56 protein-coding genes and 2 pseudogenes (1 of these 58 running past the window's edge) are annotated in these 57,671 nt (G+C 39.1%); 16 read left to right on the forward strand and 42 right to left on the reverse strand.

Annotated elements, in window-relative coordinates:
* Positions 1–214 (reverse strand): annotated as a pseudogene (locus FZF08_RS31630) (IS982 family transposase); the annotation flags it as partial.
* 130 nt (positions 215–344) lie between these two features.
* Here FZF08_RS31630 and FZF08_RS26870 point away from each other — a divergent pair.
* On the forward strand, positions 345–2,078 hold the full coding sequence (locus FZF08_RS26870) for a serine hydrolase (protein ID WP_159476279.1): 1,734 nt from the start codon (positions 345–347) through the stop codon (positions 2,076–2,078).
* Positions 2,079–2,224: 146 nt separating this feature from the next.
* Here the strand turns inward: FZF08_RS26870 and FZF08_RS26875 are convergent, their stop codons facing one another.
* The 4 genes from FZF08_RS26875 to FZF08_RS26890 all read right to left on the reverse strand — a co-directional run bounded on the left by FZF08_RS26875 (position 2,225) and on the right by FZF08_RS26890 (position 7,798).
* Positions 2,225–4,690 carry a TonB-dependent receptor gene (locus FZF08_RS26875; RefSeq protein ID WP_159476282.1) on the reverse strand — a complete coding sequence of 822 codons (2,466 nt, stop codon included), beginning with the start codon at positions 4,688–4,690 and terminating at the stop codon, positions 2,225–2,227.
* Between the two features lie 105 nt (positions 4,691–4,795).
* Entirely contained in the window at positions 4,796–5,161 is a 366-nt protein-coding gene (locus FZF08_RS26880) for a hypothetical protein (RefSeq protein WP_159476285.1), read from the reverse strand.
* 490 nt (positions 5,162–5,651) lie between these two features.
* Positions 5,652–6,521, reverse strand: coding sequence for a phosphoenolpyruvate hydrolase family protein (locus FZF08_RS26885; RefSeq protein ID WP_159476288.1), 870 nt, complete (start codon positions 6,519–6,521; stop codon positions 5,652–5,654).
* A gap of 44 nt (positions 6,522–6,565) precedes the next feature.
* On the reverse strand, positions 6,566–7,798 hold the full coding sequence (locus tag FZF08_RS26890; RefSeq protein WP_159476290.1) for a Tm-1-like ATP-binding domain-containing protein: 1,233 nt from the start codon (positions 7,796–7,798) through the stop codon (positions 6,566–6,568).
* Between the two features lie 279 nt (positions 7,799–8,077).
* Between FZF08_RS26890 and FZF08_RS26895 the strand changes: the two genes are divergently transcribed.
* Positions 8,078–9,628: an MFS transporter gene (locus tag FZF08_RS26895; RefSeq protein WP_159476293.1), complete on the forward strand. Its 1,551-nt coding sequence runs from the start codon at positions 8,078–8,080 to the stop codon at positions 9,626–9,628.
* Between the two features lie 17 nt (positions 9,629–9,645).
* Here FZF08_RS26895 and FZF08_RS26900 read toward each other — a convergent pair whose 3' ends face one another.
* From FZF08_RS26900 to FZF08_RS26930, 7 genes and pseudogenes are all read right to left on the reverse strand, one after another.
* Positions 9,646–10,170 (reverse strand): GNAT family N-acetyltransferase, encoded by a 525-nt coding sequence (locus tag FZF08_RS26900; protein ID WP_159476296.1) that lies wholly within the window; start codon positions 10,168–10,170, stop codon positions 9,646–9,648.
* 50 nt (positions 10,171–10,220) lie between these two features.
* Positions 10,221–11,162 (reverse strand): OmpA family protein, encoded by a 942-nt coding sequence (locus FZF08_RS26905; protein ID WP_229216714.1) that lies wholly within the window; start codon positions 11,160–11,162, stop codon positions 10,221–10,223.
* 200 nt (positions 11,163–11,362) lie between these two features.
* Positions 11,363–11,632: a hypothetical protein gene (locus tag FZF08_RS26910; protein ID WP_200837176.1), complete on the reverse strand. Its 270-nt coding sequence runs from the start codon at positions 11,630–11,632 to the stop codon at positions 11,363–11,365.
* Between the two features lie 80 nt (positions 11,633–11,712).
* Positions 11,713–11,955 (reverse strand): annotated as a pseudogene (locus tag FZF08_RS31635) (putative quinol monooxygenase); the annotation flags it as partial.
* Positions 11,956–12,253: 298 nt separating this feature from the next.
* On the reverse strand, positions 12,254–15,913 hold the full coding sequence (gene purL / locus FZF08_RS26920; protein WP_159476299.1) for a phosphoribosylformylglycinamidine synthase: 3,660 nt from the start codon (positions 15,911–15,913) through the stop codon (positions 12,254–12,256).
* 153 nt (positions 15,914–16,066) lie between these two features.
* A complete protein-coding gene (locus FZF08_RS26925; RefSeq protein ID WP_310590619.1) occupies positions 16,067–16,813 on the reverse strand; it encodes a LytTR family DNA-binding domain-containing protein in 747 nt (248 codons plus the stop codon).
* Positions 16,814–16,822: 9 nt separating this feature from the next.
* On the reverse strand, positions 16,823–17,893 hold the full coding sequence (locus FZF08_RS26930) for a sensor histidine kinase (protein WP_159476302.1): 1,071 nt from the start codon (positions 17,891–17,893) through the stop codon (positions 16,823–16,825).
* 279 nt (positions 17,894–18,172) lie between these two features.
* Here FZF08_RS26930 and FZF08_RS26935 point away from each other — a divergent pair, with 279 nt between their 5' ends.
* Together FZF08_RS26935 and FZF08_RS26940 are read left to right on the forward strand one after the other, a co-directional pair.
* Positions 18,173–18,700 (forward strand): hypothetical protein, encoded by a 528-nt coding sequence (locus tag FZF08_RS26935; protein ID WP_159476305.1) that lies wholly within the window; start codon positions 18,173–18,175, stop codon positions 18,698–18,700.
* Between the two features lie 18 nt (positions 18,701–18,718).
* Positions 18,719–19,309: a GntR family transcriptional regulator gene (locus FZF08_RS26940; protein ID WP_159476308.1), complete on the forward strand. Its 591-nt coding sequence runs from the start codon at positions 18,719–18,721 to the stop codon at positions 19,307–19,309.
* Positions 19,310–19,405: 96 nt separating this feature from the next.
* Here the strand turns inward: FZF08_RS26940 and FZF08_RS26945 are convergent, their stop codons facing one another.
* From FZF08_RS26945 to FZF08_RS26960, 4 genes are all read right to left on the reverse strand, one after another.
* Entirely contained in the window at positions 19,406–20,809 is a 1,404-nt protein-coding gene (locus FZF08_RS26945; RefSeq protein WP_159476311.1) for a prolyl oligopeptidase family serine peptidase, read from the reverse strand.
* 731 nt (positions 20,810–21,540) lie between these two features.
* Positions 21,541–21,771, reverse strand: coding sequence for a hypothetical protein (locus FZF08_RS26950; protein ID WP_159476313.1), 231 nt, complete (start codon positions 21,769–21,771; stop codon positions 21,541–21,543).
* An 8-nt stretch (positions 21,772–21,779) separates the two neighbouring features.
* Complete coding sequence (locus tag FZF08_RS26955; protein ID WP_159476316.1) at positions 21,780–22,136, reverse strand: PadR family transcriptional regulator; 357 nt, start codon at positions 22,134–22,136, stop codon at positions 21,780–21,782.
* Between the two features lie 141 nt (positions 22,137–22,277).
* A complete protein-coding gene (locus tag FZF08_RS26960; protein ID WP_159476319.1) occupies positions 22,278–22,817 on the reverse strand; it encodes a pyridoxamine 5'-phosphate oxidase family protein in 540 nt (179 codons plus the stop codon).
* A gap of 368 nt (positions 22,818–23,185) precedes the next feature.
* Between FZF08_RS26960 and FZF08_RS26965 the strand changes: the two genes are divergently transcribed.
* Together FZF08_RS26965 and FZF08_RS26970 are read left to right on the forward strand one after the other, a co-directional pair.
* The gene (locus FZF08_RS26965) at positions 23,186–23,845 is read left to right on the forward strand and encodes an outer membrane beta-barrel protein (RefSeq protein WP_159476322.1); all 660 of its coding nucleotides are present in this window, start codon (positions 23,186–23,188) and stop codon (positions 23,843–23,845) included.
* Between the two features lie 59 nt (positions 23,846–23,904).
* Positions 23,905–24,537: an outer membrane beta-barrel protein gene (locus tag FZF08_RS26970; protein ID WP_159476325.1), complete on the forward strand. Its 633-nt coding sequence runs from the start codon at positions 23,905–23,907 to the stop codon at positions 24,535–24,537.
* Between the two features lie 291 nt (positions 24,538–24,828).
* On the opposite strand, the gene FZF08_RS26975 is transcribed toward FZF08_RS26970, so the two are convergent.
* The 9 genes from FZF08_RS26975 to FZF08_RS27015 form a co-directional block, all read right to left on the reverse strand.
* A complete protein-coding gene (locus FZF08_RS26975; RefSeq protein ID WP_200837177.1) occupies positions 24,829–25,395 on the reverse strand; it encodes an alpha/beta fold hydrolase in 567 nt (188 codons plus the stop codon).
* 241 nt (positions 25,396–25,636) lie between these two features.
* Complete coding sequence (locus FZF08_RS26980; RefSeq protein ID WP_159476328.1) at positions 25,637–25,957, reverse strand: hypothetical protein; 321 nt, start codon at positions 25,955–25,957, stop codon at positions 25,637–25,639.
* Positions 25,954–26,163 (reverse strand): hypothetical protein, encoded by a 210-nt coding sequence (locus FZF08_RS26985; RefSeq protein WP_159476331.1) that lies wholly within the window; start codon positions 26,161–26,163, stop codon positions 25,954–25,956. The genes FZF08_RS26980 and FZF08_RS26985 overlap by 4 nt, the downstream gene beginning before the upstream one ends.
* Positions 26,164–26,178: 15 nt before the next feature.
* Positions 26,179–26,793 (reverse strand): hypothetical protein, encoded by a 615-nt coding sequence (locus FZF08_RS26990; protein WP_229216715.1) that lies wholly within the window; start codon positions 26,791–26,793, stop codon positions 26,179–26,181.
* A 41-nt stretch (positions 26,794–26,834) separates the two neighbouring features.
* Positions 26,835–27,095, reverse strand: a complete 261-nt coding sequence (locus FZF08_RS26995; protein WP_159476334.1) for a hypothetical protein — start codon at positions 27,093–27,095, stop codon at positions 26,835–26,837.
* 100 nt (positions 27,096–27,195) lie between these two features.
* Positions 27,196–27,558: a hypothetical protein gene (locus tag FZF08_RS27000; RefSeq protein ID WP_159476336.1), complete on the reverse strand. Its 363-nt coding sequence runs from the start codon at positions 27,556–27,558 to the stop codon at positions 27,196–27,198.
* 74 nt (positions 27,559–27,632) lie between these two features.
* Positions 27,633–27,851, reverse strand: a complete 219-nt coding sequence (locus FZF08_RS27005; protein ID WP_159476339.1) for a hypothetical protein — start codon at positions 27,849–27,851, stop codon at positions 27,633–27,635.
* Between the two features lie 135 nt (positions 27,852–27,986).
* A complete protein-coding gene (locus FZF08_RS27010; protein ID WP_159476342.1) occupies positions 27,987–28,877 on the reverse strand; it encodes a DUF4595 domain-containing protein in 891 nt (296 codons plus the stop codon).
* A gap of 68 nt (positions 28,878–28,945) precedes the next feature.
* Positions 28,946–29,359: a hypothetical protein gene (locus tag FZF08_RS27015; RefSeq protein WP_159476345.1), complete on the reverse strand. Its 414-nt coding sequence runs from the start codon at positions 29,357–29,359 to the stop codon at positions 28,946–28,948.
* Positions 29,360–29,541: 182 nt separating this feature from the next.
* Between FZF08_RS27015 and FZF08_RS32135 the strand changes: the two genes are divergently transcribed.
* A complete protein-coding gene (locus FZF08_RS32135; RefSeq protein ID WP_255463725.1) occupies positions 29,542–29,670 on the forward strand; it encodes a hypothetical protein in 129 nt (42 codons plus the stop codon).
* A 193-nt stretch (positions 29,671–29,863) separates the two neighbouring features.
* On the opposite strand, the gene FZF08_RS27020 is transcribed toward FZF08_RS32135, so the two are convergent.
* Complete coding sequence (locus tag FZF08_RS27020) at positions 29,864–30,661, reverse strand: lipid II flippase Amj family protein (RefSeq protein WP_159476348.1); 798 nt, start codon at positions 30,659–30,661, stop codon at positions 29,864–29,866.
* A gap of 258 nt (positions 30,662–30,919) precedes the next feature.
* Between FZF08_RS27020 and FZF08_RS27025 the strand changes: the two genes are divergently transcribed.
* Positions 30,920–31,588, forward strand: coding sequence for an isochorismatase family protein (locus FZF08_RS27025; RefSeq protein ID WP_159476351.1), 669 nt, complete (start codon positions 30,920–30,922; stop codon positions 31,586–31,588).
* 321 nt (positions 31,589–31,909) lie between these two features.
* Here the strand turns inward: FZF08_RS27025 and FZF08_RS27030 are convergent, their stop codons facing one another.
* The 6 genes from FZF08_RS27030 to FZF08_RS27055 all read right to left on the reverse strand — a co-directional run bounded on the left by FZF08_RS27030 (position 31,910) and on the right by FZF08_RS27055 (position 37,463).
* Positions 31,910–32,302, reverse strand: a complete 393-nt coding sequence (locus FZF08_RS27030) for a GreA/GreB family elongation factor (protein ID WP_159476354.1) — start codon at positions 32,300–32,302, stop codon at positions 31,910–31,912.
* A 416-nt stretch (positions 32,303–32,718) separates the two neighbouring features.
* On the reverse strand, positions 32,719–33,066 hold the full coding sequence (locus tag FZF08_RS27035; protein ID WP_159476357.1) for a hypothetical protein: 348 nt from the start codon (positions 33,064–33,066) through the stop codon (positions 32,719–32,721).
* A 77-nt stretch (positions 33,067–33,143) separates the two neighbouring features.
* Positions 33,144–34,121 (reverse strand): hypothetical protein, encoded by a 978-nt coding sequence (locus FZF08_RS27040; protein WP_159476360.1) that lies wholly within the window; start codon positions 34,119–34,121, stop codon positions 33,144–33,146.
* 219 nt (positions 34,122–34,340) lie between these two features.
* Positions 34,341–34,838 (reverse strand): 2'-5' RNA ligase family protein, encoded by a 498-nt coding sequence (locus tag FZF08_RS27045; RefSeq protein ID WP_159476363.1) that lies wholly within the window; start codon positions 34,836–34,838, stop codon positions 34,341–34,343.
* A 46-nt stretch (positions 34,839–34,884) separates the two neighbouring features.
* A complete protein-coding gene (locus tag FZF08_RS27050; RefSeq protein WP_159476366.1) occupies positions 34,885–36,039 on the reverse strand; it encodes an acyltransferase in 1,155 nt (384 codons plus the stop codon).
* Between the two features lie 164 nt (positions 36,040–36,203).
* Positions 36,204–37,463 carry an MFS transporter gene (locus FZF08_RS27055; protein ID WP_159476369.1) on the reverse strand — a complete coding sequence of 420 codons (1,260 nt, stop codon included), beginning with the start codon at positions 37,461–37,463 and terminating at the stop codon, positions 36,204–36,206.
* Between the two features lie 162 nt (positions 37,464–37,625).
* Between FZF08_RS27055 and FZF08_RS27060 the strand changes: the two genes are divergently transcribed.
* Together FZF08_RS27060 and FZF08_RS27065 are read left to right on the forward strand one after the other, a co-directional pair.
* The gene (locus tag FZF08_RS27060) at positions 37,626–37,994 is read left to right on the forward strand and encodes an NAD(P)-dependent oxidoreductase (RefSeq protein ID WP_159476372.1); all 369 of its coding nucleotides are present in this window, start codon (positions 37,626–37,628) and stop codon (positions 37,992–37,994) included.
* Positions 37,995–38,183: 189 nt separating this feature from the next.
* Positions 38,184–38,966, forward strand: coding sequence for a peptidase E (locus FZF08_RS27065; protein ID WP_200837178.1), 783 nt, complete (start codon positions 38,184–38,186; stop codon positions 38,964–38,966).
* 102 nt (positions 38,967–39,068) lie between these two features.
* Here FZF08_RS27065 and FZF08_RS27070 read toward each other — a convergent pair whose 3' ends face one another.
* The 3 genes from FZF08_RS27070 to FZF08_RS27080 form a co-directional block, all read right to left on the reverse strand.
* On the reverse strand, positions 39,069–42,302 hold the full coding sequence (locus FZF08_RS27070; protein WP_159476375.1) for a TonB-dependent receptor: 3,234 nt from the start codon (positions 42,300–42,302) through the stop codon (positions 39,069–39,071).
* A gap of 168 nt (positions 42,303–42,470) precedes the next feature.
* Positions 42,471–42,914 carry a MarR family winged helix-turn-helix transcriptional regulator gene (locus tag FZF08_RS27075; RefSeq protein ID WP_159476378.1) on the reverse strand — a complete coding sequence of 148 codons (444 nt, stop codon included), beginning with the start codon at positions 42,912–42,914 and terminating at the stop codon, positions 42,471–42,473.
* An 85-nt stretch (positions 42,915–42,999) separates the two neighbouring features.
* A complete protein-coding gene (locus FZF08_RS27080; protein ID WP_159476381.1) occupies positions 43,000–43,827 on the reverse strand; it encodes a universal stress protein in 828 nt (275 codons plus the stop codon).
* Between the two features lie 302 nt (positions 43,828–44,129).
* Between FZF08_RS27080 and FZF08_RS27085 the strand changes: the two genes are divergently transcribed.
* A complete protein-coding gene (locus tag FZF08_RS27085) occupies positions 44,130–45,188 on the forward strand; it encodes a TlpA disulfide reductase family protein (protein ID WP_159476384.1) in 1,059 nt (352 codons plus the stop codon).
* A gap of 145 nt (positions 45,189–45,333) precedes the next feature.
* Entirely contained in the window at positions 45,334–46,002 is a 669-nt protein-coding gene (locus FZF08_RS27090) for an FAD-binding oxidoreductase (protein ID WP_159476387.1), read from the forward strand.
* Between the two features lie 17 nt (positions 46,003–46,019).
* Here the strand turns inward: FZF08_RS27090 and FZF08_RS27095 are convergent, their stop codons facing one another.
* The 3 genes from FZF08_RS27095 to FZF08_RS27105 all read right to left on the reverse strand — a co-directional run bounded on the left by FZF08_RS27095 (position 46,020) and on the right by FZF08_RS27105 (position 49,362).
* On the reverse strand, positions 46,020–46,949 hold the full coding sequence (locus FZF08_RS27095; RefSeq protein WP_159476390.1) for a DMT family transporter: 930 nt from the start codon (positions 46,947–46,949) through the stop codon (positions 46,020–46,022).
* Between the two features lie 103 nt (positions 46,950–47,052).
* The gene (locus tag FZF08_RS27100) at positions 47,053–47,622 is read right to left on the reverse strand and encodes a Crp/Fnr family transcriptional regulator (RefSeq protein ID WP_159476393.1); all 570 of its coding nucleotides are present in this window, start codon (positions 47,620–47,622) and stop codon (positions 47,053–47,055) included.
* A 21-nt stretch (positions 47,623–47,643) separates the two neighbouring features.
* Positions 47,644–49,362: an arylsulfatase gene (locus FZF08_RS27105; protein ID WP_159476396.1), complete on the reverse strand. Its 1,719-nt coding sequence runs from the start codon at positions 49,360–49,362 to the stop codon at positions 47,644–47,646.
* A gap of 344 nt (positions 49,363–49,706) precedes the next feature.
* Here FZF08_RS27105 and FZF08_RS27110 point away from each other — a divergent pair, with 344 nt between their 5' ends.
* Positions 49,707–50,774: a dipeptidase gene (locus FZF08_RS27110; RefSeq protein WP_159476399.1), complete on the forward strand. Its 1,068-nt coding sequence runs from the start codon at positions 49,707–49,709 to the stop codon at positions 50,772–50,774.
* 45 nt (positions 50,775–50,819) lie between these two features.
* On the opposite strand, the gene FZF08_RS27115 is transcribed toward FZF08_RS27110, so the two are convergent.
* The 4 genes from FZF08_RS27115 to FZF08_RS27130 all read right to left on the reverse strand — a co-directional run bounded on the left by FZF08_RS27115 (position 50,820) and on the right by FZF08_RS27130 (position 55,116).
* A complete protein-coding gene (locus FZF08_RS27115; protein ID WP_310590620.1) occupies positions 50,820–51,293 on the reverse strand; it encodes a RidA family protein in 474 nt (157 codons plus the stop codon).
* A 73-nt stretch (positions 51,294–51,366) separates the two neighbouring features.
* Positions 51,367–52,290 carry an alpha/beta fold hydrolase gene (locus FZF08_RS27120; protein WP_159476402.1) on the reverse strand — a complete coding sequence of 308 codons (924 nt, stop codon included), beginning with the start codon at positions 52,288–52,290 and terminating at the stop codon, positions 51,367–51,369.
* 125 nt (positions 52,291–52,415) lie between these two features.
* Positions 52,416–53,726 (reverse strand): pitrilysin family protein, encoded by a 1,311-nt coding sequence (locus FZF08_RS27125; RefSeq protein WP_159476405.1) that lies wholly within the window; start codon positions 53,724–53,726, stop codon positions 52,416–52,418.
* Between the two features lie 16 nt (positions 53,727–53,742).
* Positions 53,743–55,116: a pitrilysin family protein gene (locus tag FZF08_RS27130; protein ID WP_159476408.1), complete on the reverse strand. Its 1,374-nt coding sequence runs from the start codon at positions 55,114–55,116 to the stop codon at positions 53,743–53,745.
* Positions 55,117–55,363: 247 nt separating this feature from the next.
* On the opposite strand from FZF08_RS27130, the gene FZF08_RS27135 reads away from it, so the two are divergent.
* The 3 genes from FZF08_RS27135 to FZF08_RS27145 form a co-directional block, all read left to right on the forward strand.
* On the forward strand, positions 55,364–56,623 hold the full coding sequence (locus FZF08_RS27135; RefSeq protein WP_159476411.1) for a hemolysin family protein: 1,260 nt from the start codon (positions 55,364–55,366) through the stop codon (positions 56,621–56,623).
* Positions 56,624–56,686: 63 nt separating this feature from the next.
* Entirely contained in the window at positions 56,687–57,151 is a 465-nt protein-coding gene (locus tag FZF08_RS27140) for a redoxin domain-containing protein (RefSeq protein WP_159476414.1), read from the forward strand.
* Positions 57,152–57,157: 6 nt separating this feature from the next.
* Positions 57,158–57,671 carry the 5' portion of a thioredoxin domain-containing protein gene (locus FZF08_RS27145; protein WP_159476418.1) on the forward strand. Its footprint extends 11 nt past the window's final position, so the window shows 514 of its 525 coding nt (coding positions 1–514); it begins with the start codon at positions 57,158–57,160; its stop codon lies off the right edge, out of view.

A 57,671-nucleotide genomic window follows, 5' to 3' on the forward strand; every position in this document is an offset into this window, starting at 1 on the left:
TTCGCTCTAATATATTTTCTATCCCATTTTCTGGTATCGTTTGAAATAAGAGATTCTCGCTATCTATACTCATATATTCAGCCGTCAAACTTAAAGCAACAACTTGATTATCAGACATTTTTGGCTTACGTCCCACTTTCTTAACAATACAATCGATACTCAGTAATTCGATCGTTTCCAGGATTTTATAATAATTTTTCACTAATTTTGACATACATATTGGGGTTTGTTTGGCGACTTTAAGATACTGAATTTCAGTATCTTAACCCAATATGTATACACTTTTCTTCCTTAATTATATTTCACCCAACGGGTAATTCAAGTATCATTAAAGCCCTTATTGAATGAAATTTTTCTATACCTCACTTCTTCTGATCTTTATTTTAAGTCAGCAAAATAACTTTGTTAACGCACAGTCGCCAAAAATAACTGCTAGCGTTGATTCAATTTTTGCAGAGTGGAACAAACCCGGAAAACCCGGAGCTGCGGTTGGCGTGGTTCATCAGGGGAAATTAATTTACGCCAAAGGTTTTGGGGAATCTGATCTGGAAACAGGCGCTCGCAACGGACCCGAAACCATATTTCACATAGCCTCGGTATCCAAACAATTTACAGCTTTTGCGATTGTTCTTTTATCGCAGGAAGGCAAACTTTCCTTGGAAGATGACATCAGAAAGTATTTGCCAGAGGTTCCGGATTTTGGAAAAATTATTACCATTCGTCATTTGATTCATCATACCAGCGGTCTTCGTGATCAATGGAATCTGTTGGCAATGGCCGGTTGGCAGCTAGATGATGTCATTACGAAAGAGCATGTTTTTAATCTGGTAAAAAGACAAAAGGAACTGAATTTTGAGCCAGGTTCGGCTTATTCTTATTGCAACACGGGTTATACTCTTTTGGCCGAAATAGTCAGCCGGATTTCAAAGCAACCCTTTTCTGCATATATGCAAGAGCACGTATTCAAGCCGTTGGGTATGAAAAATACATTGTTTTATGATGATTACGAGCGCATTGTTAAAGGAAGAGCCTACTCTTTTCATAAGTCTGAAAAAGCTGTGGAAGGATATAAGAAAAGTGTGTTGAGTTACTCCAATGTTGGAGCAACAAGTTTATTCACCACCGTTACAGATCTTTCGCACTGGATTGATAATTTCAGTTCTCATAAAGTTGGGAATGCGGCAACGATGACGCAAATGCTGGAAAAGGGAAGGCTTACCAAAGGAGATACGCTTCCTTATGCTTTTGCATTGATCCACGGAAAGTTAAAGGGATTGGCCTATTACGGACATAATGGAGCAGACGCCGGATTCAGATCTTTTTTGTCATATTTCCCCAAAGAGGATTACGGTTTTATCGTGCTGAGCAATCAAGCGGAGTTTGACCCGCAGAAAAAGGGTTTTGAAGTAGCTAATCTTTATTTGGCTTCACAATTTAAAGAAGATAAAACGGTGAAATCGTTCGCTGTTTCTGCGTCCAACACAGCTTATAAATTTGATTCAACGCTTTTTAAACAATACGAAGGATCGTACGAACTTGCCGAAGCTCCTGGTTTTATTCTGAGATTCTGGCGTGACGGAGCTCGTTATTTGACGCAGGCAACCGGGCAGGGTGAGAATGAAATATTTCCCTCTTCGGATTCTACATTTTTTTTGAAAGTTGTAGAAGCTTCTGTTGTTTTTCACAAATCAAAGGAGGGAAAGGTTAGCAAAATTACACTCAGACAAAATGGAGAACATCCGGGAAATCGTGTTAAGGCTGTTGTTCAAAATGATATAAAACGAGAAGAATTTGTGGGCAAATATTATAGTCCGGAACTTGAAACTTTTTATTCTATTACACTGAAAGACGACACGCTAAAACTCGTTCATGTGCATCATGGTGACGTGGTTTTAAAAGTTGTAAGTAAAGATCGCTTTGCCGCTCCCTGGTGGTTTGTGCAGAATATAGAGATTGCCAGAGATGAATCGGGTAAAGTTTCTGGTTTGCGTATGTCAAATGGGAGGGTAGTGAATTTATGGTTTAAACGCCTGAATGAGGATTTTGCAGCGGGAGAACCTACACCAATGAAAAAATAGTTTGCCAAAGCAGGATTGAAAATCTTCCTGTTTTTTTCTTATATAAATGGAATTTTAAAAAGCCGGATCTCTGCTGAATTAGCAAAAGTCCGGCTTTTTAAATTTGACAATTCCAGTTTTAGAAATCAAATGAAGTTAGTTTAGTATCAAAATGGAATAATGACTTTCACACTTCCATTCCGCCCCATATTGTAAATACCTGAACGTCCATTCGGAGAAGCAGCGTAATATTCGAAGTATTTAAGACGGTTCAAATTTGACTGATAAGCGGTATCAAACAAATTATCAATTTGTAAAAACAGCTGAAATAATGGCTTTTTATTTTGATTATTTATGGTGGTACCGCAACCAATATTGAACAGTGCATAACCTGCCGTAGCTGTTTCTGTATTATCAACGCCGTAGAATTTATTTTGTGCTCCATAATAATCGATTTCAGCTCTGAAATAAGTACCTGTTAAATTTCCAATCGGTTTCCCAAGGGAAGCCCTGATCTCGGATCGACCATGAACGGGAGGGATGAACGGAAGATATTTGGCAGAATTTCCTTCCAAAGCTATCAGTGCATTATTACGGTTTAAGCCTCTTATAAAGGCCAGACTATTGTTGAAAGTCAGCCATTTTACGCCGGTAGGGTGCAGGTTTATACTAAATTCTGCTCCGTATAATTGCGCTTTGGATTGCTGGTATTTGTAAGTAAAATTGCCCGGAACAATAATGACAGGTTTTCCATCAGCGCCCACGAGCCTCGCCTGATAAATGTAATTGTCGATGGTGTTATTAAAAAGTTCGATACTAAAATCGAATTCTTTAAGATAACCAATGAATCCAATATCCGTTTGCAGACTGAATTCCGGTTTGAAATCCCGATTTCCCAGGTAAACAATGTGCGCGCCGGGATCCAGACCATTCGAGCCGATTTCGGTGATGTTGGGAGCCCGGTAACCTCTTGACAGATTAGCTTTTACCAAAAGCCGTTCGGATAAATTGTAGGTTGCCCCAAGACTTCCGGAAATTCCGTTGAAATTTCGGTTATACGAAGGGAATTGTAAAACTGCGCCGTTTCCTGGTTTTGTCAACAATTCATTAAATCCGGTTTCAGGATTGTGTTGTACATATTGATCTTTCCAGTTCCAGGACCGTGTGTCATAACGCAGGCCACCACTGATGTCTACTTTACCCAGTGATTTTTTTACAAACAAAAACGAACCGATATCAAGCAGATTATAGTCAGGAATAGGGAAGTCCGTTCCACTTAGATTTCGGTTCATCTGGTACATTCCGTTCACACCCAAAGTGGCTTCCAATCCTTTCCATTCGGGGAAATTGTATTTGAAGTCATAATTATAGGTATTCAGCTGAACATAAAGTCCGGGTTGTGCTGGCAGCGTCGGGTGGTTATATTCCCGGCGCACACTTTGCTGAAATCCAAACAGCGCAGTCAGATCTGCTTTTCCTAACAAAAAACGGTTTCTGGTAAACAAACGGTAGTGCTGAATCCGTTGGTGAAGCGGATTGATACTATATGTTTTTAAGTCGTGCTGAGATACCAGAGGGCGATTTTTGATATTATCCGGGCCGCTTTCAAGTACTTGTCGGGTGAATTTCCGAGTCAGCGAATCACGGCTGCCATCCGGAATTTCCTGTAAATTATTGTAAAGTGTAGCGTACACATATGAAGATCCCCAACGTTTTTCAACGCCCGTCATCGCTGAAAGATTCAGCTCATTAAAGGCTGTTCCAAAAACTCTTCCGTCAATTTTATTTTTGTAGGCTGTTGCATTTTTCCCGGAAACCCGGAAAGCTGATTTCCACCCGTTTTTGTTATAAGCCAGTCCTCCGGAAGCGCCGATCATGCCGTTGTTGGTATGGTATTCCGAAGTAATATCACCTTTAAGTTTCCCTTCCGGGCCTTTTGGAATGTAAGGAATAAAATTAATTACGCCTGCAACTGCGTCCGATCCGTAAATAAGGCTTGCCGGACCTTTCACTACTTCCGCCCGTTCAACACCATATTGGTCAATTTCAATGCCGTGTTCATCTCCCCATTGCTGCCCTTCCTGACGAATTCCGTTATACAATGTAAGTACCCGGTTATAGCCCAATCCGCGGATAAAAGGCTTTGAAATATTGGGTCCTGTTGTAACGGCGCTAAGTCCGGGAACACCTTTTAAAACCGCATCAACAATGTTATTATTTACATTCATATCCATTTCCTTTTTGCTCATCACGGCAATAGCAACCGGACTTTTTCTGAGTTCGGTCGCTCTGGAAACTCCTGTCACTACAACCTCACTAAGTGTGTTGTTGACCGGCTGTAAATCAATGTTCAGTGTTAATAGTTTGTTTTCTGTGATGTCTATTTTTTTTGTAAAGCTGTCAAATCCAATGGATGAAGCTATAATTTCATATTTTCCAGCTGTAATATTTGATAATTTAAAAGCGCCTGAACTATCTGCCTGGGTTCCAAAAATTGTTTTGGAAACTGTTACCGATGCAAAAGGGACCGGCTTTCCTCCCGAAATAATCTGGCCAGAAACCGATCCGGTTTGTGCTTTTACCAGAGAGTTTCCAGACAGCAAAAAAGCAATTAAGAGAATATATATTTTCATAAGTAAATTAACGTTAGAGGCAATGCTGATCCTTAACTGGTTGCTATACGCAAAAGGATTTTGTTAGGGAATGAGTAAATAATATTTTTGTTATTGTGTTGAAAATCAGGAAACAGGAGGGCCCCGGAGGAATAAAACGGGAAGTTTTTGATCTGCCTGCTTTTCTATATACGGATAGTTGACCAGAGCGGGTTTTTTTAATAATGCTATCTCAAAACTTACATCAGAAGTAAAAGAATCAAAAGGAATATTGCTTAGACAATCCAGCCAGTTTAGCTCAGACTGGGAATGGTGATGATTTGGAAACGGACATTTTGAGGCAAATTCAGTGTAGGGGTGGACGTGGCTGATAATACTGCCGTTGGGTAAACGATGAGCATGTCTGAACACAACATTACTCAGGCAGATCAGTGCCCAGAGCAACAGCAGAAAGCTGGCCGTTCGTTGTCGTTTAGAAATTTGAAGTCTCATTGTTTTTTTATTTATGCAACAATGTTGCAAATATATTGTTTAATAAATTACCCACTCTCTTTCTGAAATTTATTTTGTCAAAATGTTTGGTCAAATAAACTTGCAACAGTACTTGTTAGTTTTGCTTTAATTAAAATTTAGACAAATCTAAAAATTAAATTTAACAAAGCAAATTTAATAATTAGAAACAGTATATAGATAAGTTTAAATGGAACTTAACATACTGATAAATAAGCCTTAGTGAAATTTTGGGAAAGGATGTATTTATTATATGGTACTAAAATTGAGGAAGAGGAATGCTCGGAAATTATATTGGAGGTCATTTTTTCGCTATAAGTTTTGGCGATTTCCAAGACAATGTTGAGGAATAATTTTTGTTTTGAAAGTATCCGGTAGTTGTGTCAATCCGGTAAAGAAGAGGTGTTAAACTGAGATTATCGCAGAAGAGTAACAGAGTTGGATTGTGCCAACTCTGTTACTAAATTATTTTCTATACTTTGTTTTCAATCGTAAGTGATTTGAAGCTTCTTGTCAGATCGGTCAGTGATTGTTCAACGCCCATACGTTCAAGTGATGATGCTCCTACAAATCCGTGGACATTCGTTTTGTCCAATATGACACGCACATCCGCAGGTGTGTTGATAGGGCCTCCGTGTGCCAGAAAGAAGATATCAGGGTTGATGGCCTTGGCTGCATCAATGATTTTTTGCGTACGTTCAATGGCATCATCCATTGTGCATGAGGCATCTGTAACACCGACCGAGCCGCCAACGGTTGTTCCAACATGGGCAATAATCGCGTCTGCTCCGGCTTCTGCCATCTGTGCGGCTTCTTCCGGTTTTGCTACATAAACGATAGAAAACAATTCCATTTTACTGGCAATTCTTACCATTTCAACCTCTTTATCAAAGCCCATTCCTGTTTCTTCCAATACCTGGCGAAAATGCCCGTCGACTATGGAATGTGTGGGGAAATTATTGATTCCTGAAAAGCCCATTTCCTTCACTTTCAACAAATGATGCCACATCCGGCGTCTTGGATCTGACCCATGTACGCCGCAAATCACCGGAATTTCCTGCACCACTGGCAACACTTCAAATTCTCCAATTTCCATCGCTTCTGCGTTGGCATCGCCATAGGCCATCAAACCCGCAGTAGAGCCATGTCCTGCCATTCTGAACCGGCCTGAATTGTAGATAATGATCATATCAGCACCGCCTTTTTCAATAAATTTGGCACTGATTCCAGTACCTGCACCGGCAACGATAATGGCTTTATTTTGATCTAACGAAGCTTTCAAACGGTCTCTGACTTCCTGTCTTGTGTAGGGATTTCCCTTACCGGTCCATGGATTTGGCATAGTGATTTTTAATATGTATTAATTTTTTATTATGTTTAAATAGCCTACCTTTTTGCGGTTTCAATTGCTTCCATCAAGGTTTTAACCAGAATTTGAGCAAAAGATTTGTCATTAATATGCACATCTGTTTCGATGATCCTGACACTTTCAGCCGCATGTTTTTTGATCGAATCGAATAACGCCTGATCATTTTCCGGCTTGTAAAAAATTCCACCAACGCTGTCAATTTGCGAAATTCCTTTCAAGGGTAAAACAATACTTACCGGAGCGGTCGATTTATTTAGTTTTTGTGAAAGCTGTTTTCCTAAAATGAGGTTTTCTTCGATATTGGTCCGCATCAGTGTTACATCCGGCGCCCAGCTATAAAAAAACCGGTCTTTGTATTTTTCAGGAACCGTATCGGCATGACCAAAATTAACCATATCCAGACATCCCGGAGCGACTACCTGTGGAAGGTTCATTTCCCCGGCAGCCAGTAATCTTTCAGGGCCCGCACTGCAAATACCACCGCAAAGATCGTCTGCAAGTTCGGTTGTGGTAACATCCAAAACCGCATCAAAATAACCTTCCCTGATCAACGCCTCCATCGTTCTTCCACCAATTCCGGTAGCATGAAATGCGAGCACTTCGTATCCTTCTTTTTTCAACAATTCTGTGCATTGATCAACGCATGCCGTGGTATTGCCGAACATGCTGATCGCAATTCTTTTAACTATTACATTTTCAGAATCAGCAATGCTATTGGACATCGCACAAATGGCTGCCGCCGACTGGCTGATCAATACTTTTATAATACTGTTCAATCCTGCAACGTCAACAACAGAAGGTACCAGCGTAATATCCTTATGGCCGATTTGTCGGGAAAGGTCTTTGGCAGCGATCGTGGTCAGACAAAGTTTGGGAATGCCAAATGGAATTTGCTGCATTGCGAAAAGTGCAATGTGTGTTCCGCCGCCGCCACCCATTCCGATTGCACCTTTAAGTTTTTCTTCGGCAATAAGTATTTTGACAATTTGAGCAGCACCTTTTCCCATTACATCCATGGCGTGCCCGCGATCTCCAAGTTTTCTAAGACTGGAAATTTCAGAATCACCTTGTAAAGCCACAACGTCCGATTCAAAATCCACAGGAAATAAATCTGTCGTACCCATCACGCCGGTATTGATGGTAATCACATTTTCACCCAAAGCCAGAATACAGTTTCTCAAATAGGAGAAAACCTCACCTTTGGTGTCAAAACAACCCAGCATTAGAATATACTTTTTAGTAGAAGGCATTTCTGATTTTACAGATTTGATAGCTGGTAAGCAACTTTTCAAATTTAAGGGATCGTGCCGAGGATTCTACTTTTTTTGGAATTGATTATTTTGACCTTCATTTACAAGATTTGAAAATCGATTATGTGTAATTGGGTAGTAATATTTTATATTAAATCGAAAACATTCAAAATCAGTAGCCGATGTGTAAATTAAGATTAAAAATGTTTTGAAAAATACCTGTAACTTAATCGAATAAAGTGCACAATAAGTGTTTTTGCAACACGATAATTTTCAAACATGTCAACAGTTGCACTTGCCAGTACAGAGGGAAAATGGATTATGACGTCAGTCATTTTGGCTTCTGCGATGGCTTTTATTGACAGTACCGCGCTGAATGTTATTTTACCATCACTACAAAATAGTCTTGGTGCAACGGGTAGTGATTTGTTCTGGATACTGAATGCGTATCTGCTTATGCTGGCATCCCTGATTCTGATCGGAGGGACTTTGGGAGATAATCTGGGCCGAAAAAAAGTTTTCATGGTGGGTATTGTCATTTTTATTGCAGGTTCTGCCGCCTGCGGATTTTCGCCCACAGTAACCTGGCTGGTTATTTTTCGCTTGATTCAGGGAATTGGAGGAGCACTGATGATACCTGGAAGTTTGTCATTGATTTCGTCCTCGATTAATGAGAAGGAGCGAGGTAAAGCCATCGGAACCTGGTCTGCATTTACAACAGTGGTAACCATTGGGGGACCAATTCTTGGTGGCGCTTTGGCCGATGCAGGACTTTGGCGTTATATATTCTTTATCAATGTGCCTATCGGTGTTGCTGCTTTGATCATGTTGTGGTTCCGTGTGAATGTCACTGAGGAAATTCCTTCCGGCAAGCCTTTGGATTTTGCCGGAGCTACTGCAATTGCCTTGGCACTGGCTACGTTAACACTTACTTTTCTGAGGATTCCGTCCATAGGTTTTAATAATATACAAACATACATTTCTCTGGGAGCAGGTATTTTGCTGGTCGTGCTTTTTGTATATCTGCAATACAAAAGTGCCAATCCGATGATGCCTTTGAGTCTCTTTTCCAGTGTGACTTTCAGTGGCGCTAACCTGCTAACCTTCTTTCTTTATGCAGGGCTTGGCGGCGGGATGTTGTTTTTATCGCTGAATCTGGTGCAGGTTCAGGGGTATAGTCAATTGGAGTCCGGACTTACTTTTTTGCCTTTTACAATTTTGATGATACTACTGGCGAGATACGCCGGGAAACTGGCAGATAAATTCGGACCAAGAATATTTCTGATCTCGGGACCTGTCACGGCCGGAGCAGGTTTGTTGCTTTTATCTTTTGTAAAGCAAACCGGTGGTCCGTCTGACTACTGGACAACGTTCTTTCCCGGCATTTTGATTTTCGGTTTGGGTATGTCATTCACCGTGGCTCCTTTGACCACGGCTGTAATGGGCTCGGTCAGCGATCATTTTTCCGGAACAGCTTCCGGCGTTAATAACGCGATGACAAGAATTGCCAATGTTTTTGCCAACGCAATTTTCGGGGCTTTGGCGGTTTTATTTTTCTCAGGAGCACTGGCTGATCAGTTGGAAAATTCTTCTTTTAACAGTTCTCAAAAAACTGAAATTTTGAAAGAAGCGGCGAATTTGGGAAATGCAAAAGTGCCGACTAATATTGAAAAATCACAAAGAGCAGTTGTGGTAAATGCATATCATAAATCTTTCATTCACGCTTATGCCATTATCATGCGCATTTCTGCCGGACTTGGGTTTTTGGGTGGGTTGATGGCTGTTTTGTTTATTAAGTCTTTGAAAAAAGGAGCTGAAAAGGAAAATTGAGATAGTAAAAGAACCTATTATTTAGCCAAATCTGTCAAAGTTTTCTGCAACCAGATAATGTCGAAATATTGTCCTTTTTTATTCGCAATTCCTTTAAAATTTCCACATTCTACAAAACCTGATTTCTTATGAAAGTTAAGGCTGACCAGGTTTTCGGAAGAAACATTAACCAGAATATTTTTGTAATCCAGACGAATTAGTTTGTTTTCAAGAATTCGGTATAGCTCCTTTCCGATTCCTTTCCCTGTGACAGCAGGTTTTAGCCAATAGGTAAGTTTCGCGGTTTCTGAAAAGGTATTTTCAGATCTGAAATCATAAGCATATCCCAATCCGATAATTTTCCCTTCCTCTTCAATTACATATCTGGGGAGATTGGTTTCTTGAAGTATCAAATCATAGATTGAGCTAATTCCGATGGGCTGATCGGAAAAATGATAGGTTGTTTCGGAAATATAATAATTGACAATCTCCAAAATGTCGTGAGCGTCACTTAACTGGATCGGTCTGAACGATACTTTTTCGGAATTAAAAGTGTTATTCATTTTAACAAAAATAAGTGTAAACTATTTGATAAACAGACATTAAATGGAAATTATTCCTTTGTAACTTTCATTTCTACACGGCGGTTTAATTTCCGGTTTTCTTCACTATCGTTAAGGGCGAAAGGTATTTTACTTCCATAACCTTTACCGCTAATTCTGGATGAGGCTATACCATTGCTGGTCAGATATTTTTTTACAATACTTACCCTTTCCTCTGACAACTTGTAGTTTTTAATCGCATCTCCCCGGTTGTCCGTATGGCCGGATAGTTCGATTTCAAGTGTAGGAAATTGTACAAGATAACTTAAAATCCGGTCTAATTCCGGTTGGGAAGATGGTAAAATAATCGCTTTACTTTGCTCAAATTGAATCGCTAATATTACTTTTTCACCAAGCTTGGGTTTAGGGAAAGCTAACAGATTATCTGGTTTTTGAATATCTATAACTTTGGCAATATCTTTAATTGATTCTGGCGATTTTGGCTCGGAAACTTTTCTTGAAAGGTTGGATGTCGTTAAAGAAGCCAACTTCTGTGGCGCACTTTCATCACTGGATTTTGTAACCGAAAATGTTCCGGGAGGACAGTCAAATTCTAGGTAATTACCGGATTGATGAACCTTACGACTTGTCCATTTTCCTCTAAGAATAAGTTTTCCTGTATCATTATCAGTAAATAGATATCCTTCCAAAATTTTCAAGCACCAGGATAAGTTATCCTCGGATTTTTTAATTACTTCATATTCAGTCATTACAACTTTATGATCACTAATCATACCTCTAAATTTCTGGATTACAAAACCTTGCGGATGATTGGTTTTTATTTGACCGCTTAGAAATCCTCCCACCTGATTCAGGCTAATTTCGATGGTGCCGATTTTAAACTGAGAATTTTCTTGTGTTACTTCTCCTGACCAACTGCCAGTCAGATTTTGACATCTTGCAGGTAGAAAACTTATAATGTATAGAAATACAAGGGGTATCAAATTTTTCATGGCTGTTAGGGAGGACGCTGGTAATGTCGATTCTCAAAGTAATTTACTCTTTGAAAACTTAAAACAAATTATCAATTCCAATCTACTTCAAATCGATTACTCGTTTTTTGAAATATTTCAATACAATATAAAGACAAAACGCCCTCAATAAATGATTAAATCTATCGAGGGCGTTTTTTAACTTTATTTATATCAGCTTCTTATTTTTCCAACCACAATCGCGCGTTCACAAATGCTTCCATCCATGGAGAAACTTCGTCTTTTCTTCCTTTTATATAGTTTGCCAAGTGCCACTGGAACAATACCCTTTTGATATGAGGCATTATTGAAAAATTTGGATAGGTGGAGTATGTCTCGTATCCATATTTTACTAAGATGGTGTATTGATCTTCTGTGTAAGGAAGTTCAAACTTACTTTCGCCATGAGAAATCCATACACCAAACGTGCTGCCTGCCAGCGTTATAAGCATTTTATAATCCGCCAATATTTTTTGCAGGAAAAGCAGTTGTAATCGTCAATAAAAAATCCATTCTTATTTGTTGATTGCGATTACCTGACTAACACCTTTTTAATTTCAAGGGCAACCGGCGCTACCTCAATCAATTCCAGCGATTTGACCATTTTTAGCGTACCATTTTTATATTTTAAAAAGTGGGGTGTTTTTAAGTGAAATTGATAGGCCTCTTCACTGGCATATACTTCAAAAACGGTGAAAAATTCAGGATGTTTTTTATCCTGAACGGCTTGCAAAGCAAGCACTCCCGGTTCAACTTTTACAGCAGTTTTTGCATGTTGAGCAAGTGCTTCTTTTTATGCTTCCAGGTCGGCAGGATACACCTCTATCTTTGCTATACGCAACTTTCTTAAGTCTTCTTGTGCAAAAGTTTCGGCTGAACCCAGTGTAAATATAAGTAAAAGGAGGATGGTTGATTTAATGTTCATATACAGCATATCTTTTGATTTTAGATAATTGATCGAATTTTGCTATCAATCTAATCCACATATTTTAACATGGATTAAATCAAAAAGTGCCCCCAATAAATCTTTGAATTCATTGACGGCACTTTTTTTGGATTTTAATTTTATCAGCTTATTTCTGTTCCAACCACAATCTCGCATTCACAAACGCTTCCATCCATGGAGAAACTTCGTCTTTTCTTCCTTTTGGATAGTTTGCCCAATGCCACTGGAAAAGTGATCTTTCAATATGAGGCATCATTACCAAATGTCGTCCTGATTTGTCGCACATCATGGCTGTGTTGAAATCAGAACCGTTTGGATTGGCAGGATATGTTTCGTAACCGTATTTTGCTACAATGCTGTATTTGTCTTCTGCGTAAGGAAGTTCAAACTTACCTTCTCCGTGCGAAATCCAAACACCCAGTGTGCTGCCAGCCAAAGTGGAAAGCATTACCGAATTATTTTCCTGTATCGTCAGTGAAGTAAAACCGCTTTCGTGCTTTTTACTTTCGTTATGAAGCATTTTAGGTTTTTGCTCGTGATCTTCATTGATAAGGCCCAATTCTATAAATAACTGGCATCCATTACATATCCCAACTGAAAGCGTGTCCTCGCGTTTAAAGAAGTTTTCCAAAGCGATTTTTGCTTTTTCATTATAAAGAAATGCACCAGCCCAGCCTTTGGCAGAACCTAAAACATCAGAGTTTGAGAATCCTCCTACGGCACCGATAAACTGGATATCTTCCAGTGTTTCGCGACCCGAGATTAGATCGGTCATATGCACATCTTTCACATCGAAACCAGCCAGATACATCGCATTGGCTAATTCTCTTTCCGAGTTGCTGCCTTTTTCACGGATAACCGCTGCTTTTGGTCTTGGTTTTGAAGAATCAATAACAGGTTTTTTACCATCAAATTGCAATGGGAAATTGTATTGCAATACGTGGTTTTTATAATTATCAAAACGTTCTTTTGCTTTAACCGGTCCGCTTTGTTTCTGATCCAGCAAATAAGAAGTTTTAGACCAGACATCGCGTAGTTCGTCTATATCAAAATCCTGAGTTCCTGACTGATCTTTAACCGTCAAAGTTGCAGTAGCAGTAACGGTTCCGATTTTATGGAAATCAACACCGGCAGCTCCAAGAACAGATTCAGCCTCTGAATCTGCCTGGAAAACGATTCCGATATTTTCAGAGAAAAGTTTCGTGATAAGATCCTGATCAGACAAAGATGAAAGATCAATGTTTGCACCCAGATCACGATCCGCAAAACACATTTCAAGAAGCGTGGTAATTAATCCGCCGCTACCAATATCATGACCTGCCTGAATTTTACCTGCTTTTATCAGCTGTTGAATCGTATTAAATGTATTTTTAAATGATTCGGCGTTTTTAATATCCGGTGTTTCCGTTCCGATTTTACCCAAAATCTGGGCAAAAGAAGAACCGCCCAGTTTGTAAAGATCTTCGGAAAGATTGATATAATAAATCGCTCCTCCGTCTTTTTGAAGGACTGGTTCAATCACAGCAGTGATATCATCGCAATGTCCGGCGGCTGAAATAATGACAGTTCCCGGAGCGATCACTTCTGCATCCTTATATTTTTGTTTCATCGACAAGGAATCTTTTCCCGTAGGAATATTGATTCCAAGACTGATCGCAAATTCTGAACAGGCTTTTACGGCTGCATATAAACGCGCATCTTCTCCTTCATTTTTACAGGCCCACATCCAGTTGGCAGAAAGCGAAACACTCGCAAGTCCATCTTCCAAAGGTGCCCAGATAATATTAGACAGTGATTCTGCAATCGCATTGCGACTTCCCGCAGCAGGATCGATCAAAGCAGAAAGAGGAGCGTGACCAATAGATGTTGCGATTCCTTCTTTTCCTTTGTAATCAAGCGCCATTACGCCAACATTATTCAGCGGCAATTGAAGCGGGCCTGCACATTGCTGTTTCGCAACGCGACCGCCTACACAACGGTCAACTTTATTTGTAAGCCAGTCTTTACTCCCAACAGCTTCCAGTTGAAGAAGTTGCAAAAGATAAGTATGCAGTTCTTTCTGATCGTACGTTACAGGCTGATATTTTCTTTCAACCGTTTTGTCATGCATAACCACTTTTGGCGAGCTGCCAAACATGTCATCCATTTCAAGATCCATCGGTTTTGCGCCCGTGGACGAAGATTCAAAAGTAAAGCGGTGATCCGAAGTCACTTGTCCGACGGTATACATCGGTGCTCTTTCGCGATCTGCTATTCTTTGAAGCGTATCAATATTTTTCTGTCCGATCACAAGTCCCATACGTTCCTGGGATTCGTTTCCAATTATTTCTTTCGCCGAAAGGGTAGGATCTCCCACAGGCAATTTATCCAGATCAATTTTTCCCCCGGTTTCTTCCACCAATTCAGAAAGACAGTTTAAGTGTCCGCCTGCGCCGTGGTCATGAATGGAAACAATGGTATTATGATCACTTTCTACCATTCCGCGAACCGCGTTGGCAACTCTTTTCTGCATTTCAGGATTGGAGCGTTGCACAGCATTAAGCTCAATTCCTGAGCTCATTGCACCGGTGTCGGCAGAAGAAACTGCTGCTCCACCCATACCAATCCGGTAGTTTTCACCGCCCAGTACTACAATCTTATCATCAACAGAAGGTTTTTCTTTTTGTGCCTGATCCGCTTTTCCGTATCCGATTCCACCAGCCTGCATGATCACTTTATCATAACCAAGTTTTCTGGCATCTTCCTCATGCTCAAAGGTTAGCAAAGAGCCAACGATCAAAGGTTGTCCGAATTTATTTCCAAAATCAGAAGCACCATTAGAAGCCTTGATCAGAATATCCATCGGTGTCTGGTACAGCCACGGTCTTTCAGCCATCGGCTGCTCCCACGGACGATTTTCTTCCAAACGTGAAAATGAAGTCATATAAACAGCCGTTCCCGCAAGTGGCAAAGAACCTTGTCCGCCTGCTAGTCTGTCTCTGATTTCCCCACCTGATCCGGTTGCTGCGCCATTAAATGGCTCAACGGTGGTCGGGAAATTATGGGTTTCAGCTTTCAAAGAAATCACTGAATCAAAATCTTTTGTTTCGTAGTATTCAGGAACGTCCGGGCGTTTTGGAGCAAACTGCTGCACGCGGGGTCCTTTTACAAAAGCAACATTATCTTTATAGGCAGAAACAATTCCGTTTGGATTGGTTTCTGATGTTTTGCGTATCAGTTTGAATAAAGAAGACGGCTGCTCTTCTCCGTCAATAACAAAAGTACCGTTGAAAATTTTATGACGGCAATGTTCAGAATTGACCTGGGAAAAACCGAAAACTTCCGAGTCGGTAAGTTTGCGATCCAGTTTTTCTGACAGCTTATTCAGGTAATCTATTTCTTCGGAACTAAGCGACAGACCTTCCTGCTGATTATACTCAGCAATGTCATTAATTTCAAGAATTGATTCAGGCTTGATGCTGATGGAGTAAATTTGCTGATTAAGCTCGCTGTATTTTTGAGACAGCATCGGGTCAAAACCTGTAAAATCCGCTTCAACTTTTTTAAACTCCTCAATCCTGATAATGCCATGGATATCCATGTTCTGGGTAATTTCCACGGCGTTTGTACTCCATGGTGTAATCATCGCAGCACGCGGCCCTACAAAAAATCCATTCAGTACAGTTTCTTCACTGAGCTGGGCGTTACCAAAAAGCCAGGATAATTTAGAAATATTTGCCTGAGTGAGGGTTTGTTCAATTTGCAGAGCAAAGACAGTATTGCGGTCGTCGGAAAAGAAGTAAATCATGATATATTTTTAATGCGGCAAAGGTATTTAAAAAATTACCGAAGCCCATCTATAAAGTAAAAATTGATCTGATTTATAAAAAAGGTTAAAATCCCAAGGTTAGTTCCTGCTTTGGCGTTGAATTTCCTGATTGTTACAAAAATTGTATTTTAATCAGATCCAGTTTCCAGTCAATTTCTTAAAAGCATCCCGGTATAACTCACCAACTGCGATTTCCATAGTACCAATGTAGACCGCGTTTTTGCTGATGGAATCCACTTTTGAAAGAGAAATAATGAAGGAACGGTGTAAGCGCAGAAACCTGGACGGCGGCAGTTTGTCTTCTATTGATTTCAGGCTGCTCAGTGTTATGATGGGTTTTAAAGGAGGAATTAGATGTATTTTGACATTATCCTTGCTCGATTCAAGATAGAGAACTGAATCAAAATCAACGCGGACAAGTTTGTAATCAGCTTTTACAAACATGCAGTTTTCTTCGCTTTCATCAATCAGCGAGGTATTTCCTTGCAGCAGTTCAAAATAATTTTTAACCCGCATTGCAGCATTTAGAAATGCTTCATAACCAAATGGTTTTAATAAATAATCCGAGGCATTTACTTTGAACGCTTCCAGTGCAAATTGATTATAAGCTGTTGTGAAAATGATTTTGGCGGCAGAAGAAGTGCCATTTTGGGTAAGAACTCTCGCAAGTTCCATTCCATTCAAATGCGGCATTTGTATGTCCAGAATTATAAGATCAATCTCTTGGCTATGAATAGCTTGCAACGCTTCGATCCCGTTGGCATAACTGCCTTTTAAATTTAAAAAAGGAGTTTGTTCAACAAAAGTGTTGATCAGGTTAAGCGCAAGCGGCTCGTCGTCAACTGTGATGCAATTTAAAATAATACCTTGGCCGGACATGGAGAATATTTAAGCGTTTATCAACCACAGATCAATTTGTAAATCAACTTGATAAGTTCCTTTCTCTGTGTTTTCGTCAATGGCTAGTATGTGACGGTCGGGATACAATAGATCCAGCCTTCTTTTGGTGTTGACCAATCCAATGCCACCGCTGGACAGATCCTGAGAGACTTTTTCGTTCTGAATATGATTAAATACTTTAAGAGACAAACTGCCTTTTTCGACCGTGAGATCGATCAGAATCTGTGTTTTTTCAAGCGAACTGGTTCCATGTTTAAATGCATTTTCTATAAAAGGAAGCAGCAGCATTGGCGCTACCGAATAATCATGGTCTGCAAAAGGTCGGTTAAAATCCAGCGTGGTATGCCCATGCAAGCGCAGTTTCATCAGTTCAATATAATCATTAATAAAGGATATTTCCTGGCTCAGCATGGCCTTGTCCTGCAAGGTGTCATACAAAACGTAACGCATCATCCGGGAAAGTTTTAAAATAGCTTCTCTGGATAATGGAATATCGGAATAGGTAAGCGAATAGATATTATTAAGCGTATTAAAGAAAAAATGTGGATTGATTTGAGCTTTCAATAATGCCAGCTCAGACGCAATGTGTTGTTTTTCAATCATTTCATGTCTTTTTTCATTGGCTTGCCATCTCTGAGCCGCCGCCATTCCGGTGCTTATAACCAGCACCAAACATGTAATAATGAAAAGATAGAAATCCAGATCAAATACACTTCTGACTCTTTTATCATGTGTAACAGCCTTTAGGTCTTCAATCACATGGAGATTGATTTCGATGATTCTTGCAATAACAAGAACTATGATCCATGCTGCGATAAACCAGATAATAAATACATTTCTTTTTCCCTGAAAAAGAAATGTCGGAACCATGTACAGTGCATTGAAATAGAAAAAGCCAGCCAAAATGAAAATATTAAGGGTTTGCTTGATCCAGAAAGAAGCCGGGAGTATGATATCCCAGGTAAGTGGCGGAAAAAAAAGTAAAACGAATCCGAGCAGTACCCAGACCATGACGTGCACAAAAATGGTCAATCCATTCTTTGACTTTCCTAAATACATAGTGGCAAGTTAAGTTGCAAGATTACGGCAATTTGTACAAAACTTCATTAAAAACCGATATAAAGGCAGTATTCGTGGATGCAGTGAAGGATTTTGGCTGTGAAAATGAACAAAGAGAAAAAGGTTTAACCGGAAATTTTAACAATCTGTCTATGATCTTCTGGTTTCTATCCGGTTGATGGTTCGTGTTCAAAGTTTTTTTTGTCCATTTACATGTGTTTTTGTAATGTATGCCAATTTTTCATTTTAGAAACTGGTACGAATTTTTTCCTTGAAGATATGAATCAAAGTGATAAAATAGAGTCGGTCTTTCTTACCCTTTGCGGAGAAACCTTGAAAAAACTAACCGATCAGGAGTCCAGAAAAGAGTGTATTAAAGAGGTACTGGAAATTAAATTTGAGGCTAAAATGTCCGAGGAAGATTATGTTCAATATTTGTTCTTCAAAGCGTTGAGTGAAATGTACAAAGCAGGGCTTGAAGAGTTAAAAAATCATGATCAAACCGATGATACAACAGATTTGAAACAAGAGAAAAGTATTGTTTATTTTCACCGGAAAAATTCAAAAAGAAGTATCCCTGCCGATAATTTTGCCATGAAACTTGCGCCTGTTTTGAAAGAAATAAGACAATCCGGGCCGAAAACATTACTGGAAATTGCAAATAAACTTACTGAACTCGGTATAAAAACAAGTGAAGGCGGGAAATGGCATCCTGCCACGGTAAGATCTCTGGAAAACCGGATTATAAAAATTACGAATAAGACTTCTGAATGGAATCACGTTAAAAAAGAAACTCATACTACCTGATTTTAAAACTTTATCCGCATGAGCCAAACCGATAAAAATATCAATTACTGGTTTCTGGATGTGTTTTCCATCGAAAAAAACTCACCAGTTCCAACTTATCAACAATTGGTAAATGCAGTTTCCAAAGCAGTAAAGGAAAATGTTTTGAAGCAGGGCGAAAGACTTCCTTCGATCAATCGGTTGAGCGCGCACTATCAGGTTTCCAGAGCAACCGTTGAAAAAGCGCTTGGAAGTCTAAAAAAAAGAGGCATAGTTCAATCGGCACCTTATAAAGGTTTTTTTGTTGCTGAAAATCTTAGGCTTGAAAAACACAAGATTCTTTTGCTTTTTAATAACCAGGGATCGGTTAATGATTTGATTTACAAGTCATTTTTAAGACGTATTGGTGCGAATGTACAGGTTGATTGTCTGGTTTATAACAACAATGTCGGCCTTTTCAATCACCTGACCAAACTGAAATCAGCTGAGGCCGACTTCGTGGTTATACCTCAGATTGCCAGTGATTTTGAAAATCTGTTTAGCAGTATCATCAATCTTCCGGGCGAGAAATTGCTGATGCTGGAAAAGTATGTTGAAAAATTGTCAGGCTCTGCTTTTAGTATTTTGTAAGATTAAACAATTGTAACGGTGGCTATTTTACAAGCTACTTATACAATTACTTTAAGGGTGCTTATCGCTGATATGTATTATTTGTTCTAAAAGCTGTCAATCTTTTTTTTGAGCAAAAAGCCAATCTAAAAGATGCGGGATACGTTGCACCTGTCCGCCAATGTTATGATCGGCATTTGCGAATTCGGTATATTTTGGATGACCACCCGCTTTTCTGATTCCTGCAATAATACTTCGCGTACTGCTCACGGGAGCTAAGGGATCCTTATCCCCATGAAATGCCCAGATCGCAACATGTGTCATATTTTCAGAAAGACCAGGATCGGTTCCGCCACACATGGGAATAGCGGCTGCAAACATTTCCGGATGAGTACCAATGAAATACCACGATCCGAGGCCACCTCCGGATATTCCCATGACATAACGCCTTTTTGTATCCACCGAAAACTGTTTTTCCAGATCATCAATTGCTTCAAAAATGAGTTTCGAAAAAGCAGGATCGGCCCAACTCAGGTTTTGCGGACATTGAGGAATAAACAAAAATGCAGGGTATTTTCTTTTGCTGACATAATTTGAAAAAAACGGGGCGTTAGATCCTTCCACCTGAATAATATTATCTGTTCCGTGCGCTCCGCCATGATGCAAAAGTACGGCGAGCGGATATTTGTTTTCAGGATTGTAATCCAGCGGTTTCATAAATCGGTAACGAAGCGTATCTCCATCTGCATTTACATAATTCCGGGCTTCAAACAAGGAAGCTATTCCTCTTGCTTTTTCACTTATTGGATGAGGGAAACCTACAAACTGACTTTTGGAATACATTTTTTGTCCCAAAATCAATAGTGGAACAATGGCGATTAGTGCAGGTATTATTATTTTAAAATTGAATAAATTTCCTGTTTGATCTTTTATCTGTCTGAGTTCGCTTACAAAATTGCTGAGAAGCAAAGCCGAAACGATACACGAAAGCCAGGATGTGTAAAAGTTAATTTTTTCGAAAACCGGTTTTAACTGTAACGTGACAAAAAAATGATTTCCTATTACTGATGTCAGCAGAATTAATCCAAAGGTCAATTCGAAAATTCCAGCTAATTTTAACAATGGTCTGTTTCCGGAATTTGAAAATATCAGAATGATGGAAAATGAAATGGAGATTAGCAAAAGGATTATACAAGCAGGTGTATAAAGTGAATACAATGCTCTGAATACCGTCATTATGTAAATTATAACATTGAAAATGACGGATGCCGAAAGAATAAATATACCTGCGAAAAAAGTAAGCCGGTATTTTTTGTGGTAATAATATTTCATCAAAATAGATGAGCTTACGATATCCATTATAGTCGTCAGAATTAGCCAGGAAGGCAATGTCGGAACAGCATATATCTGCGCTCCGTGCTGCAAATAATTCAGGGACTGAAAGGAAGTTGTAAGGATACCTAAGGAAAGGAAAAATATTCCGAAATAGTAAAAGTTTCGTGTTAAGGGATGAGATTTCATAATGGAATAAAGCGTTAGTCTATGGTCTATTTTTGATTATTATAGCCACATAATTATGACGGCTATTGTATCTAAACCATGGAAGGATTGCTTTATACCTTCTTTGAAATGTTAAAAGATCTTAATTGATAGATGTTGATAATCAGGTGATTGAGTTTAGTTAATTTATAATAATATGGGAATAAAAGAAACCTGTTTCTGAATTAGTGAAAAAGTTTGTTATCACAAGTCATTTGCAGCAAGTAAGAAGGAAGAATATATTTGCCAAGCAAATCATCTTGTCCGATACCAATAATCTGCTTCGTATGTTTTTGAATATTCCAAAATTGAAATAAAAGACAAAGAAAAAAATGTCCATACAACAGAATATGCACATGATTTCATAAACAGGGACAATTCAGATCCTGAGATTGTATTGAATAATGAAATTGAAATAAGCATAAGGAAAAACGAAATTATAACTCTGAAAACCATTTGAGATTTTACTACCCCAAAAAGATGCCATCTCACATATCTTTGCAGAAGAAATACGGGTACCATCACAATTGGTGATATGGCTGATCCGAATAGAAAACCATTTGGGAAATTGAAATTCCCTGGACTATTTCTGGCAAACATGCAGAAGTAAAAGCTCAGTGCTGTTAATGAAGCTGCTATAAGACAAGACCTCAACATCTTATATCCCGAAAACTGGCTTTTTCCCAATGCCCATATGACCCGGAATTGCTTTTTTACAAATCTTTTCTGAATTGCCATTCCATTTTTCGTATAGCAGCCAATCCTCCAAAATCTTCAATTGTCGAATCCATCGCTGCATCAAATGAAATTGATTCAGACAGTTTTGTTTCAATCGAATCGATAAAATGGTCGGTCATTTCTTCAATGAATTCTGTTTCGACCAGCCTGCATTTTTCTGTAAAAAATTCCTCTATTCTGAAATATTGCGCCTGTGTTATTTTCATGGAACATATTATTTTAAGGATATTGAAATTAAATCTTTGGGTTCAAGTATCAGTTGAAGTTGATTAAGAAAATTTTGAATCGATGCCAATCTATCCACAGCATTACCCTGCTGATCACTTGCGATGGAATAATATTTTCTGGCGCGGCCATCCACAACTTCGGTTTGCGTTGTCAGTATTCCTTCTCCTTCCAGCTTGTGCAATGCCGGATATAATGCTCCTTCAGTTATGCGTAACTCGCCGCCGGTCATTTCTTTTACCTTTTGGCATATTTCATATCCATACATCTTTTCGGTTTGGGAAAGGAGTTTTAGTATCACCGCATTGAGGCTGCCTTTTAACAGTTGCTGAGCATTTTTATTCATATTGTAAATATACTTCAATAAATTATACATCCAAATCTTAGGTATGTATTTTTTGATATAAAAAATCCTCATAATCCAGGTTGTCGACCAAACGAAGTTTCGCTCTTTTTACAACAGAGATTATGAGGAATACAATGTTATTTAAGGATTAACCAATTTCCCCTCAATAGAATCATCCAAAGTTTTGCCCAGAATTGCGCCTACCACCGTTTTGGCAAAGGCTACTGTATTTCCATGTTTGTTATCCCAGTAATAACCATCTTTGGTTTCGACTTTGATCGCGGTTATTCTGGGATCGTCGATGCCATCTGTGAACCAGGCTTTCAGAATAGGCTCCCAAAGTTCTTTGATTACTTCTTTATCTTTTGTAATTGTCGCTGTGCCATACACACTCAGAAAATCCGAATATGCCGAGCCTTGAAATAAAAGGTGAACGTTTGAATCATCAGAAATATCAGCATTTTTATGACTATCATCCGCGCTTAAAAACCAGAAATTGCCATCTTTATCCACTTTCTGAACCGACATCGGTCTTACTTTTAACGGTTGTTGCGATGAGATTTTGGTACAAAAAAAGCAAGTGCCTGCATTTTTTGCCAGCTCTTTAATTTTTTCTCCGGCTTCCTGGCCAAAAAGATCTTCGTGATTTTTTTCAGGTTGTTGTTGATTGATGCTGTCCATAATAATTTCAATGGTTAGTGATTTACAGCGCAGGTAACAAAGATCATTCCAGCAACTTCCTAGAAATTTCAGATTTGAGCTTCCTCATTTTTTAAAATGCTTTTGGGATACCTTTTCGAGGAAATGGCATTTAATGATTTGTCAGGTTAAATTATCCAGATTACTGTAATTTTTAATTGAATTTTAACTCTAAAATTATAATTAGAATATTGCTATTTATTTGCCTTTTTATGATATAAATTGCATAGTATATTAGAGGTTAATTAAACCTGCTTATCACTATAAGACAGTTGTTTAGATAATTTTTGCAGTGATTTGTATCTAAAAATCTCCGATTGAACTAAACCCTATATTTAAACAGAAAGATAATGAAAGCAATACGTATGGTTACGACCATTTTGGCTGGACTTTTATGTTTTTCGTCTGTGGTTTTAGGCCAAAGTAAGTTGGCCTTTTCCGCTACGGTGGCACCGTTTTACGGTCATATTAATTCCGAAAAGACTTATGTAGTGCCCTACAATAGCGGGCTGATAAGTTCTGAAATGAAATCTAAAACAACTTCTAAAGGTTATTGGGCGGGTTTGAATGCGCGATATTCTTTTTCCTCAAAATGGTCAGCATCAACCGGGTTGTGGTTAAGTGAGTCGTGGAATAATGTGCCCGATATTACTTTTAATCCGGCCATACCATATTACACCGGACGGGGCAAATCGCATAATTTTGTTATTCCGGTCATGGTGAATTTTCAAACATCGGGAAATAAATTGTCTCCCTATTTTTCAGCAGGCGCATTATGGAATTTTACTAATACAAGTCGTGTAAACATAGCCACTCAGGAATCTTATGTGATATTCAAGAACAGCGATTCCAGGATTATGCCTATGATTGGTGCAGGAGTGATCTACAATTTTGCACAGCATTTATCCATAATCGCCCAACCAACTTTCAGTTATGCCATTTCTCCTTCCGGAATTGATTCACATGCCTACCGGGCAAGTTTCAATGTGCAGCTGCTTTATAAGTTGTAATATACATTACTGAAATTTTTGATCCTCCTCTTTATATTAAATCCTTAAAACCGGCAGCAATGAGATCAATATTTACCCTCGTAGTAATTTTGTTAATAGTTTCATTTGCCACGCCAAAGGTTTCGGCACAGTGTAAATTTGCATTATCTGCCACGGTGGCTCCATTTTACGTGCATAACAAAACCACAGCTACCATTAAAGATTTTGATAACAACGGTGTGCTGCAAACTACTGTTTACAAATCGAGTAATTCCTGGAATGGCAGTTGGTTTGGTTTGAACGGAAGATACTCGTTTTCATCAAAATGGTCAGTTTCAACAGGTTTGTGGCTAAATGAGTCCAGAGCAAGTTCCGTGAATTCCAGAGGCAGATCTCACAGTTTTTCAATTCCATTAATGGTCAATTTTCAGACTTCACAGGGAAAACTATCCCCCTATTTTTCGGCGGGAGCTTTATATAATTTTCAAACAATTTCTCATACCTATATTGATGATTTCGGTTCATTTGTATTTAAAACCGGAGATAAAACTTCCAGGATCAGCCCAACGGTTGGCGCAGGGGTAATTTATGATTTTACCAAACATTTATCCGTTATCGCCCAGCCGACTATTAGTTATACTATTCCGCGTTCGGGGATTGATTCGCATACGTATCAGTTTCTTTTTCATATACAACTGTTATATAAATTGTAGATTTTTTGTGGAAACTGATTTGAAACGGGATTTAATTTTCATAAATGTAGTCTAATGCATAGGTACCGCAAGAAATTCACTCACCATAGCCACAAACAATTCAGGAATTTTGCTGTCGGAATCCCTTGACATAATTTCGCCGATATAACTCCCATGTGTGGCGGGAAATATAGCAAGCCTCCCATGAGGAAATAACCTGTACATGGCAACCGCATGTTCGGGAGAAACAACATCCTGATCCGCACTGATTACCAGCGCCGGAGCCTGGATCGAGCTGATATCTTCATCTTTCTAATCCTGAAACGTTAGCATTCGCTGCAAATCTTTGTCATGCATAGTCTGTAATGCGGCCGGATTGTTGTTGATTTTAAGGAATTCGTCCTGATAAATTTTCGGCATGTTATCCAGACAGGCATTGTGCATAAAGTCCCAAAAACCGGGAAACATTCCCTCTCTTTTGTAAAAAGCAGAAGCCAGAATCAGCTTTTTTACAAGTTGAGGATGTCGTATCGCAATCTGCATCGCGGTATTTCCTCCATTGCTAAAACCAAAAATGCTGACGCCGGAAATATTCAGTTGTTTTAATAATTCAGCAACATCATCCGCATCCTGCTCAAAACTTTCCGGCGCATCTCTGTCGGAGGTATGACCGTGTGCCTGGAGTTCAACACCAATAACCTGGTACGTTTCGGCAAGCAGAGGCAATATTTTTCCAAAAGTGGTATACAACGTTGAGCCTCCGCCGTGTATGAGCACAAGCGGCGCGCCGGTACCATGGATTTCATAATACATTTTTAGCCCGTTAACCTCTGCGAATTGTCCGTTTGGAGAAAGTGGTGTTTTATCATTTGAAATCATAATATGCTGGCTTTCTATTTGAATAAATAAAAGGTAACAGATCAAATATATACCTGTATTTTGTCAAAAAAGGGGTGAAGATGAGAAAATGATACTGGTAATTTGGGACATTCGGAATGGTGCAGATTGCGTCAGAAAAGTATTTTTGACTGGCGTATTTCTTATTTATCAGCTGGCCAATTATCAAGACTTTTAACGGGTAAATTTCAATAAAAATAATAAAACATGGAATATCGAAAGCTCAATTCTCAGTTGTTTTCGGATTTTTCCCGTGGCAAATCGACAATATATTATCATCGATCAGGAAATAGCCCTCGCCGGAAAGCTTATCTTTTATGATTTGTTCTCCAATGAAACCGAGGATTTCTTCCCTTCGCGATAATGGAGTTTTTGTGTGCCCTTCCCAGTATTTTGGCTCGGGAATCCCGATAATGATAACGGAAGGAGGCATAGCCAATTCGTACCACATTTCTAAACTGGTTTCCTCACTTTTGAAGTATATAGTGCCACCGCGCCCGTCGTGGACATAACGAAGAGGGGAATCTGTACTGGAATCTTTCATGGAAAAGTATTTTTAGCCCAGATATATCCGGAAATAAATGAAAGAATAAAACCGATCGGGCCGAAGACAAATATGCTTGTCATACTAGCTTCAACACTTCTGTCGTGACCGTTTGATGAAAATTTCCCTATTAAAAAATAGCTTAGGGATGCTGCGATGATGAAGCCGGCAATGCCAGCGACCATCGCAATACCAAATGATTTCATATGGTTATTTATGGTTTAGTATTGTTTGGAAATGTTTGGTTCCGGCATTGGGAATTTGGCAACTTCGGCAATCAAAATCTGTTTTTCTGTTTTCAGTTTTGCCATAAAAGGTTTGATCTCCTTTCCATATTTTCTGTTACTGGCCGCCAATAATAAAATTCCACGCTGTCCCGATTTGGCTTTTACCGTTTTGAAACGATACACATCGCGCTCTGCCAGACTATTCCTTTCATCCGGAGCCGTTTGTAAAATCACACAATCCAGAATTTTTTCTCCCGAAGCAGCATTGACAAGAATTTCAAATTTCACATCCAGATTTGGCCTTTTCAGCTGTTCGAGTTCTCTCATTTTCGCGGCTACAACCTGGTCAATATTAGATTCAGTGACTGAAAAGTCAATAAAAAGCATTTTGTTATAGTTGGGGAAATCATCACCAGCGACCAGATATTCCTGTTTGAAAAACGTGGATTCCGGATGCGAAGACCACACTAGCTGATAACTGTTTTTTTGAAGTAAAAGGGCGTTTTGAATTCCCAGGTAATTTACGGCGGGCTTTTTTGTTTGTGCCATACTTTTAAAGGTTAACAAAAGTAAAGTAGCCAGAGTGACACCTATGACATAATTTTTCATTGGTAATTTGTTTTGGAATGATTGAGGCCTACTTGTATAATTTAATTTGTGGCTAACTGGTAAATGGTGAAAAGAAGAATTGCGGAAATGATCATTGCGAGGATTTTCATCCATTGGTGTGATGTCAGGTTTAGGCCTATTACAACCAGGAACATAAGAAACATCACTACTTTAATTTCCGATTCTAAATTGCCCATTTCGTGGCTGCGTTTGCTTTCCTGCATAAAAGCCCAACCCACAAATCCGCCGTAAATACTGATAAGTATCCAGTTAATGATGGTAATAATTTTAATAAATGTCATGGCTGTAAACCTTAAAAGGGTTTTTAAACTTAATTTGTTTTTCAGCTTTCGGACTTCCGGTTTTCTTATCAGTTTGAAAATCGGAAGCCCTCAGCTTTTGTTATACCTCGAAGGGTAGTTCGTATTCTTTGCTGATCACCTTGGAGCTGCGTGTTTTTACTTCAACTCTTGCTTTTAGTGGCGAGCCGGGAACCAGATAATTTCTAATGAACTGATCTTCATGTGCGGTCCAGGAATAATCCGTAAGCAAAAAGGCGGTAGCCCCCTCTTTGGAAGCCTGGTATGCCCAGCGTTCAACGATATTGGGTTCAAAATTGATAGTGTTTCCCATGTACAATATCTGTATTCCCGGCAGCGACTGGTTACCAAGTTCTGTGCATTGCACCACAGTTATAGTCAGGGACGATCCGTCTTCAAGATCCTTGACCGCCCATTCTTCAATCAGTTTTTTTACGTTAGCCATTTTGTGTTTTAATTTTATGTTTAAATTGATTTTGATTTTCTCGTAACGCTTTGTGCCATACGCAGGTTAATAAATCAGACAATTGTCGTTAGCATGGTTAAAGACACAAGGCTGCTTAACATCAGATTGGCGAACCATTTTAACCGTGGAGGCATAGAAAGGCTTTGCTGATGATTCTGGTATTCGTGCCAGTGTGCGCCAAAAATTACATTCAGAAGTTCCAGAAATGCTCCTGCCAAGTCACCGTGACGAAGATTTACGGTTACTGTATCCAGGCGTATGAATATGCTCATCGGTATTAAGTTGTGAATAAGAATGTGTGGATTGAGTATTATTAATTTTTTCATGACTAAGAATTGCTACTAAGTTTGGTAGAGAGAAATACACTGGAATTGTGTATTTCTCCGGGCTTTTTTTATGAGTAAATTTTAAAGATGAAGAGTCATTTCTGTGACCACATAATCATACAATTTGGTTTCAACCAAAGCGGCACCAATAAGCTTGTATGTTTCTCTTTTAGTCACATATCCGTCGTTGTTTACTATGTAATTGTAATACCTGCCGCCCGGTGTGGATTTCTCGGTGATCATTGAAACGAGATGTTTGGCCTGTTTTCCGAATATTTTAAGGTACGGATCAGGCAGATTGGCCTCCTCAAAATTCACTGGTGACAAATCATCAAGTATTGGATCTCCCCCAGGTCGTTCGTAAGATAAGGTAGATTCTAAAAGTAATTTTGGTGCGGGACCAGTTCCTGAATAACCGTAATAGCTTATTTTGTTTAAATCACCGATCGCATTGTAGCCAAAAACTGTTTTTATATTTGGCGCTTTTTTGTCCGTGATATCCGTAAGCTGGCCCTTTGCGTTATAGGCATAAGAAAGTATAATTTCTTGTTGCTGATAAGAATTTGTGCCCAATGGCATATAAGTAATTTGGCTGGATTCGTAGCAATTCCCTGTGTTTGCATCCAGGGAAAAAGTATTAATCTGCACGACTTTGCTATTATTGGTTATCGTGGCAACGATGGAATTTGTGTTGTATGCATACGTAACATTGGTCAGGTAGCTTCCACGCATATTCGCTCCAAAACTCGCTTTTTTTAATTTTCCATTGTCAAAATAGGACAAGGTGACATCTCCGTGTTTGATCAGTTGATACATTTTTGGAAGACTGGCGGAAATTCCGTCTCGCAGTGCTTGTGCCGAAGCTGGATTCGGAAGAGCCGGCGTTGGTACATTTTCGTGCTGACAGGAAACCAAGCCAATGGCCAATATTAATTCAACTGCTAAAACTACTTTTTTTTCTAAAAATTTCATTCGTTTTGGGTGTTTTTTATTTTATAATTTGTGACTAATTGATTTTTGAAATACGCTTGCTGGTGACTTTAATCCACAAGAGAAATTCTTTTTTCTGATGAAAGCTGGCTTGGTAAAATTCTGTCGAGTTCAATGAATTTGCTGATAACTTCCTGTCCTTGTCTGATACGTAGAATATATCTTCCATTCTCTAAATTCGTCATATCAAACTTCTGACTGAATTTGGTGCTTTTTCTAGGCAGAGAACTGCCGTAAAGTGCAACTCCGCCTTCTGTAAGTAGTTCCACAGTGGCTTGTGTTTTGGGTAGTTTTTCAATAGTCAGGCAGAATTTGTCTGAGTTCCTGACTTGATACATACCCGCCGCAAGGTGGGCGCACTCCTGAGATTGTTGAGCGAAAACGCCCGAACTTCCTAATAGAAACAGACCTGCGAATACTGTTTTTACGCCGATGTTTTTCGATAAGATTTTGAAATTTTTCATGCTAATAGTTAAATGAATTGTAAAAAAAATGATTGAAGTTTTCTTGCCTACCGGTTTAAAGCATAGTGCTTTTGGAAGGCAATGCAAACGTATGGCAGAAAAAATCAGCCGTCAATTTTAATGGGTATACAAAAGGTTGATCAAACTAAAAAAGGGGTGTACAAAAGGTTAAGGGTCGAAAAATGAAGTTGACAAAAGGTGTACAAGGTGGTTTTCAGGCGGGAAAATCATTTTTTAGCACTGATAGTTTGACGTCTTGGAGGCTGATTGGAATTTCTTCCAAAGCATTTTATGACGTTACAAAAATGTAATTGGTGATCGGCTACTTATTGGAAAGATCTATTTCGTAGTTTGAAAACTAGAATAATTTCACTTAACTGTTTGTAACTGGGTTGGCATGAACTTAAATTTTGAGGAATAGCAGTAAGCACTATTAGAAACGCTGGGTGTTTCAACACCGGAGCATTCGAGGAAAACAAGGGATAAGGGCGTAAGTGTTAATTATCAAATTTTACTTGCTGTCCAGGCTAAAAGCTGCGCGCAGGGCAGGAAAATAATTTGCGCCGCAATTGTACCGATAAGTCGTGCTATGGTCATGTACACTACGTATTTTCTGAATGTAGGTTCGGAGCATTTTCCGAGTGTAACGTCGTCTGTCATTACAGATAAATGAGGATCTATGACTGCAAACATCAGTATGGTTGCAAATCCGTTTACAAAGGCAGATAGATTGCTAGCTGTCGTTCTGTATTCTGGATTTAAGTAAGAAGCGTATACAGCTGATAGAACGCCAATTGTTAAAATGGCAACAGCGACAATGTTGAAAATAAAAATTTTCCAGGGAAAGGCTTCTAGTTTGATTTGCGTAATGTTAGTTTTGGCTGGTATGCTGATATTATCTTTTAGGTAAAGTATTCCTGCTTTGGAAAAAGCATGCATGATCAGTTTTGGCATTGATTTATGCATGCTGAAATTTAATACCGCTTTTGATAATATTCTTTGAAATGTCGGAATTAGAAATGCGCCGAAAAGTGTGGCCAGCGTGCAGGAAATAATGATTAACCGGAATACAAATTCATGACCAGCGACTCCGTTTTTTATATCGTTTTCCACGGTTTTTGCGAGAAGAGGAGCCTGGAAACCGTTGGCCGTTCTGGAAATCAGTACAAGAATATTAAACAGCGCGAACGAAATTGCTATGCGCCCGGTTCGGATTCCAACAATCCGAACAGAATATGAAAGTGTTGTTATTAAGTTAATTATAAATGTTAATGCAAGAACTACGAGAACTTGGGTTGTCATTTATGGCTGGCTAATTTGGTTGATTATAAAGCAATGACCTTAAACGTATTATATTGACAAAATTAGCTGAAGTTTTGTTTTGAACTTCAATTGCGGCCTCTTTTATATTGTTAATCAGCTCTTTTTTCTGGTTGTACGTTCATGAAGTTACTTTCCATTTTGCACTTACTTTTTGGTAACTACTTACCTGTCGGTAACACTTGTTTTATCAATAGGTTAGCTCGCTACATTTGTATCATCATAAACTAAAATAAAATAATGGAAAAAGTATTTCAAATAATGCTCATGGCAGCAACAACAATGGTTTCGGTGGCGGGTTTCGGACAAAAAATAAACCTTCCTAATCAATTTACACCTCAAAATTCCGCCATCCTTTTGGTTGATCATCAAAAAATGACAATGGACTGGATTTACAGTCAGGATAAAAAAACAGTAGAAAATAATTTAAGGATGCTTGCACGTGTTGGGGCGGAAGTGAATGTACCATTGCTTATCACCACTACAATGGAAGAACAGGTAGGCCTGACCTGGGAGGGTATTCAACAGGCTGCACCAAAACAATTTGCAGCGAGAATTAAAAGAGGAGGGACTTTAAACTGTTTTATTGATCCTAATTTTAAAACAGCAGTAAAAAATCTGAAGAGAAATAATCTTATTATTTGCGGTTTAACAACTGACATTTGTCTCCTGCACACAGTAACTTCTGCGGTTGAATTAGGCTACAATGTAATTGTGATTGCCGATGCAAGCGGAAGCATGAGCCAAATCGCTGATGTAACTTCTTTTGATTATTTCAGACAAATTGGTGCAAAAGTATTATCTGCAAATGCAGCTGTAACCGAGCTTTTCCAGGATTTCAGCACGCCAGACGGACAAAAAGTAATGCAAATTAATTTGCAGGAAGTAGTATCAAAATTGGGTAAATGAAAATTCAACATTTCATAAACTGCCATGTTGTAATAATACTGAGAACCTTTTCGACAACTACAATAAGGTACTAAAAAATTTCAAATAACCTTATCGGCATAGGCTGATAAGGTTATCATGCTTTTTCGGCGAGTATTAAAGCAAATTATAAAATAATAAAGAACATAGTTATCATTAGCGTCCAGATGACGATAATGATAATTTCAGATGTTGTCAATCTATCCGAATCACGAAGTCTTATTTTTTTCATTTTTATATGACAATTACATTTCGCAGGTTGAAAGGAGCAAAATATTGTTACTTTTCAACGTGTGAAAATATTTAAATTGTAACCTGTTTTACGTCCAGAATCTCGAATTTTTTCATTCCTGCCGGCATTTTCCATTCCACTTTTTCACCTTTGCAAAGGCCAATTAAAGCGGCGCCCATGGGTGTCAATACAGATATTTTCTGCTGGTTTATATCTGCAAAAGCTGGCATAACGATTGAGAATTCCAACTCCTTATTCGTGATAAGTTCCTTCACTTTTACGATCGAATTCAACCGGATGCTATCTTCCGGTAGCTCGTTATTTTCAACTACAATAGCGCGGTTTAATTCATAAGACAAGGTCATTTCATTGCCACTGGTATTGGATGGAAAAGTTTCTGTAAATTGTTTTAACAGTCGAAAATCATCTTCGCTCAGTATTACATGATTCTTTTTATTATTCATCTTGATATCGGTTTAAATCAAAGGCAGTATCTGAAACTTTGGAATGCCTTAATACAGGTTTCCGGTGCGGAAACCTGTGAATAGTAGAAAATGGGCAGATTGACCCATTCTTAAAAGTTTAGCCTGGAATTAGTTTCCCCAGATCCGGGGAATTGACCCCGATATCTCGCATTAAAGCAGATTCGGGGCAATCGTGTTGAAGTCCTTGAAATTGGAAATGTAGTAGGTTTTTGCAACAAAGCTATGGAACGGTACCTGATTTTCAAGATGGACACTCTCCATCTGAAAATCATGATATCGTGTAATTCTGTAACTGTATTTTTCTGATTCAATTACCATAATTTCTCTACCAGAAAGTTTTTATTTAACAATATTAAATAGGGTTTGAGCCCGCTACGTCCTTGCTTCACTAATGCTTAAAGTCTGCGAATTTGAGCCCAAAATTCCTGTATGAAATTTCGGTCTCTACGAGAAATTCCTTCGTGTAATCGCGTAACACGCTGCATGGTACGCACAAATCGTTGTTTATTGGTTTCATTTAATTCAACACCCTGAACTGCTATTTTTCTGAAATCGGAAATATATTTTTCTTGATCCGGATTACTAATTATTTCCCCGATAAAACTGGCATATAATTCCAGATCTTCATTAGGGAGCGCTGCGAAAAGTTCCTTTACGAAATGCTTTTCTTTCAAATTGGAACTACTTCCATTCAGAAATAATGATTGAATTCCTGAAACCGGGCGTAAGCTGGCTGAATGCATATTTTAATGAATTTTACACGTACTGAATTTTTGTGCTGATAATACTTGTCAACAAAAAACCACTTAAAATCCCATACCTAAGCATAAGAACGGGCCGCCAAATGGTGAAAAACACGCTCATCCAATTTGTATCGGTCATTAAGCGTCAGACTGCTCCGGGCCGTGAATAAAGCATAATTTACCGCATTATACATGAGCCAGTAGGAGGGATCGGAACTCAAAATCCGCTCTTCCAACCTAAGCCTTTCTTGCGCCTGTTTTGCAAGTTGAACCGGAATTGGTAATGTTTTTAGCAATCCCTCATCTGCTTTTTTTATAGCCGTATTATGGAAATGTTCATAAATATCGGCGGTTAACGTTGGTTTTAGCTTTATATGATAGGCGAGCATCGCACGTAATCGCTCCTGGAAAATGTCAATTGTAAGCTTTCCATGATGAATTTTCCGAATTTCTGAGCCCGGCTGTGCTGAAAGATTTTTACCTTTCGGAATATTTGCTGTCCGCGCTTTTTCTTTTCCCGCCGACCATTGTTTCAGCCATTGCTGATACGCTGAGACCTTCAAAAACGGATCAGCCCAGCCAACCAATCCATTCTGGCAAACTGTCCGAAACATACTGCTGCCCGGCAAAGTGTTGTGATCCGCTACGGAAGTCAGTGTTTGTCCTTGCACACTGAATGGTGTTTTTCCATTATAACTATTCGTCAAAATCAGGCTTTTATGAAGCTTTTCTCCACCAATCGATAATTCCTCGGGCAAAATAATGCTGATACTAAATTCCCCTGTGGTCGTGTGTTTGATTTGAAGCGTATAATCATCAAGCAATTCGTTAACTACATCACGGATCGCTGCGTTTGGAATAATGGAATAGTCAGCACTCTGTATTCCGAAAATAGTTTTACGTCCGCGATCAGGTTGTCCAACAATAAGTTGCTGACGATCCGTGGCCATAATATCATATTCTGGCAAAAGATCCGCCAGCCACACCGGATTTACAGGATAACAAATGTCATCCCATGAGCTCGCTAATTGTGGTTGTGCACTGATATAAGTCATTAATTTTACTTTTTTATTTTTACAGTTGTAAATTTACAGCCGTCTTTTTTATAAACAAAATATTATGCTAACAATTATTTTGTTTATGATTTTTTTGAAACTCAAAACTATTTGATAGCTTATGTTATTTAAAGTTTTAAATTGGACTGGGACGTTTATTGAAAATTGATCGCAGTCAACAAACCTCAACACGAATAACATTCCCTGTTTTTCAAATGCTCAATTTATATATATCGGAAATTCCCTTATTATAATCCACTTTCCGCCATCCGCTTGTTCGATTAAACTTATGGTATTAAAACCTACTATAGACGGTAATTTGTATTTCGTTATTTGATCAAAAATCAAATCGCTGCATGTCGAATTTCTTGGGTGCATTAACGTGATGTGCGGGAGATAATCTTTGTTGAATACCTTGGTACCTTTTAATATTTCTTTCCTTAGATTGTAAAAATCATCGTTTCCAATTTTGGCAGGAAGTAGCACTCCTTTTCCCTTTTCAAATCTTTCCACAGGTTGAAATATAATCTGCAAAGATTTGATACAGGAAATTGATTTGATATTTGTAATGATCTTATCCAACTCTTCAATCTCAGTTTCCCGGCACAACGTAACATGAGCGGCTATGAGCTCAAATTGTACGGGATTGAATTTTGCTCGTATTTCTTCAATTTCCTTGTTTTGATCAGATAAAAAAAGGGTAAGTTGGCGTCTCATATTTTATCTGATGAATAGAAAGGAGGAAACTTAACTTCTGCAATAATCAAAGAATTTTCTTAACTCCGGGAATCTGAACGATCAGGTGACCCAGCAGAAAACTTAGTAAAACACCGGATGGTGCAACAATTAAAAGTTTTACAGCCGGATCTACCGGCCAGGTTCTTAGTAAAAGTGACAAACAGATAAGAACGAACGGATGGAAAATATAAACTGCGAAAGCACAACGTGATAACTTTGCGAAAAATACAGATGGTTTGTTCCAATTATTTTTACCTATGTAAATTAGAAAAGTTATGATACTAAATCCGGTAAGTTGTTCCCAAACAGCATACAATAAAGATTGAAAATGCGCGCCGCCGCTGTACCATTCGATAGGAGTGTTAAATATAACCCTGACGGCATAAATTATTGGAAACCCAAAAAGGATCAGGCAGAGCACGATAATGCCGGATTTTTTATAGCGGGAATTAATCTGGTCCAGCCAGTTGCTGTTAAAACAAACAATTCCCCAACAGAACAGAGCAATGTATTGTGGGAAATGCCCAAGCTGAAATCCGAAAGGATCTAAAACCCAGCCCACAGGAAATACGATTCTTACCAGAAAACTTACGAAACCCAGACCGCCTGCAAAAAGTAAAATACTGCTAACTGACGGTGCTTTCCGGATAATTGGCTTTGACTTGTTTGCCTCCATTGATAAGATATATAGGAAGGTGAATAACAAAAGTGCGACAACAAACCACATCACGCCAAAACTGATCCAGTTGTCATAACCACTCAAAAACTGTATGAATGTGATATGATGCGCTCCGGCGTAATAATAAACCAGATAATTCATCACCGGGGAAAGGATAAACGAGTAAAAAAGTAATGGTATGCCAAGTCTTTTAAGTCTGTCTTTTATAAAAACTGCTGTACCTTTTTTAATAAGTGAAGCCGGAATAAAAAGTGCGGAAAGAAAAAAGAAAAATCCCATAAAAAATGCCTGATTGGTTGCTACAAGCATCGTAACTGGAATTTTTACAGCAGCGATTTGGGTCTTTTCGGAATAATACCAGGAGCCCGGACCGGCGTAAGTCACACACGCATGGTGTAAAACGACCAGTCCGGTGAGCAATACTTTAAGGTGGTCAATATAAAGGATTTTGCTTCCGGATGGATTCACCGGCGCAGTTGGATTTGATTCTACAAATGACATTTTTAGAAGGTTTTTTCATAAAAATAGAAATTTTCTTAAGAAAGACTTTCGATTTAATACAAACGGTAAATGCACACTAATTCTTCGCCATTTATTGTGACGAAAGTGTGAAAGACCTGAATGATTTAGGATTCATCACTATCAGGCCATCGTCAATTCGAAAATCAAGAATTTTCCACCAAAACCTCAAAATTAATCCGCTTTGTAGCATCAATTTTAAGCCAAAGTAATGCGCCAATGACTAAAAGAATGGCAAGAAGCACAACCGGGGCGTGGTAATTGTTGCCAAAAGCAGTCACTAGATATCCGAAGCCAATGGTATTTAAAGTGCTTCCAAAAAGTCCGGCTGTATTCATTGCACCGGTGATGGTTCCCGCATTTTTGCCTCCAATATCCATGGCCGTTGACCAGGATGCCGGAATTGTAAAATCCATTAGCCCAAGTCCTGCGGATAAAAGGATGGTTGCGACAGTATTGTCATTGACAAAAACGGATATCATCATCAATATTCCGGAAAGTCCCAATCCAGTTAGTGCCACAGCCGCGCGGCCCCATCTCGGACCAATCTTTTTGACCAGAAAATCACAAACAAAACCACCGGAAAGACAACCAATTGCGCCTAAAACAAATGAGAAGGACGTTATAAAAGACATTTGCTGATCGTCGAGTCCGCGGCCTTTTTGCAGATAAGTCGGCAGCCAGGCCTGAAAGAAAAACGCTCCGGAAGCATAGCAAAAGTACATGGCCATCAGAAGCTGTAAATTGGTATTTTTAAAAATCGCCCACGAAAATTTATGATTTCCCTGCGGCAGATTTCGCTTGCTGAGAATGTTAGTCAATTCCTGTTCACTGATGCCTTTCATTTCAGAAGGCTCTTCTTTGAACCAGAATTTCCAGAAAATAACCCACAACAAACCCAGAATCCCAAGGAAGAAAAAACTACCGCGCCATCCGAAATGATTTTGAATAGGTATAACCAAAAAAGGAGTCAACGCGCCGCCAACACGGCTGGCCGACCATATCCAGGCTTGTCCGCGTGCTCTTTCAATAGCTGGAAACCATTTGGAAAGTACAATAGAAGAATTAGGATACGCACCGGCTTCTCCAATTCCAAAAAGAAAACGTGTTATCACCAACATCCCGAAACCTGTGGCAAAGCCGGTTAGTACAGTAAAAGCCGACCACCATAATACGACCCGTATCAGTACTTTTTTGGCACCAAGGCGGTCGCCCATTAAACCGGTTGGAATTTCAAATCCGCCATAAGCCAATGCGAAAATACCCAGAATCCAGCCTAGTTGCTCTTTACTAAGTCCCAGATCTGTCATGATTTTGGGACTGGCGACACTAATTGCAATTCGATCCAGAAAAGTAATGACAGAAAGAAGTGAAAGCGCAAAGAGAACCTGGTAACGTTTTTTCATGAATTTACAGGAAGGAGAAATTTAATTTAACAAGACGAAATTTGAGCTATACGCAGCAATTAATTTTTACTATCAAAAGTACAACCTCACGACTTTTACTTGCTATGGTTCCAGATTTAAATAGATTAAACATCAAATAATGTTATACCTGTTTTGATATTAATGATCATCATAATTTTTCTACTTTTGATAAGTGAAAAATCAACAGGAAAGTATCCAGGATTTGGGGCAGGAGAGAGCAAAAATTACCTGAATCTTTTTATGAAACTGGTGATCAGGTTTTTTCTGAAAGATCAGTATCAAGATAAAACGTTGATGGAAAAACTGCTGGCGAAAAGTAGTTTAAAATGGGAAATTATCCGGCCAGGTATGCTGACCAACGGAAAACGGACAGGAAAATATCAGGTTAAAACCAAACTTGATGCGGATATCAAAATTGGAAAAATATCAAGAGAAGATGTGGCAGATTTTTTGCTAAAACAAGCTAAGAATCCAGACTTGCTTTTTAAATATCCCACCTTAGCGAATTAGGATATAAAAGAGTTGGAAAAAGAAAAATATTCTTCAAAATTTTTCGTCAGCTTGGCACTGATGGCTAGGGTATCGTAGTTTGTCGGCTATTGCGATTTGGTTTTATTTTAACTTTATCAATGTATCTTGTTGAGACATTATTATTTTCAAATATTTTACTAAAACGACGACCACTAACTCCTGTTAAAAATGATGAACAGACGAAAATTTGTGCAGCTGGGTGCTGTAACTGCTTTAACGGCAAATAGTGCGTTAGCCCAACCCAATAATGAATTGAAAGAGTTGAAAAAGAAAATTTTTATTACAGGAGGATCGATGGATAGAAAGTTCATCATGTACATTGCCGGACTGACGGGAAAAGAAAATCCAAAGATCTGTTTTTTGCCAACCGCGACCGGCGATTCTCTGGTCACCATTACACGTTGGTACGAATCCTGTGCAGATTTACCGATCCGTCCTTATGTCCAGCATTTATTTATTTCGTCTTATACTCAGAAAGAGTCGTTTGAAACGGTGCTTTTAGGAATGGATGCAATTGTTGTCGGCGGAGGAAATACGCTGAATATGATGGTAATCTGGCAAGCTCAAAAAATTGATGAAGTATTAAAAAAGGCCTGGGAAAAGGGTATTGTTCTCGGCGGTGGAAGTGCCGGTTCTCTTTGCTGGTTTGAACATGGAACAACAGATTCCCGTCCAACGGAATTGACAAAAGTGGAGGGATTAGGATTTATAAAGACCAGTCACTGTCCGCATTATCATGCCGAAGCTCCGCGGAAGCCACTTTACTGGGCCAAAATTAAAAGTGGAGAATACAAAGCCGGATATGCTGTTGATGACAAAGCCGGTATTTATTTTGAAGATAATCAGGTGAAAAAGGTAGTAGCGCTTGATCAGCAAAGCAACGCTTATTTTGTATCTCTTGAAAAAGGAGAGATCAAGGAAGAGTTGCTGCCGAAGGAAATTTTAAAATAATCGTATCAACTTTTAACTTAAAAGGTCTAATACTGAAACCGAAATCTCATAAAAAAACCGCAAGGCTTAAAAGCCCTGCGGTTTTTCTTTTTGTGTCAATTGTTAGAAAGAATATCTCGCACCAATCTGCATCTGGCAACGTGATCCTAGCGGATCAATCGAGTAAGGTGCACCTGGTTTTGTCCATGTAAATGTTGGATCACCCGTTGTTGGGTTTGTCGCGCGTGTCAATCCAATGGAAGCGGTTGAGTTAAATGTATTTGGAGAGAAATAAGAATAACCTAATTTTTTGTCAACCAGATTCAGGAAATTAAGAATGTCATAAGTAACCTGAATTGACTTAGGACCTTTGATCTTAAATTCATGCATGAAACGTAAATCCATTGTATTGTTCCAAGGCGTACGTCCACCGTTTCTTTCTGTAAAGTTTCCTTTCTGGTCTTTCAGGTATGATTTTGAATCAACAAATGCCATGAAATCAGCAGCTTGTGTTCCTGTTGGCAATAGTTTTTGCGCTTCTGCCAAATCTTTTGGAATGTAAGCCAAGCTGTTTGCCTGACCTGTTCCGTCAACCGTTGTATTGACAAAACCCCATGAGAAAGGCGTACCTGACTGGAAAGAATAGAATAAACTTACCGTAGTTGCGTTTTTCGGGTTCCACATTTTGCGGTAGTTCACTGTTCCAACAATGCGGCTGCGAACGTCAAAGTTTGAGTAAGCAAGCTTTGGATTGTTAGGATTCAATGACTGATTCAGCTGCCAGTTGGATTCCATCGAGTTTCTGATACCGTTTGTGATATCATATGATTTTCCGTACGTATAGGCTGCCGAGAAACCAAAACCTGTTGAGAAATTCTTCTGAATTTGTCCTGTCAAACTGTAACGATACCCTTGTTTTGTGTTTGAAAGCATGTATGCATTTGCAAAGTTATTATCGATACGCTGCGCTCCGGCTGATCCGTTTGCTGCAACATAAATCGGCTGCTGATGATCTGTATCGTAGCTGTAATAACGTACCGCATCTTTTGTGTTAACCTGCTGAAATTTAAGGTCCTGGATTACTTTTGTGTACAAAGCTTCCACAGTGAACTTGTAGCCGTCAAGCGTATAATCAACCGCCAGGTTACTTCTAAACATTTGCGGCATTTTGAAATTATTGTCGATTAAGTCAACTTGCGTACGTTTTACGCCTCCGTTTGCCGGGTTGTTGTTGATCAGCACACCACCATTTGGTACCAATGGGTCACCCACAAGTTTGGTTGCTGCCGTTGCATTGTTGTTAAAATCATAAGCGCCATAACCAACACCGTTGTTATAGAATGCATACCCCAACCAGGCAAAAGGAATACGACCTGTAAACAGACCCGTTCCACCACGAAGAATAATGCTCTTATCTCCTTTGATATCAAATTTGAACCCCAAACGAGGAGAAACTTGTACGTTGTTCAGATATTTGTTATTTATCTCTTTCAAAGGCGTGTAAGAATACGTTCCGCCGTAGCCAGGATCCGTAGCCGCTCCTGTTACCAAAGGACTCAAAGTTGGTTTTGTAGGCAATCCTGAATAATCCAGACGAATGCCCGGAGTGATCTTAAAGTTGTCTGTAAGCTGGATATCATCCTGAATATAAGCGCTCAACAAGTTAACTTTGAATTGTGCGTAAGGATTATCAAACTGATTATCAAGGTTGTTGCTTGGATCAGCGAATGGATAAGATCCTCTCACACGGTTTGGCAGTGACTGATTGTTTGGCGTACCAATTCCTAAAAACTGATTCAAATTACTATATGAAATACGGCCATTCGGAGAGTTTACAAATCCGTAGTTGATGTTGTAAAACTCGTTGTGCGTACCGACTGTGAATGTGTTTTTACCTACATAAAAGGTAAAGTTATCAGTCAGTTCAAACGTTTTTTGTTTAAGATTGAAAACCGATGCCTCGCGGTCATTACCCAGGAAAATAGTTCCGCCGTTATATCCGATTTCAACCTGAGGGAATGTTCTTACGTTGGAAAGCGTGTTGCGATAATCATGAATCGATGAATATCCTACGATCAAACTATTGGAAGAATGTCCGCCAAACTGGCTTTTTAATTCAGCAACTGTACTTGTTTGGTTGTTGTGTTGTTTGTAATCAATACTTCCAAAGCGAAAGTTTTGTGAATCACGTTCCAGGTTGGTAGCTTCTGAAAATACAGTATTGTTACGGATCGACAACTGATGTTTGCTGTTGATGTTCCAGTCGATACGGTTGAAGAATTTAGTACTTTTCGAGTTGATAGAATAATTACCAAAAGAACCAGCATCAAGACCATAATTCGTTTTTACATAATCACTGATCTGTTGTGCAACCGCAACATCTTTAATCAAAGAAGAAGCAGTGCCGGCCTGAAACTGAACAGGATCCTGGCGGTTTGTGATTTCTTCATTTGTAAAGAAGAAAAGCTTATCCTTTATCAAAGGAAGACCTACGCGCGCTCCTGTTTGGTATTCGTGGAAAGTACTTGGCAATTTTTCTTTTGCATCAGAAGCTCCGTTCCATTTGGTAACAAGCGATGAATTTCGTCCAAATCCGTATACCGATCCAGTTACTTCATTTGTTCCGCTGCGTGTCACGGCGTTTACCGAACCTCCTAAAAAGTTACCAAGTCTTACATCAAAAGGAGCAACGGCGATCTGAATATCCTGAATCGCATCAAGACTGATCGGGTTGGTACGTGTACTTGATCCCGGTTGTCCGGTCGAACCTGTTGAACCACCCAAAGAAGGGCTGAAACCAATCGCATCATTATTTACCGCGCCGTCCACTGTAACGTTATTATAACGAAAATTGGTACCAGCAAAAGAGTTGTTATTGTTCACCTGAGGAGAAGTTCTCGTCATATCGGTCATGCTGCGGGAAATTGTAGGCAAGCGGCGAATTTGATCCGCATTTATGCCGGATCCCGCACCTTCGCGCTCTCCGCCACGTGAACCTGTCACCGTTACTTCGGTCAATGTCTGGCCTGCATCTTTCAAAACCACATTTAAATTTGTCGTTTCACCAAGTTGCAAAACGATGTCAGTTAAAGTTTCAGTTTGAAATCCGACATAAGTAATCATGATCTGGTAAGGACCGCCAGCATTCATGCTGTTGATGCGGAAACGTCCGTCAACATCTGTAACGGTTGCATATTTAGTTCCGGTTGGCACATAAGTGGCCTGAACCGTTGCTCCAATTAAACTTTCTTTTTTAGAGTCATTAACAAGGCCGCTTATTCCACTGGTTGTGATCTGGGCCTGAGAGATCGTTGCAAATAATAATAAAAATAGCAGGGTAGAAACTGAAAGCTTCATGATTCGTAACTGTTTGATTGTTTTTGTTATACAATACAAAAGTCACAGAAAGAGATAGAATGTATGTTAAGGCAATGTTATGTAACGTGTTTTTAATCCTTTATTAATTTCATAATCGGTCTGTGGTATTTGTGAAACGTATTAAAAAAAGAGAACTTAAAAACGTGATCATATTAGTAAATTAGCCTCCATATTTTTGAGTTGACCTGTGATTTTCTTCATTTCCTGCCTGGGCAGATTTCTCGTCAGAACTTGATAAAAGTCGTTTAATAGAGGTTTCAGCTGCTTTTCATACTCCTTTCCGGATTCGGTCAATGATATGATTTTATTTCGGCGGTCAGCTGGATGTTCGTTTCGAATGATCAGATTTCTTTTGGCCAGATTATCCAGAAGCGAAGTAAGACTTGCTTTGTTTTTTTGAACGTGGTCTGCAATTTCCTGCTGGTTAATTTCCCCTTTTCGCCAAAGCACGGCCAGCACCTGAACCATTTCGTAAGTAAGATCCAGCTTGTCTTCGCGTATACGCCGCTGGACATATTGTTTCATCGCAATCCTGATATTCAGAATTGCATCGATCATAGCCTTGGTTTCTTTTAAAGGATCTTCCGTCATTTTTAAGTACAAATCTGAGTGATTATGAAGAGGTCAATAACTCAGATTCGTAATTTTTTAATTGTTCCGAAATCAGTTTCATCTTTTAGTTTTCCTTGAAAATCAATACCGGAATTTTTGCATTTAAAGTGATCGCTTCGGTAATGTTTTGGTGGGTAAGGTTATAGAAAAAACTGTACCGGCCGGGAAGGGCTACGATAAGCTGAATATCCCTGCTTTCATATGCGAAATCCAGAATTCCTTTTGCAATATTTTTTTCCTGGGCATAATAAACCGTATAGCTGAAATCACCCAGCATTTCCTTGATCTGCGCCTGGTAATTTTCGTCGTCGCCGGTATGTTTATTATCCACATTCAGAATCACAAGTTCAGGATTTGGCAGCATCTGGCGCAAACGATTAAGTCTTGGAAGTTGAGAGATTGCTCCGGCGGCACAGGGTACCAATACTCTTTCCACTTTTTTATATTTACTAGCCGACGGGATGATCAAAACCGGAATTGTACTGATCTGCGCTATTTCGATCAAATAGTCTCCAATCGGACTTTCCTCGTTATTTGCATCACTTCCCAAAATCAGCAGAGTTGGGATTTGGTCTCTGATCATATCATGAACTGCACGCAACATAGGCAGGTCACAAATGGCAACTTCGATTTGCACACCGGGTTTACACTGTTTAAGCAATTGCTGTGCGGTTAAAGTCAGTTGTTCTTCGGTTTCTGTTCTTTCCTGAACAATGTATTCGGCATTAGACTGCCCGTAGCCCGAAGGAATAATATTGGAATAAATGGAAACGTAATGTGTTTTAAGTAAGATAATTTTCTCAATATCAATGTCTTGATTCAGGTCTGCGATAAACTGCAAGGCGTTGGAAGAAGTATTTGAAAAATCGACGGGAATCAGTATCGTTTTCATTTTACTTGAATTTAGGATGTATTTTTTTTGTTTAAATTTTTCTGATTTAAACTTTTCAACACGATTTACAATCGCATTTATAATACTTAAAGTTAAGCATTGAATAGTTAAAATTCAAACTAAATTTGATAAGAAAAATTAATGGTTTTGGTGAATTTTATCTTGTGATATTTCTAAATATAACATGATGCACAAAATGGGGTTAAATTTATTTCAATAGCTATGATTATCTATTTCCCTTTCTCTATTTGCAAGCCAGGATTATTTTTAATAGCTTATATCCTAAACCTCATTCTTAACTAATGAACAAATTAATAGCAGCCGATAAAATTGTATTTTTTATCGCAATGGCCTTGATCGCTTTTAACGCATCTGCGCAGAAGCCAAAATTGACAGGATATATAAAAGGAGTAAATGATAAACCAATTGTTTTTGGGTATTCACAAAAAGGGAAAGATCATATGGATACTGTTTATGCAAAAAATGATCATTTTGTGTATTTCCCTAAACCTACCGACGATGGTATGATTCGACTTACAATTAATCCAGCAAGATCAACACGTTTTTGGTACGAAAGTGGAGATATTGATCTTATTGGTTTCATTGAAAAACCATATGCACTTACTGTAAAGGGCGGAACTGAAAATAATATTTTAACAAACTACAATACGACAATTAATTGGCCATATGTTGACAAGATGCGTACTTTATCCAGATCCGATTTTGAAGCAGCAATAGAAGAAAGACGAAAAGCTACCCTTGATTTTATTGCAAAATATCCAAATGCGCGAACCAGTGCGAATCTGCTAGAGCAGGAAACTCATCATTCTGACAATGATATTAATATTTTCGAAAAATTGTTTGCTTCTTTTTCTCCGTCAGTGAAGAAAAGCTCTGATGGTCAGGAAGTAGAAAAACGAATCAGCATAATTAAAAACCAGCCCGTTGTAGGAAAAAAAGCCATCGATTTTACGCTGGCAGATACATCTGGCAAAAAAGTTACTTTGTCATCTTTTCAAGGAAAATATGTACTTCTTGATTTTTGGGGGCATTGGTGCAGTCCCTGCATAGGCGCTTTTCCTGATTTGGTAAAAATTCATGAGCAGTATGCCGATAAGCTTGTCATGATCGGTGTTGCGGCAGAATATAACGATGACAAAAAACTATGGACTAAGGCTATAAAAAAGGGAAATGCAACATGGATACAGGTTTCAGAACTGGAAGGAGATCGTGGTAAGGTTAATACCAAATACAATATTGTGGAGTTCCCGACTTACTTTTTGCTTGATCCAAATGGTATGGTTGTGAGTCGGGTAAACCATGTGGATGAATTGAAAAAGGTTTTAGAAGTGGTTAAATAACGGATTATTACATTTCAGATTATTAGTATTTTAAAGGTGTAAGTTAGAAATTTTTATTTCATAGCCTTCATGTTTACAACTTATCGACATTTCGTTTAAAGGGCGTATAATCGATTTGTTTTTAAAAAATTTTAATGCAAAAATTATGGCAGATTATCAGGTTAAAGTTCTTGCTGTTAAAGATGTAACCCATAACGTTCACGCTTTTACGATAGAAAAACCGGCAGGTTTTACTTATGCGCCAGGTGAGGCCACGGATCTTTCGATCTTGAAAGAAAACTGGAAAGCAGAAAAGCGCCCTTTTACATTTACTTCATTACCAGAGAGCGAAACGCTTGAATTTACAATAAAATCATACACGGATCATGACGGTGTGACCAACCAGTTGACCCAAATAAAACCTGGTGATAATTTTGAAATCAGTGATGCCTGGGGAGCAATATCATATCAGGGCGAAGGAGTATTTCTGGCAGGTGGTGCCGGAATCACTCCTTTCATAGCCATTTTCCGACATTTGTATTCGCAAAATAAAGTTGGTAGCAACCGTTTATTTTTCTCCAATAAAACCGTTTCCGATATTATTTTGAAGGAAGAATTTGAAGAAATATTGGGTGAGCAATTCTTTAACCTTATTTCATCTGAACAAGCGGAAGGATTTTATCAAGGTCGAATTGATAAGAAATTTCTTCAAACGCATATCCGCGATTTCTCGCAACCGTTTTACGTATGCGGTCCGGATGCTTTTACTTCGTCGATTTTATCAGCTCTGGAAGAACTTGGCGCAAAAGCTGAATCTCTTGTATTTGAAAAATAACTTATTTTTTGAAATCATCAGAGTTTTTGAGAATCTACCAGTTTTGCATTATGGATTTGGGGTTCATAAAAAGTTTTCAAATTGATAACGATTACTGACCCAAGTATTAACGCTACCCCTGTCCATTGTACCAGGGAAACGGCCTCTCCAAGAATCACATGCGCCGAGAAAATGGAGATAGGAATTTCTACCGCCGCTATTATCCCACCGAGTGCCATGCCAGTCATCGGCATTCCTTTGGTAAACAATAAAGGCGGTAAAATGGTACCAAAAAGTGCAAGTACGACACCCCATTTTAGAAAAGGAAGCCAGTTAAAATATTGCAGTATATCTGTATTCCAGAATAACAGGACTATCATCATTCCGCCGGCAATCAGGTATTTGCTCCTTGTATGACTATCAAGATTTGAAGCAACATGATTGGAAGCGTGCATGGAAATGGTGTAACAACAGGCGGCCAAAAGTCCTAGAATAATTCCTTTCCAGTTTAAATCTACACTCTGGCTGAAAATATTTGTCGCCAGTACTGTTCCTGAAACGATAAGTATAGCACCCAGGATTTTCGACAAACTGACCGGAGTTTTTTGCCAGAATGCTTCCCAGACAATACTCATCCAGATTGTTTGCATTAGTAAAATAATACCAACCGACACAGGAATGTAGCGTATCGACAAATAATAAAAACAACTGGTCATACCCAGGGAAGTGCCAAAAAGTAATAATTTCAATTTGCCTTTTTTGTCATTATTATTAGTCTTGGTCGCACTGCCACCTTTTATTTTGGAATAACAAATCAAGAAAAGCAACCCGATTAAAAACTGTGCAAAAATCAATAGACTGGTATGGACTCCCTGATTATTTGCGAATTTGACGATTGTGGCCAGTATTCCATAACTTGCTGCACCCAATGCAATTAATGCGGCACCTTCAATTTTTTTAATATTCATAACTTAATGTAAACGAGAAACTGATAAAGTGAAATTCGAGCAACAAAGTTCAACTTCTCTTTGACAGGGAACATTTACATATGTTGAGACTTAGAAGAAATCATTACACCGATTTTCTTATTCGGCTGAGTTGGGTAGGGGTTATGCCCAGAAAAGAAGCGATTTGGTGTAATTTCAACCGGCTTTCAATTTGTAGATATTCCTCGCGAAATTTTCGATATCGTGCTGCTGCCGTTTCGTATTTGAGACTGATTTCCAGATGCTCTTTTTTGACAACCCAGTTTTTCTCAAGATAGGCAATGTGGAAAAAAGCAAGTTCAGGATACTTGTGCATCAAACAGCGATACTCCATATTGTTGTAAGTCAAAACAGTGCTGTCTTCCAGTGCACAGATATTAAAAAGGCTCGGGGTATTTTCTATTAGGGCAGATGTGGAAGCGATCAGGGAATTTTCGGCAAAAAACTTTTTGATGATAATATCTCCGTTTTCTGAAGTGAGGTAATAGGAGAAAAGTCCCTTGGAAACAAAGGCATAGGAAACTGGAATTTCCCCAGCCCGAAGCAAAAATTCATTTTTCTGAATAAAACGGGTCTTTAAAAGACCAGCAATTTCATTTCTACATGCTTCGGACAAGGTATAATACTGCTCAATTTCCTGAAAAAATTCTTCCATGATTTAGAATGTACAGTCGGATTATTTAGCACTAGCCTGACTGGGTTTGGGAAATACCTGATGGGTTTTCGCCCAGCTGTTCCAAAGACTGTCAAGCTGATGCACCTTGGATGGATTACTGGCGGCCAAATCAATGGTTTCCGTTTTGTCCTTACTTAAATCATATAAATGCCAGCTCGAATCTCTTGGAAATGACACCAGTTTCCAGTTTTCGCTGCGAATATATCTGGCTCCAAAATGTTCATTGAAAAGCTGTATGTGTCCTTTTTCATTTTTATTTTGAAAAGAACCTGCCATACTTTCACCGGAAGATGGGGTGATCTTTTTACCGTTAAAACTTGAAGGATATTCTGTGCCAGCCAGTTCGCAGAACGTAAGCATAAAATCCATAACATGACCGGTGAAATCACTAAATCCTCCTTTTTTAATCGTAATACCTTTTGGCCAGAATACAATCAGTGGCGTGTGTATTCCGCCTTCAAAAGATTGCTCTTTCCAGTAGCGGTAAGGTGTATTGGCAACGTGAGCCCAACGTGGACCAATGGATGAATAGGTAGTTTGAGGGCCCGGAGCTGCCTGTTTTTTTGTAGCATAAACAATTGTTTTACCATCCCGCGTCTGACTTGGGCGGTCGAAACCCGGGCCGTAATTCGCACAGTTTTCAGCACTGGCACCATTGTCGGACAAGAATAATATAAGGGTATTGTCCAGTTGTCCGGTTTGTTTCAAGGCATTGATAATTCGACCGATGCCCTGATCCATGTTGTCAATCATGGCGGCGTGCACGGCCATTGCGGTAGCGTCCCAATCTTTATCCGGATTGTTTTCCCATTTTGGTTCGTCGATAGGATCAATCGGAAGTTTTGTTGTTGCCGGATCAATCAGGCCTAGTTTGATCATTTTTTTGTACCGTTTTTCCCGAATTACATCCCAGCCAACTTTGTAGGTTTCTTTATATTTCGCAATATCTTTTGGCTTTGCCATCAGCGGCCAGTGCGGTGCATTTTGTGCTACATAAATAAAAAATGGTTTGTCGCCTTTTGCATATTCTTTGATATAAGAAACCGTGGTGTCATTAATAGCATCCGTATGGTAATAATCCTTTGGAACCGATTTCACAGGCTCCGTACAATTGACCAGACTGAAAGGATCGAAAAAATCAATCACACCCCAAATCGTGCCAAAGAATTTCTCAAAACCTTTGGCAGTAGGGTATTGCTCAACCGGAGAAAATGGCCCGAAATCTTTTTGGTGGTTAAGCCAGTCCAGCTGCTCCTTTGGATCTTTTTGAGAAAACGTATTGGAAACATGCCATTTGCCGGACATGGCCGTGTGGTAACCTGCTGATTTTAGTACTTCGGCTATTGTTACCGCGTTATCGGTAATGTGCCCCTGATAACCAGGCGTATCTTCGGCCTCAGTCATTTTCCCAATTCCGGCCTGCTGATTATACAAACCTGTAAGCAAAGAAGCGCGGGTAGGGCAGCACCGGGAAGTATTGTAAAACTGCCGGTATCGAATTCCATTTTGCGCAAGAAAATCAAGATTGGGCGTCTGGATTTCTCCGCCGTAACATCCTGCATCTGAAAATCCCATGTCATCCGCCATGATGACGATAATATTGGGGCGTTTAGCTGGAGTTTTACTATTTATATTTTCCGTTTTGCTCTTCCAGGAGAGCAGTGCGGTGATAGCAATCGTAAAAAAAAGGACGCCGGAAAAGATCTTTATTTTGTTCATTGCAACAGGGGAGATTGTTTTTAGCAGCTAATCTACCGGCTAAGTTATATCAATCATCATGCGCTTTTTAGAAATCAGAGAAATTATTTTGGAAATCAATTTGGTGTAAAAGAATTGAAATGTAGCCTCAACAGCATTATATATGTTTATATTCTGATAAGTTTTTGTCTGATTTCAACTATTCCATCAGGTGCTTAAATTTTGAAAAACTTTCACTGAAAGTAGCATCGGATTTTTTGAAAAATAGTGAAATCCTGTTTATATTGAAGCTGACGTCTTTCATGGAATCTGTCTGACTATCAGAGCTTCCTGTTTTTGATCATCTTTAATAAACCCTAATTTTAATGGAAAGTAATCAAGTGAACCGCAGAGATTTTCTGCAAAAAGCAAGCGGTTTTCTTGCCGCCGCACCGTTTTTCAACAGCCTTGATTTTTCCGTAGATGATAAGCCATATCTGACATTTGATTTTCACGCCCATCCGGGTCTATTTTTTGCCAAAGAAACGAAAATGTATCCAGGCGACGGGATGTTGAAAAAAACGCTGGGTGATATCAAAGAAGGTAAATTGACAGGTGCTTTTTTTGCTTTGGTTGCTGATGCAAAGGTTATTGAAATCGGGCCGACGGGTGTAAAGCCTTCACGCTCTTATGAACCCAATGAGGCCTGGGCGGAATATAACCGTCAGATTAGAATACTTAAAGATCTGATATCAGCCAATGATTTAATTTTTGCTACAAAAGCTTCCAATCTCAATGATGCTCTGAAAAGTAAAAAAACAGCTGCTTTTATTTCGGTTGAAGGTGGGGATTTTCTGGAAGGAAATGCATCACATCTGTATCAAATGTATGCTGATGGCGTCCGTTCCCTGCAACTTGTTCATTACCATACCAACGAACTGGGCGATCTTCAAACTGAGCAAGCGATGCATAACGGTCTTTCGGCGGCGGGTAAGGACGTTGTCAAAAAAATGAATAAGCTAAAAATGCTGATCGATCTGGCGCATGCGACCGAGGCGACTACCAAAGCGGTTTGTGATATCACAGATGCGCCCATCATTATTTCTCATTCCATTTTGCAAACTGCAGATAATCGTCCGATGGCCAAACGTGCCATTACCGTGGAGCACGCCAAGCTTGTGGCGCGTACCGGAGGTGTAATTGGCGCCTGGCCATCGGGTTTCAATACCAGTTTTGACGAATTTCTTGACAATACATTAAGGCTGATCGATGCCGTCGGAATTGACCACGTGGGTTTGGGGACGGATATGGACGGAAATTTCAAACCCGTATTTTCAGCTTACACCCAGGTTCCTGAATGGATACAAGGTTTAAAATCAAAAGGATTAAAAGACGACGAAGTACGTAAAGTGGTTGGTGGAAATGCAAAAAGAGTACTCAGTAAAGTACTCTGAAATCAATTTTCGACCTCTACTACCATTTCAATTTCAACAGGAATATTAAAAGGAAGAGAATTCATGCCCACAGCCGAACGGGCATGTTTTCCTTTTTCTCCAAAAACAGCAACCATCAAATCCGTTGATGACTTTTGGATGATCTGTAAAGTTTTCGCCGCAATTGACCATGCCCAGAACTTTGACAATACGTTTCACTTTGTTAAGGTCACCGATTTCGTCTTTCAATGAAGAGAGAAGGCTCAATCCTGTTAATTTGGCGGCGTCATATCCTTGTTCAACAGTCATATCTTTGCCCACTTTTCCAGCGAGTAACTTCCCATCCATGGATGCAGGCCCCTGACCGGATAGGAAAACAAGATTTCCCGATCGCACCGCTTTCACATAGTTGGCAATCGGTTTCTGATTTAGAGGAAGTTGCAAACCAAGTTCTTTGAGTTTCTTTTCAACATCCGGCTGCTGTGCAAAGGCCACGGAAGCACTGGTAATCAACAGGCAAAGGAGAATTAGGGTTTTCATATTTTCTTTTTATTCAAAATAAAGAGGATTCTGCTCATGTGATTACCAGAGCTGTTTTTTTGAAAGCAAATGTTTATTTAATCCAATTTTCTACCGAAGATAGAAACACCGCCTGCTGGTCAATAAATAGCGTATGAGAACTGTTGTCAATATATTTGAGATGATCCTTGCCAATTATTTTTCTCAACTCAGCCATTTGTTCTTCGCAAAAAATTCCGTCCTGCCGGCCATAAATTGCAAATACCGGAATCTTTTGACTACTTATTTTTTTTAGACTGCCACTTACATCAAGATTTTTCAGTGGTTCATTTTTCCAGAATGTGGGAACTGACTGCTCATTTTTTACATATTTTGTAATTAATGGATCCGTTGCATATCCGGCATATATTTCTTTTGCCTCCGGATTTGGATTTTTTAGTTTGAAATAACCGTTTAATGTAGCATGTTTAAAGCAGGCTGTCCGGTATTCAAGTGAATTTTTGTCCATTTTTTCAATAAGTGCAAGATCCTGAAGATTGGCATTATCTCCATTTTTCTCATAAATGGCTTTTGTAGTTCTCAGTATCGTATTGTAGGATTCCTGCTGGGAAACGAGCGCACTCACCAGCACGACTGATTTGACTTTTTTCGGATATTTCTCTGCAAATTGGGCGGTTACCAAACCACCAAAACTAAATCCGATCAAAGTAGCTTTTGTCAATCCATATTTGCTGTAAAGGTCATTTAGATCTTCAAAATATTCATTAAAATTCATTTTAGCATTTTCATCTTTTGAACGGCCTTCGCCGCGTCTGTCGTAAATGATGACATAAAATCCTTTGTCGGCAAGTTTCTGCGCCGTTGTCGCTTCAAAATAGACGGAGCTGTTTCCGGGGCCGCCGTGAAGGAAAATAACTGGTTTGTTTTTGATGCTGCCAAAGGTTTTTGAATAAATTGTCTGACCGTTTGCAATCGAAATTGTTAAAAATAAAAACAGAAGCGTACTAATTTTTTTCATTAAACTGATTTGTGTTTTTAGCGTAAATTAAATTAAAAATGCTTCATTTTCGGTCTGCAATCTTTAAAAAGATGCGGGCCGTAAATGAAGCGGAATGATAAAGTTTTGAACCAGAGTTACTTGCTTTATTTAGCCAGCTGCTTAAAATCCTCTTTTGTAACCTGATCCTGTTTGCCCAGATATGCCCAGTCAATTACGGTCATATACTTGTTAAAGGCCTTATTCAGATCTGCCAATTTTACCGTAGTGATCTTGGTGTTGATCTCATCAAACAATTTCCAGTTTCCGGATGCTTCACAAAAACCCAGTTGTGATGCTTGTGCTGCGCTGGATTCGTTGGTCATATAATAACGTGTCAAAAAGCTTTTCTTTTTGTCTTTCACTTCTTTTTCTGTGAATCCGTCTTTTTTGATACTGTTAATAATATCCGTCATTACCAAAAGTGATTGTTTTGGATCAATCGTTGTAATGTACAAATTTGTTAATGGCTGCTGAATAGTATTCTTTCTATAACTGGCCGCAGGTGCATAAGAAAGACTTCTTTTGGTACGAAGTTCAACAAAATAACGGTCGTAAAGAATACGCATGGCAAATTCAAAAAGCGGTCCGTCAACCGAATTGTATTTTGGTGCGTTCATCGTTCCCAAAATATAATTGGTGGCCAGCGTTCTGTCTTTAATAATCGCATCAGGCGTAGTTACACTTTTGAAAGTTGGGATTTTAGCAAGTTGTCCGGCAGGTAATTTTGCCAAACTGTTTTTTACATTTTGCAAAAGCTCCTTTTCGTCGATATTTCCTACAACCACCAGATAGCATTTTTTCTTGCCCAGTAAATTTTGGTAATACGTTTTTACATCGGCCAATGTGATGGTTTCCAATGTAGCAGGTGTTCCTTCCGGAATTTTCGCATAATCCGTACCTCCGAAAAGTGCCTCAGAAGCCATTTTTCTTAGATAAGTATCAGGATCTGATTCACGCTGTTTTGCCTGCGCGATCATCTGGTCTTTCAAAACCTTGAATTCGCTTTCATCCATGACGGGCTCAAATATTGCCTGGTTGAACATTTCCCAGCTCGCCCCGAAATTTTCTTTAAGGCAGGTCATTGTCATCGTACTGTAATCTGTTGAACCGCTGGCTGCAAAACTGGTGCCCAATTTGTCCGCTTTGGAAGCAAAATCATCTTTGTTCATTTTTTTTGTACCGCCGTCCAAAGCTAGATTCAAGGCCATAACTTCCAAACCTTGCTGGGTATCTGTAATATTCGCAGTACCGCCTTTGATGAAAAGACTGGCCGTAACAACCTGTTTGGGCGTCTTTTTATAAATTATTTTAAGGCCTTCAAAATTGATTTCTTTGGTCGTGTTTTGCGCGAAAATCGGGCTGGAAACTAAGATCAGACAACAAATCGTTGCTGAAAAAGAAAATATGTTTTTCATAGGAAATGGAGTCTTTTTAGTTGAACAGCGCATCTACATTTTTCACATTTAAGGTTTTTTGCTGCTCAGCGTTAAGCAGTAAACCTTTCACACAAGGCTGGCCTTTGATATATTTCTGAACAAAGGCATTCAAATCAGCTCTGGTAATTTTATTGACTTCGTTGACATAATTAAAATAATAAGGCAGGGAAGCCGATGCCCACCAGAAAGTAAGCGTATGAATGTATTCTGATGTAACCTCGGAACTGTACTTTTCCCCGTTGGCCAGTTTTATTTTTGCTGTTTCAATCTGTTCGTCGGTATAATAATCCGGTGCGTCAAACTGGTCGATCTGTTGTTTTAATACTTTAAAAGATTCCTCGAATTTGGCAGGATTCGGGATCATGAAAAGCTGGATTGGGCCGACATATTTCTGCGTCAGATAATTGATACTCAGGTTAAGCGCATATCCCTGATCGACAAGTGATTTCTGGAATTTGGAGTTTTTTTGTGATAGTATATAGGAAAATACATCAGCCACCAGCGTGTTTTTTATATCATTTCTGGTATCCGGGCCATGCCATGCGATTTCAAGTGCGGGTACGCGGGCGTTTGGACTGGTAACAACAAAACTCAAAGAGTCAGCCGGATTTAATGGTTTGATTTCCGGGATTGGCCATTTCTGTATCGGATCAAAATCAGCTGCTTTCCAGTCTCCGAAAATGGTTGTCACCTTTTTCAGAATGTCATCATACTTAACATTCCCTGCAACGACCAGAATCGAGTTATTTGGATGGTAATACTTGTCCTTGATCACATTCATTTTTTCCGGTGTACAGGTTAAAATGATATTATGATCTCCAATTACATTTTTTCTAGAATACAAATCTCCCCACATTTTATGGTCAAACTTGTTCAAAAGAGGGAAAAAAGGACTGCTTTCCGCGCGTTGAAATTCTCCATCCACAACCGGATTTTCGTTTTTCATTTCCTTTTCAAGAAATAAAGGATAGCGGATAGCACTGTTCAGGAACTGCAAACCTTCTGAAACCTCGTCGCTGCCCAGTGTAAAAAAGTAATTCACCCGCTCGGTACCGGTGGTTCCGTTGAAAGAAATCCCCAATTCCTGAATCCTTTCCAGATATTTTTCCTGTGAAGGAATATCTTTATTTGCCTTGAAAAACATATGCTCATAAAGATGTGAAAGGCCATTATATTCCGGAGATTCGGCAAAGGATCCGTTTTTGACGGCAATTTCAACTGTTACCAGGGGAACGGAATTATCTTCCAGCACTAGTAATTCCAGCCCGTTGGGCAGCTTGGTAAGGTGGACGTTCGAGGGGAGTTTGTCCTGTGCGCGGCCGGATAGCGAAGCGAGCAGAGCGAAGCAAATCAGGGAAAATTTGTTCATAAAAATAAACAATAATTTGGTGGTAAGATTTGTCAAATTAGTTATTTTTAGAATAAGTAAGGTGCTGGATCTGCCTTTTTTATATGAACGGTAATTGTAAATGATATTTGAAGTAATCAGGATGTATTTGAGCCAGTTTCTTGACATAAAATGAGCAGAAATCATGGATACCTTAAATTAGCAACTGGTTTGGTTTACTTCCAAAACAATTTCCATGTTTATTGCCTTCCTAACAAACCGTAATTAAATGGCTATTCTTGTTATTATTCTCCTGATTATTTTAAACGGATATTTTTCCCTGGCAGAGATTGCACTGGTTTCGGTTACGGACGGTGAATTGTCGGATGATAATTTCAAAAATAATCCAAAAGCTGCGCAGGTACTTAAACTGATAAAAAATCCTGATGAATTTCTAAGTGCGGTGCAGGTTGGGATCACGCTGCTCGGACTGGTGGAAGGAATTTACGGCGGAAATATCGTTGCCAAAGAGTTAGAAGTATGGCTTATCGGATTAGGTGTTTCCAATTTCTTAGCACATGGTTCATCGTTAGTTGTAGGTATTGGACTGATTACTTACCTGACAATTGTTTTTGGAGAACTGCTCCCAAAATCGATTGCACTGCAAATACCCGTGAAAATATCGCTGGCTATAGCGCCCTCATTGAGCCTATTTTCAAAAATTATCTATCCTTTTATCAAACTGCTGACGGTTAGTTCCAGGTATCTGTTGTCGCTACTACCGATTCAAAGTCAGGGCAGTAAAAACTTTACAGAAAAGGATTTGAGAAGAGTACTCAGTGCGGCCTATAAGCAGGGTGTACTGGAAAAGCAACAATTTTGGCTGCACCAAAATGTGATCACTTTTAAAAATCTGACCGCAAAAAGAATCATGAAACCGGCTCGTATCGTTGCATCGGTGCCTGTTAGTTGGAACCGGAGGGAAGTGAAAGAATTTATTGAAAAGAAACCCTATTCATACTTTCCGGTTGTTACGGGGCATGAAAGTAATATTATCGGAATTGTTAAGACCAAAATTTTCCTGTTAGACGATGATCAGGACTGGCACAAGACAATGCTCGATGTATGTTATGTTCCTGCCGATATGCCGGCACGAGATATTTTCAACATTTTTAAAGAGAGGCGGGTTGATTTCGGGATAGTCGGTGATGCAGAAGGTAAATATCTGGGCATTATCGCTATGCAGGATATAATGGAAGGCGTTTTTGGTGATATGCCAGAACTGGAAGAATATTCGGAATATTTTTATGCCCAGTCTGAAAAAGTATGGATTTCGGAAGGATTCGTGCATTTGCAACGCATCCGTAACACTTTATCGCTCCCCTGGTTGAGAGATTATGAAGGCAGTTACCTAAGTTTAGCGGAACTGATCACGGGAGAAACTGCTGATTTAAAAAATGGTGATCCGTTGATTTTAAATGGAGTAAGTTTTGAAGTGATCGCAGGCACAAAGCAAGATCCCGAAAAAATATCCATGACCTTACCGTGATTTGATGCTTCGCGGCATAAAACTTGTAATAATTTAAAAAAGCTTTAACTAAAAAATAATGATATGTTACAAAAAGGAGATAAAGCACCCGATTTTAAATTATTTGCAACGCCGGATCAACAGATTTCTTTGAACGAACTGCAAGGTAAAAATGTAATTATTGCATTTTATCCTGCCGACTGGAGTCCTGTTTGTTCCGATCAGATGGCACTTTATAATGAGATGTTGAAATATTTTGACAAGTACAATGCTACGATTCTAGGCATTTCTGTTGATAGCAAATGGTGCCATCTTGCCTTTTCAGATTCCAGAAAACTAAAATTTCCATTACTTGCCGATTTTGAACCGAAAGGTGAGGTTTCGAAATTATATGGCGTTTACGATGAGCAGGAGGGCGAAAGCAACCGTGCTCTGTTTGTCATAGACAAGGAAGGATACGTTGCCTGGAGCTATTTGTCGCCGATAGAAATTAATCCCGGAGCTGATGGTATATTGGATGCCCTTGAATCAATAACCCCAAAAAACTAAAACAATATGTCGAGTCACTTAAAACCTGCGGTAAGTAGCCAGGATCATATACAGGGAAATGCGGAGGCCTTAATAGAAATTGTTGAATATGGCGATTACCAGTGTCCTCACTGCGGCACTGCTTATGCCGTAATAAAAGAAATCCAAAATAAGTTTGATAATCAAATTCGTTTTGTCTTTCGGAACTTTCCCTTGTCAGAATCACATGAATTTGCTATGCCAGCTGCTGTGGCAAGTGAAGCTGCTGGTTTGCAGGGTAAATTCTGGGAAATGCATGATATCATCTTTGAAAATCAAAATTCATTAAACAATGATGGATTGATTAAAATGGCATCAGAAATTGGCCTGAATAATGAGAAATTCAGGAAAGATATTCAGAATCCGGAATTGGAAAAGAAAGTTGAGTCAGATTTCGAAAGCGGAGTACGCAGTGGTGTAAATGGCACACCTTCTTTTTTTGTAAACGGAACCAAATTTGACGGAGATGCCCAGGATCTGATGGATATGCTCACTGAAAATT

This window comes from Dyadobacter sp. 3J3 (assembly GCF_009801115.1).
In the GTDB taxonomy this organism is placed as follows: Bacteria; Bacteroidota; Bacteroidia; order Cytophagales; family Spirosomataceae; genus Dyadobacter.

Coding starts and splice junctions, on each gene's coding strand:
- FZF08_RS26925 (WP_310590619.1), bottom strand. CDS start 16,813: ATGTCCGGCCAAGGTATTATTTTAAATTGCATCACAGTTGACGACGAG.
- FZF08_RS27070 (WP_159476375.1), bottom strand. CDS start 42,302: ATGAAGCTTTCAGTTTCTACCCTGCTATTTTTATTATTATTTGCAACG.
- FZF08_RS26885 (WP_159476288.1), bottom strand. CDS start 6,521: ATGCCAAATCCATGGACCGGTAAGGGAAATCCCTACACAAGACAGGAA.
- FZF08_RS26970 (WP_159476325.1), top strand. CDS start 23,905: ATGAGATCAATATTTACCCTCGTAGTAATTTTGTTAATAGTTTCATTT.
- FZF08_RS26890 (WP_159476290.1), bottom strand. CDS start 7,798: ATGCCTTCTACTAAAAAGTATATTCTAATGCTGGGTTGTTTTGACACC.
- FZF08_RS26940 (WP_159476308.1), top strand. CDS start 18,719: ATGAGCCAAACCGATAAAAATATCAATTACTGGTTTCTGGATGTGTTT.
- FZF08_RS26980 (WP_159476328.1), bottom strand. CDS start 25,957: ATGAAAGATTCCAGTACAGATTCCCCTCTTCGTTATGTCCACGACGGG.
- FZF08_RS26900 (WP_159476296.1), bottom strand. CDS start 10,170: ATGAATAACACTTTTAATTCCGAAAAAGTATCGTTCAGACCGATCCAG.
- FZF08_RS26945 (WP_159476311.1), bottom strand. CDS start 20,809: ATGAAATCTCATCCCTTAACACGAAACTTTTACTATTTCGGAATATTT.
- FZF08_RS27075 (WP_159476378.1), bottom strand. CDS start 42,914: ATGACGGAAGATCCTTTAAAAGAAACCAAGGCTATGATCGATGCAATT.
- FZF08_RS27100 (WP_159476393.1), bottom strand. CDS start 47,622: ATGGAAGAATTTTTTCAGGAAATTGAGCAGTATTATACCTTGTCCGAA.
- FZF08_RS27015 (WP_159476345.1), bottom strand. CDS start 29,359: ATGAAAAATTTCAAAATCTTATCGAAAAACATCGGCGTAAAAACAGTA.
- FZF08_RS26975 (WP_200837177.1), bottom strand. CDS start 25,395: ATGATTTCAAATGATAAAACACCACTTTCTCCAAACGGACAATTCGCA.
- FZF08_RS27110 (WP_159476399.1), top strand. CDS start 49,707: ATGGAAAGTAATCAAGTGAACCGCAGAGATTTTCTGCAAAAAGCAAGC.
- FZF08_RS27115 (WP_310590620.1), bottom strand. CDS start 51,293: ATGAAAACCCTAATTCTCCTTTGCCTGTTGATTACCAGTGCTTCCGTG.
- FZF08_RS27095 (WP_159476390.1), bottom strand. CDS start 46,949: ATGAATATTAAAAAAATTGAAGGTGCCGCATTAATTGCATTGGGTGCA.
- FZF08_RS26905 (WP_229216714.1), bottom strand. CDS start 11,162: ATGAAAAATTTGATACCCCTTGTATTTCTATACATTATAAGTTTTCTA.
- FZF08_RS27125 (WP_159476405.1), bottom strand. CDS start 53,726: ATGAAAAACATATTTTCTTTTTCAGCAACGATTTGTTGTCTGATCTTA.
- FZF08_RS27035 (WP_159476357.1), bottom strand. CDS start 33,066: ATGCATTCAGCCAGCTTACGCCCGGTTTCAGGAATTCAATCATTATTT.
- FZF08_RS26870 (WP_159476279.1), top strand. CDS start 345: ATGAAATTTTTCTATACCTCACTTCTTCTGATCTTTATTTTAAGTCAG.
- FZF08_RS26935 (WP_159476305.1), top strand. CDS start 18,173: ATGAATCAAAGTGATAAAATAGAGTCGGTCTTTCTTACCCTTTGCGGA.
- FZF08_RS27055 (WP_159476369.1), bottom strand. CDS start 37,463: ATGAAAAAACGTTACCAGGTTCTCTTTGCGCTTTCACTTCTTTCTGTC.
- FZF08_RS26990 (WP_229216715.1), bottom strand. CDS start 26,793: ATGAAAAATTATGTCATAGGTGTCACTCTGGCTACTTTACTTTTGTTA.
- FZF08_RS27135 (WP_159476411.1), top strand. CDS start 55,364: ATGGCTATTCTTGTTATTATTCTCCTGATTATTTTAAACGGATATTTT.
- FZF08_RS26880 (WP_159476285.1), bottom strand. CDS start 5,161: ATGAGACTTCAAATTTCTAAACGACAACGAACGGCCAGCTTTCTGCTG.
- FZF08_RS26960 (WP_159476319.1), bottom strand. CDS start 22,817: ATGGACAGCATCAATCAACAACAACCTGAAAAAAATCACGAAGATCTT.
- FZF08_RS26875 (WP_159476282.1), bottom strand. CDS start 4,690: ATGAAAATATATATTCTCTTAATTGCTTTTTTGCTGTCTGGAAACTCT.
- FZF08_RS27040 (WP_159476360.1), bottom strand. CDS start 34,121: ATGACTTATATCAGTGCACAACCACAATTAGCGAGCTCATGGGATGAC.
- FZF08_RS26955 (WP_159476316.1), bottom strand. CDS start 22,136: ATGAATAAAAATGCTCAGCAACTGTTAAAAGGCAGCCTCAATGCGGTG.
- FZF08_RS27080 (WP_159476381.1), bottom strand. CDS start 43,827: ATGAAAACGATACTGATTCCCGTCGATTTTTCAAATACTTCTTCCAAC.
- FZF08_RS27005 (WP_159476339.1), bottom strand. CDS start 27,851: ATGAGCATATTCATACGCCTGGATACAGTAACCGTAAATCTTCGTCAC.
- FZF08_RS27120 (WP_159476402.1), bottom strand. CDS start 52,290: ATGAAAAAAATTAGTACGCTTCTGTTTTTATTTTTAACAATTTCGATT.
- FZF08_RS27105 (WP_159476396.1), bottom strand. CDS start 49,362: ATGAACAAAATAAAGATCTTTTCCGGCGTCCTTTTTTTTACGATTGCT.
- FZF08_RS27130 (WP_159476408.1), bottom strand. CDS start 55,116: ATGAACAAATTTTCCCTGATTTGCTTCGCTCTGCTCGCTTCGCTATCC.
- FZF08_RS26950 (WP_159476313.1), bottom strand. CDS start 21,771: ATGAAAATAACACAGGCGCAATATTTCAGAATAGAGGAATTTTTTACA.
- FZF08_RS26910 (WP_200837176.1), bottom strand. CDS start 11,632: ATGCTTATAACGCTGGCAGGCAGCACGTTTGGTGTATGGATTTCTCAT.
- FZF08_RS27030 (WP_159476354.1), bottom strand. CDS start 32,302: ATGAATAATAAAAAGAATCATGTAATACTGAGCGAAGATGATTTTCGA.
- FZF08_RS27010 (WP_159476342.1), bottom strand. CDS start 28,877: ATGAAATTTTTAGAAAAAAAAGTAGTTTTAGCAGTTGAATTAATATTG.
- FZF08_RS27085 (WP_159476384.1), top strand. CDS start 44,130: ATGAACAAATTAATAGCAGCCGATAAAATTGTATTTTTTATCGCAATG.
- FZF08_RS27065 (WP_200837178.1), top strand. CDS start 38,184: ATGATGAACAGACGAAAATTTGTGCAGCTGGGTGCTGTAACTGCTTTA.
- FZF08_RS26965 (WP_159476322.1), top strand. CDS start 23,186: ATGAAAGCAATACGTATGGTTACGACCATTTTGGCTGGACTTTTATGT.
- FZF08_RS27025 (WP_159476351.1), top strand. CDS start 30,920: ATGGAAAAAGTATTTCAAATAATGCTCATGGCAGCAACAACAATGGTT.
- FZF08_RS27050 (WP_159476366.1), bottom strand. CDS start 36,039: ATGTCATTTGTAGAATCAAATCCAACTGCGCCGGTGAATCCATCCGGA.
- FZF08_RS27060 (WP_159476372.1), top strand. CDS start 37,626: ATGATCATCATAATTTTTCTACTTTTGATAAGTGAAAAATCAACAGGA.
- FZF08_RS27020 (WP_159476348.1), bottom strand. CDS start 30,661: ATGACAACCCAAGTTCTCGTAGTTCTTGCATTAACATTTATAATTAAC.
- FZF08_RS27090 (WP_159476387.1), top strand. CDS start 45,334: ATGGCAGATTATCAGGTTAAAGTTCTTGCTGTTAAAGATGTAACCCAT.
- FZF08_RS27045 (WP_159476363.1), bottom strand. CDS start 34,838: ATGAGACGCCAACTTACCCTTTTTTTATCTGATCAAAACAAGGAAATT.
- FZF08_RS26895 (WP_159476293.1), top strand. CDS start 8,078: ATGTCAACAGTTGCACTTGCCAGTACAGAGGGAAAATGGATTATGACG.
- FZF08_RS26985 (WP_159476331.1), bottom strand. CDS start 26,163: ATGAAATCATTTGGTATTGCGATGGTCGCTGGCATTGCCGGCTTCATC.
- FZF08_RS32135 (WP_255463725.1), top strand. CDS start 29,542: ATGAAGTTGACAAAAGGTGTACAAGGTGGTTTTCAGGCGGGAAAATCA.
- FZF08_RS27000 (WP_159476336.1), bottom strand. CDS start 27,558: ATGGCTAACGTAAAAAAACTGATTGAAGAATGGGCGGTCAAGGATCTT.
- FZF08_RS27140 (WP_159476414.1), top strand. CDS start 56,687: ATGTTACAAAAAGGAGATAAAGCACCCGATTTTAAATTATTTGCAACG.
- purL (WP_159476299.1), bottom strand. CDS start 15,913: ATGATTTACTTCTTTTCCGACGACCGCAATACTGTCTTTGCTCTGCAA.
- FZF08_RS26995 (WP_159476334.1), bottom strand. CDS start 27,095: ATGACATTTATTAAAATTATTACCATCATTAACTGGATACTTATCAGT.
- FZF08_RS26930 (WP_159476302.1), bottom strand. CDS start 17,893: ATGTATTTAGGAAAGTCAAAGAATGGATTGACCATTTTTGTGCACGTC.